The sequence below is a fragment of the Ruegeria sp. HU-ET01832 genome (assembly GCF_040371315.1).
GTDB classification, from domain to species: domain Bacteria; phylum Pseudomonadota; class Alphaproteobacteria; order Rhodobacterales; family Rhodobacteraceae; genus Ruegeria; species Ruegeria lacuscaerulensis_A.
The window spans coordinates 227,439-281,759 of sequence record NZ_BAABWL010000005.1 but is presented as its reverse complement, the minus strand read 5'-3'; the positions used below and the strand labels follow the sequence as shown (position 1 = coordinate 281,759).

Annotated in this window: 57 protein-coding genes, 1 tRNA gene and 1 riboswitch (2 of these 59 running past the window's edge); of the genes, 28 read left to right on the top strand and 30 right to left on the bottom strand. The window is 58.0% G+C overall.

Going from position 1 to position 54,321, the window contains the following annotated elements; genetic code table 11:
* On the bottom strand, nt 1-93 hold the 5' portion of the coding sequence (locus tag ABWV79_RS16460) for an ArsR/SmtB family transcription factor (RefSeq protein ID WP_353393269.1). 228 nt of this gene lie to the left of the window's left edge; the window shows 93 of its 321 coding nt (coding positions 1-93); its start codon is at nt 91-93; the stop codon falls past the left edge of the window.
* Between the two features lie 114 nt (nt 94-207).
* Here ABWV79_RS16460 and ABWV79_RS16455 point away from each other — a divergent pair, with 114 nt between their 5' ends.
* Entirely contained in the window at nt 208-639 is a 432-nt protein-coding gene (locus tag ABWV79_RS16455) for an MmcB family DNA repair protein (RefSeq protein ID WP_170750566.1), read from the top strand.
* A 4-nt stretch (nt 640-643) separates the two neighbouring features.
* On the opposite strand, the gene ABWV79_RS16450 is transcribed toward ABWV79_RS16455, so the two are convergent.
* Nucleotides 644-832 (bottom strand): DUF6324 family protein, encoded by a 189-nt coding sequence (locus tag ABWV79_RS16450; RefSeq protein ID WP_170352754.1) that lies wholly within the window; start codon nt 830-832, stop codon nt 644-646.
* A gap of 77 nt (nt 833-909) precedes the next feature.
* Between ABWV79_RS16450 and ABWV79_RS16445 the strand changes: the two genes are divergently transcribed.
* A complete protein-coding gene (locus ABWV79_RS16445) occupies nt 910-1,392 on the top strand; it encodes a GNAT family N-acetyltransferase (RefSeq protein WP_353393266.1) in 483 nt (160 codons plus the stop codon).
* Between the two features lie 47 nt (nt 1,393-1,439).
* Nucleotides 1,440-1,516: transfer RNA gene (locus tag ABWV79_RS16440), tRNA-His, on the top strand.
* Nucleotides 1,517-1,594: 78 nt separating this feature from the next.
* On the opposite strand, the gene ABWV79_RS16435 is transcribed toward ABWV79_RS16440, so the two are convergent.
* The 10 genes from ABWV79_RS16435 to secG all read right to left on the bottom strand — a co-directional run bounded on the left by ABWV79_RS16435 (nt 1,595) and on the right by secG (nt 9,827).
* A complete protein-coding gene (locus ABWV79_RS16435; RefSeq protein WP_353393264.1) occupies nt 1,595-2,401 on the bottom strand; it encodes an ABC transporter permease in 807 nt (268 codons plus the stop codon).
* Nucleotides 2,398-3,285 carry an ABC transporter permease gene (locus ABWV79_RS16430; protein WP_170751365.1) on the bottom strand — a complete coding sequence of 296 codons (888 nt, stop codon included), beginning with the start codon at nt 3,283-3,285 and terminating at the stop codon, nt 2,398-2,400. The genes ABWV79_RS16435 and ABWV79_RS16430 overlap by 4 nt, the downstream gene beginning before the upstream one ends.
* Before the next feature lie 72 nt (nt 3,286-3,357).
* The gene (locus ABWV79_RS16425) at nt 3,358-4,071 is read right to left on the bottom strand and encodes a transporter substrate-binding domain-containing protein (protein ID WP_170352757.1); all 714 of its coding nucleotides are present in this window, start codon (nt 4,069-4,071) and stop codon (nt 3,358-3,360) included.
* Nucleotides 4,072-4,103: 32 nt separating this feature from the next.
* Complete coding sequence (locus tag ABWV79_RS16420) at nt 4,104-4,880, bottom strand: ABC transporter ATP-binding protein (protein ID WP_170352758.1); 777 nt, start codon at nt 4,878-4,880, stop codon at nt 4,104-4,106.
* Between the two features lie 125 nt (nt 4,881-5,005).
* Nucleotides 5,006-5,758, bottom strand: a complete 753-nt coding sequence (locus ABWV79_RS16415; RefSeq protein ID WP_353393262.1) for a phosphate/phosphite/phosphonate ABC transporter substrate-binding protein — start codon at nt 5,756-5,758, stop codon at nt 5,006-5,008.
* The gene (locus ABWV79_RS16410) at nt 5,755-6,192 is read right to left on the bottom strand and encodes a tellurite resistance TerB family protein (RefSeq protein ID WP_353393260.1); all 438 of its coding nucleotides are present in this window, start codon (nt 6,190-6,192) and stop codon (nt 5,755-5,757) included. Before ABWV79_RS16410 ends, ABWV79_RS16415 begins: the two co-directional genes overlap by 4 nt.
* Nucleotides 6,193-6,212: 20 nt before the next feature.
* Nucleotides 6,213-6,662, bottom strand: a complete 450-nt coding sequence (locus ABWV79_RS16405) for a tellurite resistance TerB family protein (protein WP_170352760.1) — start codon at nt 6,660-6,662, stop codon at nt 6,213-6,215.
* Between the two features lie 123 nt (nt 6,663-6,785).
* Complete coding sequence (locus tag ABWV79_RS16400) at nt 6,786-7,562, bottom strand: isocitrate lyase/PEP mutase family protein (protein WP_353393258.1); 777 nt, start codon at nt 7,560-7,562, stop codon at nt 6,786-6,788.
* 94 nt (nt 7,563-7,656) lie between these two features.
* Nucleotides 7,657-9,300, bottom strand: a complete 1,644-nt coding sequence (pyrG, locus tag ABWV79_RS16395) for a CTP synthase (protein WP_209196629.1) — start codon at nt 9,298-9,300, stop codon at nt 7,657-7,659.
* Between the two features lie 161 nt (nt 9,301-9,461).
* Nucleotides 9,462-9,827 carry a preprotein translocase subunit SecG gene (secG, locus tag ABWV79_RS16390; protein ID WP_170353144.1) on the bottom strand — a complete coding sequence of 122 codons (366 nt, stop codon included), beginning with the start codon at nt 9,825-9,827 and terminating at the stop codon, nt 9,462-9,464.
* 150 nt (nt 9,828-9,977) lie between these two features.
* Here secG and nthA point away from each other — a divergent pair, with 150 nt between their 5' ends.
* The 5 genes from nthA (at nt 9,978) to ABWV79_RS16365 (ending at nt 13,352) form a co-directional block, all read left to right on the top strand.
* Nucleotides 9,978-10,592, top strand: a complete 615-nt coding sequence (nthA, locus tag ABWV79_RS16385; protein ID WP_353393256.1) for a nitrile hydratase subunit alpha — start codon at nt 9,978-9,980, stop codon at nt 10,590-10,592.
* Nucleotides 10,589-11,266, top strand: coding sequence for a nitrile hydratase subunit beta (nthB, locus tag ABWV79_RS16380; protein ID WP_353393254.1), 678 nt, complete (start codon nt 10,589-10,591; stop codon nt 11,264-11,266). The genes nthA and nthB overlap by 4 nt, the downstream gene beginning before the upstream one ends.
* Entirely contained in the window at nt 11,263-11,601 is a 339-nt protein-coding gene (locus ABWV79_RS16375) for a nitrile hydratase accessory protein (RefSeq protein ID WP_353393252.1), read from the top strand. The genes nthB and ABWV79_RS16375 overlap by 4 nt, the downstream gene beginning before the upstream one ends.
* 213 nt (nt 11,602-11,814) lie before the next feature.
* On the top strand, nt 11,815-13,110 hold the full coding sequence (locus tag ABWV79_RS16370; protein WP_170750588.1) for an adenylosuccinate synthase: 1,296 nt from the start codon (nt 11,815-11,817) through the stop codon (nt 13,108-13,110).
* On the top strand, nt 13,110-13,352 hold the full coding sequence (locus ABWV79_RS16365; protein ID WP_170352767.1) for a DUF2842 domain-containing protein: 243 nt from the start codon (nt 13,110-13,112) through the stop codon (nt 13,350-13,352). The genes ABWV79_RS16370 and ABWV79_RS16365 overlap by 1 nt, the downstream gene beginning before the upstream one ends.
* A gap of 7 nt (nt 13,353-13,359) precedes the next feature.
* On the opposite strand, the gene ABWV79_RS16360 is transcribed toward ABWV79_RS16365, so the two are convergent.
* Complete coding sequence (locus tag ABWV79_RS16360; RefSeq protein WP_170750590.1) at nt 13,360-13,923, bottom strand: GNAT family N-acetyltransferase; 564 nt, start codon at nt 13,921-13,923, stop codon at nt 13,360-13,362.
* A gap of 185 nt (nt 13,924-14,108) precedes the next feature.
* The gene (locus tag ABWV79_RS16355) at nt 14,109-15,806 is read right to left on the bottom strand and encodes a hypothetical protein (protein ID WP_353393249.1); all 1,698 of its coding nucleotides are present in this window, start codon (nt 15,804-15,806) and stop codon (nt 14,109-14,111) included.
* Nucleotides 15,807-15,959: 153 nt separating this feature from the next.
* On the opposite strand from ABWV79_RS16355, the gene ABWV79_RS16350 reads away from it, so the two are divergent.
* A complete protein-coding gene (locus ABWV79_RS16350) occupies nt 15,960-16,637 on the top strand; it encodes a thiamine diphosphokinase (RefSeq protein ID WP_353393247.1) in 678 nt (225 codons plus the stop codon).
* Here ABWV79_RS16350 and ABWV79_RS16345 read toward each other — a convergent pair.
* From ABWV79_RS16345 to ABWV79_RS16335, 3 genes are read right to left on the bottom strand one after another with little or no spacing between them, the layout of a single operon-like run.
* A complete protein-coding gene (locus ABWV79_RS16345; RefSeq protein WP_353393245.1) occupies nt 16,582-17,496 on the bottom strand; it encodes a DMT family transporter in 915 nt (304 codons plus the stop codon). The two genes, ABWV79_RS16350 and ABWV79_RS16345, sit on opposite strands and share 56 nt — an antisense overlap.
* A 45-nt stretch (nt 17,497-17,541) precedes the next feature.
* Nucleotides 17,542-18,915 (bottom strand): L-serine ammonia-lyase, encoded by a 1,374-nt coding sequence (locus ABWV79_RS16340; RefSeq protein ID WP_353393243.1) that lies wholly within the window; start codon nt 18,913-18,915, stop codon nt 17,542-17,544.
* Nucleotide 18,916: 1 nt separating this feature from the next.
* Nucleotides 18,917-19,618: a glutathione S-transferase family protein gene (locus tag ABWV79_RS16335; RefSeq protein ID WP_353393241.1), complete on the bottom strand. Its 702-nt coding sequence runs from the start codon at nt 19,616-19,618 to the stop codon at nt 18,917-18,919.
* Between the two features lie 166 nt (nt 19,619-19,784).
* On the opposite strand from ABWV79_RS16335, the gene rpiA reads away from it, so the two are divergent.
* The 6 genes from rpiA (at nt 19,785) to ABWV79_RS16305 (ending at nt 25,942) form a co-directional block, all read left to right on the top strand.
* Nucleotides 19,785-20,570 carry a ribose-5-phosphate isomerase RpiA gene (rpiA, locus tag ABWV79_RS16330; RefSeq protein ID WP_170750602.1) on the top strand — a complete coding sequence of 262 codons (786 nt, stop codon included), beginning with the start codon at nt 19,785-19,787 and terminating at the stop codon, nt 20,568-20,570.
* 101 nt (nt 20,571-20,671) lie between these two features.
* Nucleotides 20,672-22,030, top strand: a complete 1,359-nt coding sequence (gene gor, locus ABWV79_RS16325; protein WP_170352775.1) for a glutathione-disulfide reductase — start codon at nt 20,672-20,674, stop codon at nt 22,028-22,030.
* A gap of 72 nt (nt 22,031-22,102) precedes the next feature.
* Nucleotides 22,103-23,248 (top strand): FtsH protease activity modulator HflK, encoded by a 1,146-nt coding sequence (hflK, locus tag ABWV79_RS16320; protein ID WP_170352776.1) that lies wholly within the window; start codon nt 22,103-22,105, stop codon nt 23,246-23,248.
* Nucleotides 23,248-24,126, top strand: a complete 879-nt coding sequence (gene hflC, locus ABWV79_RS16315) for a protease modulator HflC (protein ID WP_170352777.1) — start codon at nt 23,248-23,250, stop codon at nt 24,124-24,126. Before hflK ends, hflC begins: the two co-directional genes overlap by 1 nt.
* A complete protein-coding gene (locus ABWV79_RS16310; RefSeq protein ID WP_170352778.1) occupies nt 24,126-24,320 on the top strand; it encodes a DUF2065 domain-containing protein in 195 nt (64 codons plus the stop codon). The genes hflC and ABWV79_RS16310 overlap by 1 nt, the downstream gene beginning before the upstream one ends.
* 131 nt (nt 24,321-24,451) lie before the next feature.
* Nucleotides 24,452-25,942, top strand: coding sequence for a Do family serine endopeptidase (locus tag ABWV79_RS16305; protein WP_502949867.1), 1,491 nt, complete (start codon nt 24,452-24,454; stop codon nt 25,940-25,942).
* Nucleotides 25,943-26,172: 230 nt separating this feature from the next.
* Here the strand turns inward: ABWV79_RS16305 and ABWV79_RS16300 are convergent, their stop codons facing one another.
* The 5 genes from ABWV79_RS16300 to ABWV79_RS16280 all read right to left on the bottom strand — a co-directional run bounded on the left by ABWV79_RS16300 (nt 26,173) and on the right by ABWV79_RS16280 (nt 30,467).
* Nucleotides 26,173-26,841 carry a Crp/Fnr family transcriptional regulator gene (locus ABWV79_RS16300; RefSeq protein WP_353393238.1) on the bottom strand — a complete coding sequence of 223 codons (669 nt, stop codon included), beginning with the start codon at nt 26,839-26,841 and terminating at the stop codon, nt 26,173-26,175.
* Between the two features lie 120 nt (nt 26,842-26,961).
* Nucleotides 26,962-27,582: an inner membrane-spanning protein YciB gene (locus ABWV79_RS16295; RefSeq protein ID WP_353393236.1), complete on the bottom strand. Its 621-nt coding sequence runs from the start codon at nt 27,580-27,582 to the stop codon at nt 26,962-26,964.
* Between the two features lie 16 nt (nt 27,583-27,598).
* Complete coding sequence (locus tag ABWV79_RS16290) at nt 27,599-28,501, bottom strand: EamA family transporter (RefSeq protein WP_170352781.1); 903 nt, start codon at nt 28,499-28,501, stop codon at nt 27,599-27,601.
* Between the two features lie 87 nt (nt 28,502-28,588).
* Nucleotides 28,589-29,770: a signal recognition particle-docking protein FtsY gene (ftsY, locus tag ABWV79_RS16285; protein ID WP_170352782.1), complete on the bottom strand. Its 1,182-nt coding sequence runs from the start codon at nt 29,768-29,770 to the stop codon at nt 28,589-28,591.
* Nucleotides 29,771-29,828: 58 nt separating this feature from the next.
* A complete protein-coding gene (locus tag ABWV79_RS16280) occupies nt 29,829-30,467 on the bottom strand; it encodes a lysoplasmalogenase family protein (RefSeq protein WP_353393233.1) in 639 nt (212 codons plus the stop codon).
* Nucleotides 30,468-30,600: 133 nt separating this feature from the next.
* On the opposite strand from ABWV79_RS16280, the gene ABWV79_RS16275 reads away from it, so the two are divergent.
* Entirely contained in the window at nt 30,601-30,996 is a 396-nt protein-coding gene (locus ABWV79_RS16275; RefSeq protein ID WP_353393231.1) for a hypothetical protein, read from the top strand.
* 7 nt (nt 30,997-31,003) lie between these two features.
* On the opposite strand, the gene xseA is transcribed toward ABWV79_RS16275, so the two are convergent.
* Nucleotides 31,004-32,497 carry an exodeoxyribonuclease VII large subunit gene (gene xseA / locus ABWV79_RS16270; RefSeq protein WP_353393229.1) on the bottom strand — a complete coding sequence of 498 codons (1,494 nt, stop codon included), beginning with the start codon at nt 32,495-32,497 and terminating at the stop codon, nt 31,004-31,006.
* A 75-nt stretch (nt 32,498-32,572) separates the two neighbouring features.
* Here xseA and purD point away from each other — a divergent pair, with 75 nt between their 5' ends.
* A complete protein-coding gene (gene purD / locus ABWV79_RS16265) occupies nt 32,573-33,835 on the top strand; it encodes a phosphoribosylamine--glycine ligase (RefSeq protein WP_353393227.1) in 1,263 nt (420 codons plus the stop codon).
* A gap of 106 nt (nt 33,836-33,941) precedes the next feature.
* Here the strand turns inward: purD and ABWV79_RS16260 are convergent, their stop codons facing one another.
* Both ABWV79_RS16260 and ABWV79_RS16255 read right to left on the bottom strand, forming a co-directional pair.
* Complete coding sequence (locus tag ABWV79_RS16260) at nt 33,942-34,727, bottom strand: FG-GAP repeat domain-containing protein (protein ID WP_353393225.1); 786 nt, start codon at nt 34,725-34,727, stop codon at nt 33,942-33,944.
* The gene (locus tag ABWV79_RS16255; RefSeq protein WP_170383687.1) at nt 34,727-35,050 is read right to left on the bottom strand and encodes a 2Fe-2S iron-sulfur cluster-binding protein; all 324 of its coding nucleotides are present in this window, start codon (nt 35,048-35,050) and stop codon (nt 34,727-34,729) included. Before ABWV79_RS16255 ends, ABWV79_RS16260 begins: the two co-directional genes overlap by 1 nt.
* Before the next feature lie 127 nt (nt 35,051-35,177).
* Between ABWV79_RS16255 and ABWV79_RS16250 the strand changes: the two genes are divergently transcribed.
* Nucleotides 35,178-35,552: an OB-fold nucleic acid binding domain-containing protein gene (locus tag ABWV79_RS16250; protein WP_234899408.1), complete on the top strand. Its 375-nt coding sequence runs from the start codon at nt 35,178-35,180 to the stop codon at nt 35,550-35,552.
* A 112-nt stretch (nt 35,553-35,664) separates the two neighbouring features.
* Complete coding sequence (locus ABWV79_RS16245; protein WP_353393223.1) at nt 35,665-36,525, top strand: DUF2189 domain-containing protein; 861 nt, start codon at nt 35,665-35,667, stop codon at nt 36,523-36,525.
* A gap of 18 nt (nt 36,526-36,543) precedes the next feature.
* Here ABWV79_RS16245 and ABWV79_RS16240 read toward each other — a convergent pair whose 3' ends face one another.
* Together ABWV79_RS16240 and ABWV79_RS16235 are read right to left on the bottom strand one after the other, a co-directional pair.
* Nucleotides 36,544-37,233 (bottom strand): glutathione S-transferase N-terminal domain-containing protein, encoded by a 690-nt coding sequence (locus ABWV79_RS16240; protein ID WP_353393221.1) that lies wholly within the window; start codon nt 37,231-37,233, stop codon nt 36,544-36,546.
* 23 nt (nt 37,234-37,256) lie between these two features.
* Nucleotides 37,257-38,234, bottom strand: coding sequence for an alpha/beta hydrolase (locus tag ABWV79_RS16235; protein ID WP_353393219.1), 978 nt, complete (start codon nt 38,232-38,234; stop codon nt 37,257-37,259).
* A 91-nt stretch (nt 38,235-38,325) separates the two neighbouring features.
* A riboswitch (SAM riboswitch) is annotated at nt 38,326-38,403 on the top strand.
* Between the two features lie 63 nt (nt 38,404-38,466).
* Between ABWV79_RS16235 and metZ the strand changes: the two genes are divergently transcribed.
* Nucleotides 38,467-39,657: an O-succinylhomoserine sulfhydrylase gene (gene metZ / locus ABWV79_RS16230; RefSeq protein WP_353393217.1), complete on the top strand. Its 1,191-nt coding sequence runs from the start codon at nt 38,467-38,469 to the stop codon at nt 39,655-39,657.
* 171 nt (nt 39,658-39,828) lie between these two features.
* Nucleotides 39,829-40,932 (top strand): GTP cyclohydrolase FolE2, encoded by a 1,104-nt coding sequence (gene folE2 / locus ABWV79_RS16225; RefSeq protein WP_353393215.1) that lies wholly within the window; start codon nt 39,829-39,831, stop codon nt 40,930-40,932.
* 602 nt (nt 40,933-41,534) lie between these two features.
* Here the strand turns inward: folE2 and ABWV79_RS16220 are convergent.
* Complete coding sequence (locus ABWV79_RS16220) at nt 41,535-42,002, bottom strand: hypothetical protein (protein WP_353393213.1); 468 nt, start codon at nt 42,000-42,002, stop codon at nt 41,535-41,537.
* Here ABWV79_RS16220 and ABWV79_RS16215 point away from each other — a divergent pair.
* Complete coding sequence (locus ABWV79_RS16215) at nt 42,001-43,449, top strand: TrkH family potassium uptake protein (RefSeq protein ID WP_170352794.1); 1,449 nt, start codon at nt 42,001-42,003, stop codon at nt 43,447-43,449. The genes ABWV79_RS16220 and ABWV79_RS16215 overlap by 2 nt on opposite strands.
* A complete protein-coding gene (locus tag ABWV79_RS16210) occupies nt 43,449-45,023 on the top strand; it encodes a thiamine pyrophosphate-binding protein (RefSeq protein ID WP_170352795.1) in 1,575 nt (524 codons plus the stop codon). The genes ABWV79_RS16215 and ABWV79_RS16210 overlap by 1 nt, the downstream gene beginning before the upstream one ends.
* A gap of 47 nt (nt 45,024-45,070) precedes the next feature.
* Here ABWV79_RS16210 and ABWV79_RS16205 read toward each other — a convergent pair whose 3' ends face one another.
* Complete coding sequence (locus ABWV79_RS16205; protein ID WP_353393211.1) at nt 45,071-46,804, bottom strand: serine protease; 1,734 nt, start codon at nt 46,802-46,804, stop codon at nt 45,071-45,073.
* A gap of 203 nt (nt 46,805-47,007) precedes the next feature.
* Between ABWV79_RS16205 and ABWV79_RS16200 the strand changes: the two genes are divergently transcribed.
* On the top strand, nt 47,008-47,937 hold the full coding sequence (locus ABWV79_RS16200) for a glycine--tRNA ligase subunit alpha (protein ID WP_170352797.1): 930 nt from the start codon (nt 47,008-47,010) through the stop codon (nt 47,935-47,937).
* Nucleotides 47,938-47,945: 8 nt separating this feature from the next.
* Here the strand turns inward: ABWV79_RS16200 and ABWV79_RS16195 are convergent, their stop codons facing one another.
* Entirely contained in the window at nt 47,946-48,578 is a 633-nt protein-coding gene (locus ABWV79_RS16195; RefSeq protein WP_170750638.1) for a MarC family protein, read from the bottom strand.
* 78 nt (nt 48,579-48,656) lie between these two features.
* On the opposite strand from ABWV79_RS16195, the gene ABWV79_RS16190 reads away from it, so the two are divergent.
* The 4 genes from ABWV79_RS16190 to ABWV79_RS16175 all read left to right on the top strand — a co-directional run.
* Entirely contained in the window at nt 48,657-49,178 is a 522-nt protein-coding gene (locus ABWV79_RS16190) for a DUF6446 family protein (RefSeq protein WP_353393206.1), read from the top strand.
* 4 nt (nt 49,179-49,182) lie between these two features.
* Nucleotides 49,183-50,397 carry a sodium/glutamate symporter gene (gene gltS / locus ABWV79_RS16185; RefSeq protein ID WP_502949866.1) on the top strand — a complete coding sequence of 405 codons (1,215 nt, stop codon included), beginning with the start codon at nt 49,183-49,185 and terminating at the stop codon, nt 50,395-50,397.
* 9 nt (nt 50,398-50,406) lie between these two features.
* Entirely contained in the window at nt 50,407-52,605 is a 2,199-nt protein-coding gene (gene glyS, locus ABWV79_RS16180; RefSeq protein ID WP_353393204.1) for a glycine--tRNA ligase subunit beta, read from the top strand.
* A 64-nt stretch (nt 52,606-52,669) separates the two neighbouring features.
* Nucleotides 52,670-54,321, top strand: partial view of a putative PEP-binding protein gene (locus ABWV79_RS16175; protein ID WP_353393202.1) — the 5' portion only. The gene runs 889 nt beyond the window's last position; only the first 1,652 of its 2,541 coding nucleotides appear in the window; its start codon is at nt 52,670-52,672; its stop codon lies off the right edge, out of view.

Below are 54,321 nucleotides of genomic sequence, written 5' to 3'. Positions count from 1 at the left end.
GATTGTCATATCCTGCGATGCAAGCATCTGAACGATGTCCCGGCGCGTGGGGTCCGCAAGCGCGCGAAACGCGTTTTGGATTTGGTCAGGCATCCGTTTCCCCATATTCGATACCATTTGGTTTTATATTTATTCAATACCATATGGTATCATGTCAACGGTAATCTCACCCTTGCAATTTGTTCACGAATTGTTCACATTTTCCCAATGACATTGGATCTACAACCCGGCCAGAAGCTAGCACGCGGCGTGGCGCGTCATCTCAGCGCGCACGGTTTTGTTTCTGTTGAGGAATTCGTGCCGGCGCGCGGGTTGCGTGTGGACGTTATGGGGTTGGGCCCCAAGGGTGAATTGTGGGTAGTGGAATGCAAATCCAGCCGAGCCGATTACCAATCGGATTCCAAGTGGCAGGGCTATTTGGAGTGGTGTGATCGGTTTTTCTGGGCCGTGGATACAGATTTTCCGACCGAGCTGTTGCCGCCTGAGACGGGGCTAATTATCGCCGATGCCTACGATGCTGAAATAGTTCGAATGGCACCCGAGGATAAACTGGCACCAGCACGTCGCAAAAAGATGATCCAGAAATTCGCCACAGATGCGGCCCGGAGACTACACGCGTTGCGCGACCCAAGGCTTTGATACTTCAGCCTTTAACAGCCAGAGCAGCCTGAGCAGCAGCACGGATTTCTTCCGCTATCTCTTCGGCTTCGTCCGGTTCAAAGTCCATCGGAATCTCGACGCCATCCGCCTCAATGAACAGACGTACCATACCTCGATCGGTTGGGCCGATCTGCAGATTTGCCTGAATGTCACGTTCGGTGTTGATGCTCATTTGCGCCTCCGGGGATGAGGGTCTGTGCTAGCGCGCAAAGACTTGAGAATCAAGACAGAGATGCGCTCAGATACAGTATGAACGATGTAGAAATCAGACTCTTTCGTGCGTCAGATGTGCCTTGGTTGGTAGAGCAGCACGCAATCCTATACGAGCGCGATGAAGGGTTCGACAAAAGCTTTGCCCGGTTGGTGCACAACATACTTGACGAGTTCGTGGCCAGTCATGACCCCAAATGCGAATGCGGTTGGGTGGCCGAGCAGGCAGGTGATCGCCTTGGGAGTATTTTTTGTGTCCGGCTAGATGAGGACACAGCGAAACTGCGGCTTTTTTTCCTGGTGCCAGAGGCGAGGGGGAAGGGGCTTGGCAAACGCTTGTTGCGCACCTGTATGAACCACGCGCGTGCTGTTGGTTTCACGCAAATGTCACTATGGACCCATGAAAGCCATAGGGCGGCTTGCGCGCTTTACAAAGCTGAAGGGTGGCATTTGACGGACAGCAAACCAGTGCATTCCTTTGGGGTCGATCTTGTCGAACAAAGCTGGAAAATTCGGCTTTAATCCTCTTGCATTCCCCCGGCGCGTTCGGTAAATCGCCCCTCACGAGTGCCGCCTTAGCTCAGTTGGTTAGAGCGCTGGATTGTGGATCCAGAGGTCCCCTGTTCAAGCCAGGGAGGCGGTACCATTTCCTCGAAAAACGCGAAAAACGAAACGCACAGGGCAGAGCCGTGCGCGTGTTGTGTTGCGAAAAGGTGCGCCGGGGTCAGCGCACCAGATTCAGCCTCAGTTTCATTTTACTGCGTTTGGCAACCGGCAGATGCCGGTTCAGACGCTTGTTGACCATTCCAAATCCCCAGATCACGGCCAGAGTCAGCAAGATGAAATAAAAGGCCAGAATCGGGTAGGGGACAAACGGATTGAAAGTCTTGTCCGCGAAATATCCCGCGTAATACAGAGCGTCCCCGCGCTGCTGCCAGACCGGGAAGGCCGAGAAGAAGACCAGCGTGGTTGCGTGGAACAGAAAAATCGCCTCGTTGGTGTAGGCAGGCCAAGCCAGCCGCAGCATGGTGGGCCAGATGATGCGGCGGAACCGTGGCCAGCCGGTCATGCCATAGGCGTCTGCGGCCTCGATATCGCCCTTGGGGATCGAACGTAGCGCGCCATAGAAGATCTCGCCCGAATAGGCTGCCGTGTTGAAGAACAGCACGATTAGCGCGCCCAACCAAGCGGATGTCAGGGCGTCAAGGAAGGGAAAATTCTGTTTGAGGGAGAGGAAGAAGAAATAGGCAAAGAAAAACTGGATAAACAGTGGCGAGCCTCGGAAAAGGAAGATGAACCATTCCGAAGGTTTGCGCAGCCATTTCTTTGTCGACGCTTTTCCCATGGCCAGTGCAGTGGCCAGAAAGAACCCGGTGATCAGCGCCATGATGCCGAAATAGATATTCCAGATCATGCCCGAGCCGATCAGGGTGAAATGTTCGCATAGCGTGAAACCATCGCGTGGCAGCAACCGCTCACCAATCCCGATCGAACGCAGGCCGTAATCCTGAATAGTCTGAAGACAACTCATGCCGTCGTCTCCTTACGCAGCAACTCTCCGCCTGAGGTGGCCTGACCGTGCGACAGTCGGCGCATCAGTCGTTCCAGGCCAATCTCGGACACACGGGTCATTCCAAGGTAAAACACCAGCAGAGCAAGGAAGTACCACATACGCCAGTCACCATGGGGGTATTGGGTGAATTTCGGGTTCTTGATCGCGCCCAGCTCACGTGCCCAGTACACGATATCTTCGATGCCCAGCAGGAACAGAAGCGGCGTGGCCTTTATCAACACCATCCAAAGGTTGGATAAGCCGGGCAGGGCATAAACCCACATCTGAGGAACCAGAACGCGCCAAAAGGTCTGGCGATTTGTCATGCCATAAGCAGCGGCCGTCTCTAGTTGTGCATGGGGAACCGCGCGCATACCGCCAAACAAGACGTTCGCTGCAAAGGCACCAAAAACGATCGAAAAGGTAATAACGGCCAGAAAGAACCCATAGGTTTCGTGGACCCATTCAGGGGATGTGCCCAGCGGCAATTTCGCAGCCTGACAGACGATAAAATCATTGCCTTGCCTAACCGGGTCCGTCCATTCGGGGCACAGAACTTTGTGTCGCGTCCATTCGAACGCCTGATCCAAAGCGATTACGAAGAACATGAAAAAGGCAATGTCAGGGACACCGCGCACGACGGCGATGTAGCCTTTGCCAAGCCATGCCAGCGGCAAAAAATGAGATCGGGCCGCCATCGCTCCAAGAAAGCCAAACCCCAATGCCACAGGCGCGGTGATTGCCAGCAGCAGCAGAACCTTGAAGAAGGACAGGTAGAACAGCCAATGGACACCGTTGGTCAGGTAACAGGAGAACCAACGGACCGTGCCGAGCGTTTCGGGATCAGTGCAGAACGAGAAAATGGCGGGCCTCTTTGACTTGCAAGGGCTCAGATGCGGCGCGCCCTGTGATCGGGCGCTCCGCTGAGGTTTGGATTAGAAGGTCGAAGACACTTCCCATTTGGTGATAAGCGCGTTCAAGCTGCCGTCATCCTTCATGGATTGGATCGCCGTGTTGAACTTTTCTTTCAGCTCACCGTCGGATTCGCGGATGCCCATACCGACACCGCCACCCAGCGGCACTTCGTCACCAACGAATACCATGCCCGAGCCGTCTTCGGTGAAGGGCGCCAGGAAGGATTTATCCGCCAGGACTGCATCCGCCTCACCGTTCTGAACGGCTGCGATTGTTTCTTCGGGGCTGGCGAATTCGACCAGAGTCGCGCCGGAATCGGCGACATAGCCCGCCTGAATGGTGCCGGTCTGCGCAGCGATCACACCACCGGCAAGATCAACGCCATCGGACATCGCAACATAAGCAGACGGATCCGGCGGCGTGTAGTTTTGGGTGAAGTCGATGACTTCGTCACGTTCGTCGGTGATCGACATACCGGCGATGATGGCATCGTAGTTGCCCGACACCAGGTTCGGGATGATCGAATCCCAATCGTTCTTGACCCATTCACATTCCAGGTTAGCGCGTTTGCACAGCTCGTCGCCCAGCTCACGCTCAAACCCGTCGATTTCGCCAGCATCGTTGACGAAGTTCCACGGAGCATAGGCGCCTTCCGTGCCAAGACGGACGGTGTCCGCCATTGCCATACCAGCGCCGAGCGCCAGGGCTGCTGTGGTCAGAATCAGTTTTTTCATTGGTTACTCCCCAGTTTGGTCCTGTCCGTTTATTAGGCCGCCTGTGTGGCGGATAGAAAGCCCTGAAGCCTCTTGGATTCAGGGGTGGTGAAGATGTCCTCCGGCAGACCTTCTTCTTCGATGAGGCCCTGATGCAGAAAGACGACATGGCTTGAGATATCAGCCGCCATCTTCATGTCGTGGGTCACAATGATCATAGTACGCCCTTCGGCGGCCAGATCCTTGATCACCTTAATTACTTCTTGCTCCAACTCGGGATCCAGCGCCGATGTCGGTTCGTCAAACAACAGGGCTTCAGGCTCCATGCATAGTCCGCGTGCGATAGCAGCGCGCTGTTGTTGGCCGCCAGAAAGCTGGGCCGGGTAGACATCGCACTTGTCGCCAATGCCCACTTTTTCCAGATACTTGCGGGCGCTGTCCTCAACCTCGGCCTTGTCACGCCCCAAAACGGTAACAGGGGCTTCCATCACGTTTTGCAGAATGGTCATGTGAGACCACAGGTTGAACTGCTGGAAAACCATCGACAGGTTCGTGCGGATACGCAGAACCTGCTTAGGGTCTGCGGGTCGGCGGTGATGGCCGCTACCTGTCCAGCGCACGGGTTCGCCCTTGAACAAAATCTCGCCCTGCTGACTGTCTTCCAACAGGTTGCAGCAGCGCAGCAAGGTTGACTTCCCGGACCCAGACGAGCCGATCAGCGATACGACGTCGCCCCGTCTTGCCGTAATATCCACCCCTTTCAGCACCTCAAGATTGCCGAAACTCTTGTGTAGGTTTTTGATCTCGATGACCGGAGTGGAATCTGTCACGGGCGACCTGAGTGTTGTTGGTGTTGGTGCGGTACTAGGGCTTAAATTTCAGCTCAATGCAATGCGCAAATGACACGATTGGGGGGCGAAACCGTCAAATTGACCAGACGTTCTGGTCAAATCGGTCAGGGAATAAGCTGCTTGACCATGTTCGGAGAGGGGTTTGGAATAGCAAGATAGTCTTGCGCAGGTATGGTGATCAGGTCCAGCAGATGCAGAGCATTGCGGTCGCGGGGCGGCAGAGCGTTGATTGCGTGTCGGACAGCTTTGGCGACAGCGGTCGCGTCCTTTGTGCCCGAGGTGACATAGGGCAAGGCAGGGGTAGGTTCTGTCGCGTCGACATCGCGCAGTTCCGTTCCCAGTTTTGTATGTTCTTTCAGCATCAACCACGTGAGCGCATCCAGTGCCGCAAAATCGGCTTCGCCTTCGGCCACAGCGCGGGCCGACATGGCGTGAGATCCGGTTTCCAGACCGGATAGAGGACACAATCCCATTTTTTCAAGATGAACCAAGGGACCTGCCCAACCGGACTGAGACGTCGTCTCGTTATAGGCAAAGGTACCTCGGGAAAGGTCAGCAAGCCCGCGTGAATCCCGTGCGCGTGCCACAAATACCGATCGATAATGACCCGGTGGACAGCCAGACAGACCATAATCGGGCGTACCAACCAACTGAACGTGACCATATAGCCGCGTGCGAAAAGGCATACCGCAGGCCTGCGCGAACAACAAGTCAGGGTTTAGCCAGATATCCCAGGGTTCCGCATCGCGTGTAAGTTCAACCGGGCCGTAACCCAAAGCTGAGCGAATCAACGACCAGTAGCGGTCGTTTGCCGGCCGCAGGCTGGGCAAGTCATACATGCCCAGCGCAGCGATCACGACTTAGCGGCCTTCTGTCGGGCAAGCGCCGAGTCTACGTCACTGACGCCCAAAAGACTTACCACGAGTCGTAAGAGCGAATCTTCTTCACCTGTCCGGTGTCCATCTGCCAAAGCAACCGACCACAGGGCCTGAACGACCGCGAGCCGGTCATCATAGACAACGGCTTCTTTAATGGCACGTGTAAAACGCACAGTGTCCGGTGCCTCGGCTTCAAGATCTTCAGCGCGGGCGCGCAAACCGGCGGCCTCGAAAGGGGACAGGCCATAGCGTTCCATGGATATCCGGTCGATGCGGGACATCTCGCTATCGGCATAGTCATTGTCAGAACGTGCGATCCGCACCAAAAGGGCCGTAAGCGCCAGGCGCGCATCATGATCGGGCAGCGGATCGGGCTGCGGGTTTGTCAGGCGGGACAGAAAATCACTAAACATGCGCCAGATATAAAGCGCCGTCAGGTCTCTTCCAAGCGTCTTTGCACGCGGCCACGGGCGGCTTGGCTGTCATTATAGCTTAGACCCATCGCAATCCGGGCCTCTTCAACGATTTTCATTTCGCCTTCGTCCGAACTGCCATCCGCCAAAACGACTTCCCATAGTGCGTCCAAGGCGGCGAGACGTTCATGCAGATCGGTGGTCTCACGGATCAGCTTGCCGAATGTGTCCGTCTCAGGGGCGGCGGCGTGCAGTTTCTCGCAGGTTGCGCGAACTTTGGCGGCCTCGATCGCGTTGTGCTGATATAACCGCGCCAGAATGCGGTCGATCAGGCTGATTTCTTCCAGCTTATAGTCCCTATCCGCCTGCGCCACGCGCACCATCAGCGCCCCTAGCGCAAGCTCTGCATCAGGGTCAGGCAAATTGTCGTGTTGTGGCGGTCGGAACGCCTGAAAAAACTTTTTCAACATATCGCGAGGTTATTCCATATTTGGTAGCCCGCCAAGCACGGACTACCTGTCATAGCCATCCGTGATCATCAAACCACCATTGACGATCACAATACGCGAAAAAGCGCCAACAAAACTCGGTTTTCAGCCGCCTTGCTGTAATGCCGCGCTTGCTTGTTCCTGCAACCAGCGCAGCATTTGGCGATAGGGCACGGGGCCATAGCTGATACGTGCCACACCAAGCGAGGCCAGAGTCGCCGTATCAGGCGTTCCGGGCAATGCGATAATGTTCACCGGCAGTTCGGTCGATTCGCAAAGTCGGGCGATCAATCCTTCGTCCTTAAGACCCGGCGCGAAGAACCCGCTTGCCCCTGCATCTGCAAAGGCACTGGCCCGAGCAATGGCTTCATCCAACATCGCATTGTCATGCTCTTCTGGCTTGGCTTTCAAAAACAAATCTGTTCGGGCGTTGATGAAAGCCGGAACGCCCGCCACGTCGCTTCCTTCACGCATTGCAGCCACCCGCGCGGCCTGGGTTTCTATGTCATAGAGGTCATTGGTTCCAACAATTTGATCTTCGAAGTTAAAGCCGACGACCCCAGTTTCCAATGCACGCTGGACGTTGGCCGCAATTGCTACAGGGCTTTCGGCATAGGCACCTTCGAAGTCCAAGGTCACAGGCAAATCGACAGCTGAGACGATGCGACGGACGTTATCCAGCGCAAAGTCCATCGGGATATTCTGACCATCGCCGAACCCTTGAGCCATTGCGACCGGTGCACTGCCTGTCGCAATTGCCTTGGCACCGGCATCGCGCACGGCACCGGCGCTACCCGCGTCCCAGATATTGTAAAGGATCACCGGTGTGCCTTTTTGGTGCAGGGCAGCGAAACGTTCCGCTTGTTTGATCTGATCGGTCATGGCCGGTCTCCTGTCTCGTGTTCCACGGACAGTTAACCCTGTAAACAGGTGTTTCGAACATAAAAATCCGAAACACCCGTCACGTTAAGGTGACTTAGACCAAGCGCGAAGTGTCCTTGGCTGCGCGGACGAAATCGCGAAACAAAGGGTGCGGATCAAACGGTTTTGACTTGAGCTCGGGGTGGTACTGAACGCCGATGAACCATGGGTGATCGGACCATTCGACAATCTCGGGCAGACGGCCATCGGGTGACATGCCCGAGAATTTCAGGCCCGCTTTTTCAAGCTTGTCGCGGTATTTGATGTCGACCTCATAGCGGTGACGGTGGCGTTCTTCGATATTTGAGCCGCCATAAACCTCGGCCACCTTGGACCCATCTGCCAGAACCGCATCATAAGCGCCCAGACGCATGGTGCCGCCTTTGTCGTCGCCGACTTTGCGTTCGACCTTGTGGTTGCCCTGTACCCATTCTTTCAGGTGGTACACCACGGGTTCAAAACGTTTTTTTCCAGCCTCGTGGTCGAATTCCTCGGACCCGGCCTCGGTGATGCCCGCAGCGTTGCGGGCGGCTTCGATTACGGCCATCTGCATTCCCAGACAGATACCCAGATAGGGCACTTTATGCTCGCGCGCATATTGCGCCGCCTTGATCTTGCCCTCGGTTCCACGCTCGCCGAAACCACCGGGCACGAGGATCGCGTGGAAGCCCTCAAGATGCGGGGCGGCGTCTTCAGTATCGAAGACCTCGGCATCGACCCATTCGACCTTGACCTTGACACGGTTGGCCATGCCGCCGTGGGTCAGCGCCTCGGCGATCGACTTATAGGCGTCTTCCAACTGAGTGTATTTGCCGACGATAGCGACTTTGACCTCGCCCTCGGCGTTGTGGATGCGGTCGCTGACATCTTCCCACTTCGCCAGATCGGGCTTGGGGGCAGGGCTGATCTGGAACGCATCAAGAACCGCCTGATCCAGACCTTCGCGGTGATAGGCCAGCGGAGCGTCATAGATGGTCGACAGATCCTGCGCCGCGATCACGCTGTCCGGGCGGACGTTACAGAACAGCGCCAGCTTTTCACGTTCTTTCTTCGGAATCGGGCCTTCCGAGCGGCAGACCAGAATATCCGGTGCCAGACCGATGGACCGCAGTTCCTTCACCGAGTGCTGGGTCGGTTTGGTTTTCAACTCGCCCGAGGCCTTGATGTAGGGCAGCAGCGTCAGGTGCATGAACATGCACTGACCGCGCGGCTTGTCCTGACTGAACTGACGGATGGCCTCAAAGAAGGGCAGGCCCTCGATATCGCCCACGGTGCCGCCGATTTCACACAGCATGAAATCGACCTCATCCTCGCCAATGGCAATGAAATCCTTGATCTCATTGGTGACATGCGGGATCACCTGAATGGTCTTGCCGAGGTAGTCTCCGCGGCGTTCTTTCTCGAGCACATTCGAATAAATCCGACCCGAGCTGACCGAGTCGGTCTTGCGAGCAGCAACACCTGTGAAGCGTTCATAGTGGCCAAGGTCCAGATCGGTCTCGGCCCCGTCATCGGTGACGAACACTTCGCCATGTTCAAACGGCGACATCGTGCCGGGATCGACGTTCAGATAAGGGTCCAGCTTACGCAAGCGAACCGAGTAGCCCCGTGCCTGCAACAAAGCGCCCAAAGCCGCCGAAGCCAGCCCCTTGCCCAAGGACGAAACCACACCACCAGTGATGAAAATAAAACGCGCCATGTTGTTCGGCTAGCTCCCGTGAGACGTCAAAATCAGCTGCCCGACGGTTTACGAAAAACCGCTGCATCACGGGACTTCACACATAAAGGATTCGCGCCCAAAGCGCAAGAGAACCGCAAGATGCTGTTGCAGTTCTCTTTCAGATTTCTAGGTTTTGTGGATCAGTTCGCTTGCGGGATCAGCGGCGCGTTGTCGCCCTGCGCTGGAGGCAACAGATCATCCGCCGACGGAACCGCCGGTGTGCTTTCCTCGACCGGGGCAGGCGCCGGAACGCCCAGACGGTCGATGACCGAGCTGCCCGAGGATTTTTGCGCGGCGAGAATGGTCAGCGTGATCGAGGTGACGATAAAACACGCTGCCAGAATCCATGTGACCTTGCCCAACGCAGTCGCTGCTGCGCGGCCGGTCATGGCGCCGCCACCGCCGCCACCCATACCCAGGCCACCGCCTTCGGACCGCTGCATCAGAACAACGGCGATCAGGCCCAGAGCCAGAAGAAGATGGATGATGAGAACGACGTTTTCCATGGTGGTCCTGTACAGCGTGGCGTGTATCGCGTGGTACTTATGCAAGTTTGGTTCCGGGGGCAAGTCAGGACTTTGCATCACACCCCATGATGTGTCCTATCACAGCAAAGGGACTGGACAGATCGGCGAAAGCTGGCGCACCCTGCCGCCATGCCTCATGACGATCACGACCACCCGCACGCCCTTTTGCCACCCGAACCCGCCCTGCGGGTCAAGGCGCTTGAGACGATTCTGACCCGCAAAGGGTTGATCGATCCGGCGGCGCTGGATGAGATCATTGATACCTACCAGAATAAGATTGGCCCTCAGAACGGGGCACGGGTTGTTGCAAAGGCTTGGCTGGACCCGGATTTCAAACGTGCTTTGATTGAAGACGCCACGCCCGTTGTCGCCGATCTTGGGTTCTATGGCCGTCAGGGCGAGCATATCGTGGTGGTCGAAAACACGCCCGAACAGCACAATATGGTCGTTTGCACGCTTTGCAGTTGCTACCCTTGGCCGCTGCTGGGAATCCCTCCGGGCTGGTACAAGTCTGACGCTTACCGTGCCCGCGCTGTGCGCGAACCGCGTAAGGTGTTGGCCGAGTTTGGCGTTACCCTGTCGGCTGAGACAGCCGTGCGGGTTTGGGATTCAACGGCCGAGATTCGCTATCTGGTCCTGCCGATGCGCCCCGAAGGCACCGAAGGTCTGGACGAGGATGCCCTGGCCGCGCTTGTGACCCGCGACAGTATGATCGGCACCGGCCTGCCCAAGGTGTCCGCATGACCCGCGTGCACGATATGGGGGGCCGTTTCGGGGGTGGGCCGATTAATCCCGAGCTCAACGACGCCCCGGTCTTTACCGAGGATTGGCATGGGCGGGCGCTGGCAGTGACTTTGGCCGCCGGGTTTTTGGGGCAATGGAACATCGATACTTCCCGGCACGCCCGAGAGAGATTGTCGCCCAAGGATTATGCTCGGTTCTCCTACTATGAAAAGTGGATCTCCGGCCTTGCCGATCTGTTGGTGGAAAAGGGCGTTCTGACTTGCGAGGATTTGTCAGAGGCGGGCTCAGACGATCCGCACCCTTTGGCCGCACGGATGCTGAAGGCTGAGGCGGTGGCTACCGCGCTTGCCAAGGGCGGCCCGGCAGATCGCCCGTCGGACGTGCCGGTCGCGTTCGAGATCGGGCAACAGGTGCGCACCGCCCACCCTGCGGCCAATCGTAAGGTCGATGGCGGGCACACGCGCCTACCGATTTACGCCTCTGGCGCAACAGGGCGCATTCTGCGTCTGCATGGCACCCATGTTCTGCCGGATTCCAGCGCGCATGGTTTGGGCGAAGCGCCGGAACCTCTCTATGCAGTGGTTTTCTCGGCGTCAGAATTGTGGGCGGACCCGGAGAACCCAAGGGATGAGGTCGTACTGGACCTGTGGCAAAGCTATCTGGAGCCGGCATGACCAATTGCCCAAACCTCAGCGCCCCTGAACCTGTCTTCTCTGAGCCTTGGCACGCGCAGGTTTTTGCCGTGACCGTAGCCTTAAACGAGGCCGGGCGATTCGACTGGCCCGATTGGGCAAGTATGTTCTCACGCACCCTCAAACAACACGGTCTTGAACGAGAGCTTGACGGGGGCGATGACTATTTCAACGCGTGGCTGGAGACGCTTGAGGACTTGCTTGACGAACAGGGTGCGGCTGCATCCGATGAGATATCGAACCTGCAGTCAGCGTGGGAAGAGGCGTATCTGACAACGCCGCACGGGCAACCTGTGTATTTACGGCAAAGCGGGTAGGGGGCTCTGCCCCCGCCGCCCGTTCCGGGGGACTCCCCCGAGGTATTTGGGGCCAGATGAAGCAGGGGATCCGCTCTTCATCTGGCTAAAAATACCTCCGCCGGAGGCAGCGCGCGCAGCGCGGTTCAAAACTGCGGCGAATTATCGGTTTCCCTGCCGCGTTCTCCTCGCTATACGAGCGAGGTTTGATAATTCAGCGCAAAAGGACCGGGTATGGCCAATGTGGTTGTTGTCGGCGCCCAGTGGGGTGACGAAGGAAAAGGCAAGATCGTCGACTGGCTCAGCGAGCGGGCAGACGTGATCGCGCGTTTTCAGGGCGGGCACAATGCCGGGCATACTCTAGTCATCGAAGGCGAGGTCTATAAGCTGCACGCGCTGCCATCGGGCGTTGTGCGGGGCGGCAAGCTGAGCGTGATCGGTAATGGCGTGGTGCTGGACCCGTGGCATCTGCTCAAGGAAATTGGCACCATTCGCGCGCAAGGTGTCGAGATTTCGCCCGACACTCTGATGATTGCCGAGAATACCCCGCTGATCCTGCCGATTCATGGCGAGCTGGACCGGGCGCGCGAAGAAGCCGCCAGCAAAGGTACCAAGATCGGCACCACCGGCCGCGGTATCGGCCCGGCCTATGAAGACAAGGTGGGTCGCCGCTCTGTCCGTGTTGCAGATCTGGCCGATGAGGCGACGCTGGAAGCCCGAGTAGATCGTGCGCTACAGCATCATGACCCGTTGCGCAAAGGTTTGGGTATCGAACCTGTGGACCGCGACGCGCTGATTGCGCAGTTGAAAGAGATCGCGGCGGAAATCCTGCCCTTTGCGGCTCCGGTCTGGAAGGTGCTGAATGAAAAGCGCAAAGCCGGTAAGCGCATTCTGTTCGAAGGTGCGCAGGGAGCCCTGCTGGATATCGACTTTGGCACCTATCCGTTTGTGACCTCTTCCAACGTGATTGCAGGGCAGGCCGCCACGGGTGTTGGTATCGGCCCGGGTTCGATCGACTTTGTTCTGGGCATCGTGAAGGCCTATACAACCCGCGTGGGCGAGGGTCCGTTCCCGACCGAGTTGGACGACGCAGATGGGCAGCGTCTGGGTGAGCGTGGACATGAGTTCGGCACCACCACCGGACGTAAGCGCCGGTGCGGCTGGTTTGACGCCTGTCTGGTCCGCCAGACCTGCGCGACCAGCGGTGTGAACGGAATCTCGCTGACCAAGCTGGATGTTCTGGACGGGTTCGAGACGCTGAAAATCTGCGTCGGCTACGATCTGGATGGCGAACGTCTGGACTATCTACCCACTGCCGCGGATCAGCAGGCACGCTGCACACCGATTTACGAAGAAATGCCGGGTTGGAGCGAATCCACCGAAGGCGCGCGCAGCTGGGCCGACCTGCCGGCCAACGCAATCAAATATGTGCGTCGGGTCGAAGAACTGATCGAATGCCCGGTTGCCCTTTTGTCCACCAGCCCGGAGCGGGATGACACCATTCTGGTGACCGACCCGTTTGCCGACTGATGAGCGATAACGAGAAAACCGGCCTCAGCTATAAAGCCCGGAGGCGGTGGTCGCTAGTGCTTTTGCTGGTTGGATTGCCACTGTACATCGTCGCAGTTGTGACTGTGGTCAACTGGTTGGACCGCCCACCGATTTGGCTGGAATTCCTGATCTACGTGGTGCTCGGTATTCTTTGGGCGTTGCCATTCAAATTCGTATTTAAGGGCGTCGGAAAAGAGGATCCTGATAATCCGTCTGAGTAGGGCGGTTCTAACGGCCGCCCCTGACCTCAATTCTGGGCCAAGTCAGGATGGCCCGAGCGAGGGCGTGGTATTCGCCCGAGATTTCTTCGACCAGGCTGAAAGGCGTGGGCCATGGGGGGGTCAGGGTCGCCTCGACCTGACCCGTGACCAGTTTCAGATCGGCTTTGTGTTTAGACGCCAAGCGGCGCATTCTTTGGTTGGTCGCCAAACACATCATGTGAACTTCGCGAAACCCGCGATTTCGGGCGGCGGCAATGATCCGGGATAAAAGCGCGTCGCCGATGCCTCGGTCCTGCCAGGCGGTTTCTACGGTAAAGGCTAGCTCAGCCACTTGATTTTGGCGGTCTGGTACGGTTCGCAATTCCCCAACGCCGCGCAAACAGGAATCGGGAAACGCACCGTATACCAAAGCACCGTCATCAAAGATCCGGCTTAGGTAAGCGTCCAGGAAGGTGCGGCTAACCGGAGCACCAAATCGCGACGCTAGTGCATCGGTGTCCAGGCTGTTGAAATGGCTTGTAACTTTCGGCGTGTCGTAAATTCTTAGTCGTCGAATTGGTAGTTCATACATGGCTTAGCCTCTGCTTGAACAGTGTCTATAGGACTAGTTTCTACAGTTTCGACACTATCACTTTTCTGCGTTGCAGCATAGCTGACGTTTCGTCATTCCCGCATTAATCCGCCGAGGATTGGAAAAGGCATAAAAAAGAGGCCCGAGAAAACTCGGACCTCTTTCATCTGGGTGTTTACTGGCAGTCAGCCCGCAGCGCGCTCGTCATCATCGGGTCGGAACCCGATCTGAGTAGAGGCCGCGAACCGACCACCCCCGGCTTTTTCGATTTTGCCGTCGCGCAAAAGCTGTCCAAACGAGCGTAGGCTCTCTTCTCGATTGAACTCATCCTGCTTCAATGAGCGAATTTTGTTCATAAGCTGCGGACGCGAGAATTGCTCCTGACCTTCGACAAAGGACAAGTAGGACGCCGCGGCCTCTAGAAGGTCCGGCAGGGATTGGGCACCCTGTTCCTGAGCATAAAGAGCAAATCCGCCTTCTTCGGTCGCGTTGTCTTGTTCCTGCGCTCGGACGCGGCGTGGGGTTACAGGGTCGTCAGATGATGGTTGCGTATCAACGCGCTGTTCAGCGACCAGTTTCAGTGGGGCCAGTGCCTCGGGCTGCGGACGCGTGGTTGTTACTTCAACCTCAGGGCGGCGGGGGCTAATGGACGAGGTCATATCCCGGTACTCGTCCTCATCGGAGTCCGCCAGAGTTCTTTCAGGTGCTTTGCCACTGCGTTCGGCCTCAGTGGCCGCGACGGCAGCGCGCAAATGCGAATAGGTCTCGCGCTGGTCGCTGGCTGCGGGGTCGTCCATTTGGACGTCGGCTTTGTCCATCAACCGCGACACGTCCTGGTCCATGCCGGATACGTCCGCGCCAGAGTCTGCAGCGCGCCGTGCCAGGAACTCTTCAACGTTCGAAATCTCGCTCAGTAGGTCTTCTTCGTCGTTTGCCGTCAGGAAACCTTCGGGAAGTACCTCTTCGTCTTCATCCTCATCCTCGGTCGCGGCCTCGTCATCCATGGCGTAATCACTGAGGATGTTCACGATTTCTTCGTCTTCCTCAGGCGCATTGTCTTGAGAGGACGGTTCGTCCTGAAGATCAGTTTGTTCGAATCCGACGGCTAGTTCGGTCTCTTCTTGTGCCTCCAGCGGTTCCTGCGCTACGGGCGGTTCGTTCACCCTCGCGGGTTCATCCATCGCAGGTTTCTGATCTGGTTCCGCATGGTCTCCGAAGGCCGGTTCTTGTTGGAAAGCGGTGGGCTCTTCCTGTTTGGGTTCCTCCAGGGTTTCCTCGAAATCGGCACCTTGAAAATCAGGGGCTTCCGTCTCAAGATTCGGGGTGTCTTGAACCTCTTCTTCGAAATCCGAAGAGCTTAGGGTTCCAGCCGCAAACGCGGCCGCGACAGCGTCGCTGGGGCCGGCATCGGCATTCATCAGCGACGTTTCTTCGTCCTCGGCGTAGATGACTGTGTTTTCGTCGGTATGAGAAACCACGGCCCGAATGCGCTGAAGCTTGGCAGCAATACTGTCTGCTGCGAGTGGTTCTGCATTTGATGACGGGTCAGTTTCGGGCAAAGTTGGTTCTTGCGCCTGTGCCGTGGGCGTTGGGAGCGGGGCAGAAGCGATGGGTGCGGGCGCGGGCTGATCTGTCGAGCGTAATACAAGCCCGTGATCGTCATGGCTGGCTTCGATCCGCCGCGCGGCATCACGCTGCGCAATACGCGCCAGCATTTCCGCATCCGGCTGAGGGGGCTCCGATCCGAAATAGCGATCTTCCGCAGCCAGATCGCGGAAGTACTCTGCAATCGCCTTCATCGTCTCGAAAGAGTCGTCGAAGCCTTCCAATGTGCATGAGAAGGTGCCGTAGGAAACGGTCAATACCTTGTTATTCTGTACCATCAGACGCACGTCCTTTACAAACTACGAGAGCCAACCCACCCGTCAGAAGGTATAGCTGTTGACCCAGAACTATGCCCATGAACCTATCATTTTGTGGTCTCAATGTGTCCAAATCCGGGAAAAATGATCAATCTAGGAAAAAATATACCGATTGTGCGTACAAACGAGCCAGTTTTGTTGGTCGGCGGTGGACAAATCGGGCCGGAGGATCTGAATCAGACGCTGATTCGCGCCAAATGCGTCGTCGCTGCTGACGGTGGGGCAAATCATTTGATGCGATATGGACTGGTTCCCGATGCCGTAGTTGGGGATTTTGATTCGCTTGAGGCCGTTGCAGAGGCTCAGATTCCACCAGATCGACTGTTTCGGATTTGTGAACAGGATAGCACGGATTTCGATAAGGCCCTGCGCAGCATAGATACGCCATTGGCGCTGGGCGTCGGCTTTCTGGGAGGGCGACTGGATCATCAGCTAGCGGTGCTTAACACTCTGTCTGTTAGGCAAGATCGGCCTTGTATCTTGATTGGATCGCATGAAGTCGTATTTCATGCGCCGCCTCAGATCTCGCTCAATTTAGGATCGGGCGATGTGGTTTCATTGTTTCCATTTCGGCATGTAACGGGGCGGAGTCAGGGGTTGGAATGGCCCATAGACGGTTTGCAGTTTGCTCCGAATGGGCAGATTGGGACGTCCAATCGTGCGGTGTCTGATGTGGAGTTGCAGATGGACGGGCCGGGTATGCTTGTGATGTTGCCGCGCGACGCTTTGGATCAGGTCATGCGGGCGTTTCTGTCGGGGCAGACCGGGCGCTGGCCCGCTCTCTTAGAATGACGTAAAGCCCCGAAGCGATCGTTATGGAGATGCCAACGGCGGCGATGCCGTTGGGCAGGTCACGGAAGATAAACCAGCCGAACAGGGTGGCCACCGGTATCTCAAGATATTGCATTGGGGCAAGTGTGGCCGAGGGCGCATAGCGCAGTGACCACGTCATGAACAGATGTGCCACCGTACCCAGCAGTCCAATGGCCCAAAGCAACACATACGTGTTGCCGGTCGGTGCGATCAAAGACAGTTCCCATGCACCCGCGGCGGTTCCGATCAGAAGAAACGGTAACATGATTGCCGAGGCCATTACGCCAGACACCGCTTGCAGGGAAATCGGATCGGTCTGTTTGGCGATTTGCCGGGTGACCAGCATGAACAAGGCGAAAACAACGGCAACCACAAGCGGTAGTAAAGCCGCTGCGCCGACTTGCGCAAAGCTTGGCTGGATGACCAGCAAAGTACCAATGAAACCTACGATACACGCGATCAGGCGGCGCAGGCCCACTTCCTCTCCCAGCACGTATTTACCCAGCAAAAGCATGATGAAAGGCATAACAAAGACAATGGCAACCGCGTCCGCCAAAGGCAGGTATTGCAGAGACGTAAACATCGCGCTGATGCCGATGATGTGCAGAATTGTCCGCACAACCGTCAGCCGCAGCGCGCGGCCTTGCATCTTCCAAGCACGTCCAGTCAACGCAACCAGAGGTGCCAGCACCAACGCCTGAACGGCAAACCGGACGAAGACCAGCATCGCGACCGGTGTTGTCTCGCCCAGCAGTTTGGCCATCGCGTCGCCTGCGGGGGCGAGGATGCAAAAGCCAAGCATCAGCATGATGCCAAGAACGGGGCGATCGACTGTCATATCGATTACGCTAAGCCGTTTAAACGGCCGATGAAAGCCGAAGCGTCAGCAGTTCGGTACGTTCACAGCAAGACCGCCCAACGAAGTCTCTTTATATTTCTCGTGCATGTCATGGCCGGTTTGGCGCATGGTCTCGATCACCGCATCCAAGGGCACAAAGTGATGACCATCCCCGCGCAGCGCCAGTGAAGCTGCCGAGACGGCCTTGATCGCCCCAAGCCCGTTGCGTTCGATGCACGGCACCTGCACCAATCCTGCAACCGGGTCACAGGTCATGCCCAAATGGTGCTCCAGTGCGATCTCGGCGGCGTTTTCTACCTGTTCGGGCGTTCCGCCCATAACCGCGCACAACCCTGCAGCGGCCATGGCAGACGCGCTGCCCACCTCGGCCTGGCATCCGGCTTCAGCCCCAGAAATCGAAGCGTTGAACTTAACCAGCCCTCCGATGGCCGCAGCAGTCAGAAGAAAGTCTTCGATACGGCTTTCCGAGGCGCCTGGCACGTGGTCCAGGTAATACCGCAATACGGCAGGCAGAACACCGGCAGCGCCGTTGGTTGGGGCGGTGACCACCTGACCTCCGGCGGCGTTTTCCTCGTTCACGGCCATGGCGTAAACGCTCATCCAATCGTTGATTGTATGAGGCGCGTTCAGGTTCATGCCGCGTTCGGCCTGCAGCGCATCGTGGATACCCTTGGCCCGGCGACGCACATGAAGACCGCCGGGCAAAATGCCGTCGGTGGTCAGGCCGCGCTCGATGCAATCATTCATCACTTGCCACAGCCGCGCAGTGCCTTTGGCAAAACTGTCTGCACAGCCGCGCGAGATTTCGTTGGCGCGCTTCATTTCGGCGATGCTCTTGCCGCTGGTCTTGGCCATGTCCAGCATCTCGACCGCCGACTTGAACGGGAAGGGCACAGGAGCACCTTCGTCTGTCGCTTTGCCCTCGGCCAGTTCTTCTTCGGTCAGAACAAAGCCGCCACCGATCGAGTAGAAGACCTGGCGCAGGATGACGTCGCCTTGTGCATCTGTGGCCATAAGGATCATGCCGTTTGCATGGCCCGAAAGGTGATGTTCATAGTCAAAGACCAAGTCAGTCTTGGGATTGAACTCAAGCGTGGGCAGCCCCTCGGGAGAAACGCTGTGCGTCTCATGGATCTCGGCCAGCGCAGCCTCGGCCATGTCGTGGTCGTAGGTATCGGGTACAAATCCAGCGAGGCCCAGAATGGTTGCCCGGTCAGTTGCGTGTCCGACGCCGGTGAACGCCAGCGAACCATGCAAAGACCCACGCAGCCCCGTAAATTCGAAGGGGGACGCCCGCATCTGGTCTAGAAACCGCGCAGCGGCGACCATCGGCCCCATTGTGTGCGACGAAGACGGGCCGATGCCCACTTTGAACATATCGAAGACAGACAGGAACATATCAGATAGCAGAGCCTTCCGGAGGGTTAGCGTATGTGGGTGAGGTAAAGGGTGTGACCCCCAACCCCTCGGCCGCGATTGCGGCGCCCGTTGCAGGGCGGGTTTCCAAATTCATCAGGATGTTTTGCAGGTGCGGGGTATCTGCCAGTTGGTACCAACTGTGATCCGAGCCCGTAGGATACAGCGCCATCCATCTCATCATACACGCAATGTAATAGGTCAAAGCAGATGGTGCGTCTGCCCGAAACCACTGGGGCGCGTCTGCGGCCACGGATTCAAGCAATTTCAGGTGATGGCGCAGGCGAGGGCGGATGCCTTCGCGCAGTGTTTCGGCCTGAACGGCATCGATGTACTTGTCCGCGTAGAACAGAATCCGCATGTCGGCATGCAAGGTGTTCGAAGCGAAGAATAGCCATTTCAGAAATGCGGCGCGGTCCGGACTGTCGGGGACGGGGGCCATCTGCTTGTGTGTGTCAGTTAACCATAGCAGAATGGCGGCGGTTTCAAAAACCGGCCCTTGGGGCGTTTCAAGAACAGGGATCAAACCGTTGGGATTAAGCGCAAGATACGCGCTGCTAGCTTGCTGATTTCGGGCGCGGTCAACCAATACGGTATCGTAGGGCAGGCGCATCTCCTCCAGCACCAGCCGGATCACCAGCGAGGCGTTGTCAGGGGCGTAGTGAAGGCGATATCGCGTGTCCATGAAACCTATCTATACCGTACATCAATTCCCGAAAGTCTCGATTGCGACGTTTCCCATAGGAAACGCGTAGTTTGGTGTTGGTTCGCTGAGGAATTGGCGGATTCGGTCTCGCAGTCGGTGCAGTCCTTCCGTATAAGTTTCGGCAGCAAAACAGGGGGATGCTGCAATGACCGTAGGGATGTCACCCATCGACACGGCAAAATACGTCGCCGCGCGCCGTGCAGCCGACATGGTTCAGGACGGCATGCGGGTTGGGTTGGGCACCGGGTCGACAGCTGAATGGATGGTCCGCCGGTTGGGCGACAGGGTGCAAAAAGAGGGGTTGAAGATCAAAGGCGTTCCAACTTCGACCCGGACAGCCCAACTGGCGCGCGAGGTCGGGATCGAGGTTGTCTCGCTGGATCAGGCCGGATGGCTGGATATGACGATCGACGGTGCCGATGAGTTTGATCGGGAACTCAATCTCATAAAAGGCGGCGGTGGCGCGCATTTGCAGGAAAAGATCGTGGCGACCGCCAGCGATCAGATGGTGGTTATCGCGGATGCGGGCAAACAGGTCGAAACGCTGGGCGCTTTTCCTTTGCCCTTGGAAGTTATCCCCTTCGGCTGGCAAACGACCCGAACTTTGGTGGAGGAGGTTTTGGACACGATGGACGTCCTTGGAACCTCGACGACCCTGCGTCTCAATGGTGAAGCTCCGTTTGTTACAGATGAAGGCAACCATATCCTTGATCTGCACCTGCAACGTATCGGAAACGCCCGACAGTTGGCGTTGGTTCTGAACCAGGTGCCGGGCGTCGTCGAGAACGGGTTGTTTATTGATATCTGCGACAAGGTTGTAATCGGGCATGGAAATGGTCGAGTAGAAATCCGGGATATCAATGAAGGAACGGTCGAGACCGAGCATTCGCCAGACAACAGCGAGAACCTATTTTTGGATATAGCGGACTAAACTTGGCCCGGTGATAGATTTTTTGGGCGACCAAGGGTTGGCAGTGCGGTATTCGACCCCAGATACTCAACGAATTTTGGCCTGACAAAAAGGAACTCAGGATGAGCTTTGACTATGATCTTTTCGTCATCGGAGGCGGCTCGGGCGGGGTCCGCGCAGCGCGTGTGGCGGCGGGCGAAAACGGGGCCAAAGTGGCCTTGGCCGAAGAAGATCGCTATGGCGGCACCTGTGTCATTCGGGGCTGTGTGCCCAAAAAGCTGATGGTCTTCGCCAGCGAGTTTTCGGGCATGGTCGGTGACGCGCAGGCCTATGGTTGGGATATCCAGCCCGGCGGGTTTGACTGGGATACGTTCCACGGCAAGCTGGTGACGGAACTGGACCGGCTGGAAGGTATCTACCGTAATATCCTGAAAAACAACGGCGTCGAAAGCTTTGACCAGCGCGCACATATCGTTGATGCGCATACGGTCGAACTGGCCGACGGTACTCGCAAGACCGCCAAGCACATCCTGATCGCCACCGGCGGTCGCCCGGTTGTGCCGGACTTCCCCGGGTCAGAGTTGGCGATCACCTCGAACGAGATTTTCCACCTGCCGAAACTGCCCGAAAGCATTCTGATCGTTGGCGGCGGTTATATCGCCAGCGAATTTGCCGGGATCATGAACGGGTTGGGCGTGAAAACGACTCAGTTCTATCGCGGCGCGCAGATCCTGCGCGGCTTTGACGAAGAGGCGCGCGGTCTGATCTGTGAAGAGATGCGCCAGAACGGCATCGACGTGCGTCTGGGCACCAATGTGCTTGAGATGACGAAAGAGGGCGACAAGATCCGCGTCAAGGCCACCGACGGCACCGAGGATCAGTTCGACGTGGTCATGTACGCCACCGGTCGTGCGCCCAATGCAGATAACCTGGGGCTTGAGGCCGTAGGTGTTGAGCGTGGCCGTAAGGGTGAGATCATCGTTGATGAATACAGCCAGACCGGCGTGCCCTCGATTTATGCCATTGGGGATGTGACTGATCGTGTAAACCTGACCCCGGTTGCGATCCGCGAGGGCATGGCTTTTGTGGAAACGGTGTTCAAGGGCAACCCCACGCCCGTGGATCATGACCTCATCCCCACCGCCATTTTCACCCAGCCCGAAATGGGCACTGTGGGCCTGAGCGAGGAAGATGCCGCCGCGCAGGAGCCGATCGAGGTGTATGCTACTTCGTTCAAGCCAATGCAAAAGGCGTTTGCAGGTGGTACTCAGAGGGTACTGATGAAGCTGATCGTGTCTCAGGCGACACGCAAGGTTCTGGGCTGTCACATTGTCGCCCCCGGCGCAGGTGAAATGATCCAGCTGGCCGGAATCGCCGTAAAAATGGGCGCGACCAAGGAAGATTTTGATCGGACGGTTGCGGTTCACCCAGTCATGGCCGAAGAGCTGGTGACAATGCGGCAACCTGTGCGCACTGCTTGATTTGCAACCGCGCGCACACAAGTTACAAGGGAACCCGTGATCACACGGTCCAACACAAGGGAATAGATACACATGGCGGGCAACAGCGGTGGCCCCTGGGGGGGCGGAGGCTCTTCTGGCGGCGGAGGAAATCGGGGTAACAACGGGAACGGGCAACGCCCGCCCGAAGGCGATGGCCCGCAGATCCCCGAGATCGACGAGCTGATGAAAAAAGGGCAAGAGCAACTGCGCGTTCTGATGGGCGGTCGTGGTGGCTCGGGCCGTGGCGGCAATGGTCAGGGCAGCGGGGGCGGCGGTCCCATCTTTACCAAAGGGACCATAGCAATTGGCGCGCTGGTCGCGGCCGGACTATGGGCGGCTGCAAGTTTTTACACAGTGAAACCAGAAGAGCAGTCGGTAGAGCTTTTCCTGGGCGAGTTCTCCTCTGTCGGGAATCCTGGTCTTAACTTTGCCCCGTGGCCCTTTGTAACTGCCGAAGTCATCCCGGTTACGCGCGAACAGACCGAGGATATGGGCGGTGCACGCGGTAGCGATGATGGTCTTATGCTGACCGGTGACGAAAACGTGGTAGACATCGACTATCAGGTTGTCTGGAACATCAACGATCCGGCAAAATACCTGTTCAACCTGCGTGATCCGCGCCAAACCATCCAGGCTGTGTCGGAATCGGCGATGCGTGAGATTATTGCTCAAAGCGAGCTGGCGCCGATCCTGAACCGGGATCGTGGTATCATCGGTGAACGCCTGCAAGAGTTGATCCAGTCCACGATGGACAGCTACGATTCGGGCGTAAACATCATCCGTGTGAACTTTGACAAAGCCGACCCGCCGCAAGACGTGATCGCCGCCTTCCGTGACGTTCAGGCTGCCGCGCAAGAGCGGGATCGATTGCAGAACGTTGCTGACGCCTATGCCAACCAAGTTTTGGCGGAAGCCCGTGGTGAGGCCGCGCAGGTTCTGGAACAGGCCGAGGCGTATCGCGCTCAACAGATCAACAGCGCACAGGGTGAGGCCAGCCGTTTCAGCGCGGTTCTGGAAGAATACAGCAAGGCACCTGAAGTGACGCGCAAGCGCCTGTATCTGGAACGGATGGAGCAGGTTTTGGGAGATGTCGACAAGATCATCCTTGATGAGAACTCGACCGGTTCGGGGCAGGGGGTTGTACCTTACCTGCCGTTGAACGAACTGCGCCGCAACTCTGGGCAGGAGAGCAACTGATGCGTAAATCACCCATTATCCTCATCATCCTTGTAATTATCGGCGTCCTTGGATTGTCTTCGATCTTTATCGTCGATGAGCGCGAACGTGCTCTGGTTCTGCGGTTTGGCCGAGTTGTCGATGTCAAGGAAACGCCAGGTCTTGCCTTTAAACTGCCGATCTTTGATGAGGTCGTGCGCTATGACGACCGCATTCTGTCGATCGACGTACAACCGCTTGAGGTCACGCCTCTGGATGATCGACGTCTGGTGGTCGATGCCTTTGCTCGGTACCGGATCGCGGACCTGAACCAGTTCCGTCAGGCTGTTGGTACCGGTGGCATCCCGGTTGCCGAGAATCGTCTGGATAGCATCCTTCGTGCCGAGACCCGTGAGGTTCTGGGTTCGGTGTCGTCCCGCGATATTCTTAGTTCGGACCGGGCCGCACTGATGCTGCGCATTCGCAACAGCGCGATTGCCGAAGCACGCGCGCTGGGTGTGACTGTTATCGACGTACGTCTGAAAGCTACAGATCTGCCGCAGGCCAACCTTCAGGCGACCTTTGACCGGATGAAAGCCGAGCGGGAACGTGAGGCCACCGATGAGCGCGCCCGTGGTAACGAGGCGGCGCAGCGTGTGCGGGCGCAGGCTGATCGTACTGTGGTTGAACTGGTCTCGGATGCAAACCGAGAGGCCGAGATCATTCGTGGTGAAGCCGACGCCGAACGCAACGCGATCTTTGCCGAAGCCTATGGTGCGGATCCTGAGTTCTTTGAGTTCTACCGTTCCCTGTCGGCCTATGAACAGGCGCTGCAGGGGGGCAACAGCTCGTTAGTTCTGAGTCCGGACTCTGAGTTCTTTAACTATCTGAAGTCGCCTTCCGGCCAAGGCGGTCGGTAATGGGCATGATCCTTCTGGCCTTCGGGCTGGTGTTGATTGTCGAGGGGCTGGCCTATGCGCTGGCCCCTTCGCTTATTGAGCGTATGCTCGAGGCGCTGCGTGCGCTGCCCGAACAAGCACGGCGACTGGCGGGGCTGCTTTGTGTGGTCAGTGGATTGGTGCTGCTGTGGGGCGCGCATCAGGTCGGGTTTTAACACAGGGTTTTCACTTGCCGGTGATTTCTCCGCGATCCTCAGTTGCGGGCTTGGCCAAACCGACTACATTGGTTGCCAAGGAGGAACGCCTAAGGGCGATCCAGTTAGAGTTGACGACAAGGAGTTCCCAAGTGCAGGCACAAGCGCGCAGTATTTCCGTCCGGCGGGACGAGGTTGTTGGTTTCACGCGGCTGATGTGGTTGGCCTTTGTCGGGATGCTGTTGGTGCTGGCGCAGACCGTCGCCGCGCAGGCACGGGGCGAAAGCCTTGCTCCTCTGGCCGAAAAGATCAGCCCGGCGGTGGTCAACATCACAACGTCAACTCTGATCGAAGGCCAATCCGGTCCTCAGGGGATCGTACCCGAAGGGTCTCCGTTTGAGGATTTTTTCCGCGAATTTCAGGACCGCGGGAATAATGGTCAGAACGCCCCGCGCCGCAGTAATGCGCTGGGCTCGGGATTTGTGATTTCTGAAGATGGGTTCATCGTAACCAACAATCACGTCATCGCAGAAGCCGATGAAATCCTAATCGAGTTCTTCCCCGGCGATGGCCAGCCTGTAAAAGAGCTGCCCGCCAAAGTGATTGGCACCGATGAGAAAACCGATATCGCGCTTCTTAAGGTCGAGGCGTCGGGGCCGCTGCAATATGTGCAGTTCGGTGACAGCGATGTGGCCCGCGTGGGCGATTGGGTGATTGCAATGGGTAATCCGTTGGGTCAGGGATTCTCGGTCTCGGCCGGTATCGTATCTGCGCGCAACCGGGCGCTCAGCGGATCGTATGATGACTACATTCAGACGGATGCCGCAATCAACCGGGGTAACTCGGGCGGTCCGCTTTTCAACATGGAGGGCGAGGTCATCGGAGTGAACACAGCGATCCTTTCGCCCAATGGCGGCTCGATCGGGATTGGTTTTTCGATGGCGTCAAACGTCGTGATCAAGGTCGTGGACCAGCTGCGCGAGTTCGGTGAAACGCGCCGTGGTTGGCTGGGCGTGCGCATTCAGGACGTGACTGAGGATATGGCCGAGGCGATGGGTCTGGACAAACCGGGCGGCGCGCTGATCAGTGACGTGCCTGATGGTCCAGCCAAGGACGCCGGGCTGCTGGCAGGCGACGTGATCCTCAGCTTTGATGGGGTCGAGGTCGAAGATACCCGTGGTCTGGTCCGTCAGGTAGGAGAGACCACAGTTGGCAAAGCAGTCCGTGTTGTGGTGCATCGCGACGGCGGAACGCAGACCGTTCTGGTGACGTTGGGCCGCCGCGAAGACGCTGAGCGGTCTGAGAGCAATGAAGAAGATGCGCCCGAAGCGCCGGTTGAAGAAAACGCCGATATTCTGGGCCTGACCATCTCACCACTGACGGATGAGCTACGGTCAGATTTGGCCTTGGATGCAGAGGCCGAAGGTCTTGTGGTGACCGAAGTTGATGAAGCGTCGGAAGCCTATGCCAAAGGTTTGCGCGCTGGTGACCTAATCACTGAGGCCGGGCAGCAAAAAGTGACATCGATCGAAGATTTCGAAACGCGCATGGTGGAAGCAGGCGAAGCAGGGCGCAAATCGTTGCTTCTGCTGGTACGTCGCGGCGGAGACCCTCGCTTTGTCGCGCTGAGTCTGGAACAGTAATCAACTTGCAAAAAACAGTGGAAGGCCGGAGCAGATGCTCTGGCCTTTTGTTTTTCGCGCTTTTTTAAGTCTGGCCAATAGAAAGAGCCACGCGCCGGGGAAGGCACGTGGCTCTGATACAGGGAGAGGTCAGTGGACAGATATCGGGGATGATTCTCTGACCTCCTACGGTAACAGTTAGTAAGATAGTCTTAACGACTGGGAGAGTATGTGAAGCAGGTCACAGCCCGTCAGATCAAATCAGAATCTGCAAGTTCCCGCAGCGCGTCAAAGTCGTGGATCTTAAGGCCGCCGCGCGATGCCTCGACCACTTTGTCCCGCTTCCAGGTCGAGATCGTCTTTGACACCGCCTCTCGCGTTGCGCCGACGAATTCAGCCAGTTCGCTTTGCGACAGAGTGATGCGATTGCTTGCGTCGCCTTGCAGGTCAGACAGGTGCAGCAATTTGCGTGCCAGACGGATCGGCATCGGCAAAAAGACCTGTTCGTTCAACTGAGAGCCCATCCAACGCATCCGCAATCCGGCCAGCCTGATCATATCAACGGCAAGGTCGGGGTGCTGACGAATCTGGTTCATGACGTCCTTGCGTCGGACGCGAAGAACCCGAGACGGCTCGGCAGCGGCAATGGTGGCGGTGCGTGGGCCGTTGTCGAACAGGCCGATCTCACCAAACACTTCTCCGGGTTTCATAAGGGTCAGAGACAGCTTGCGGCCGCTCATCGCCAGAAAGGAGACTCCAAGCGTTCCTTCAAGGATCGCATAGAGAGCGTCGCCCTCGTCCCCCTGTTCAAAAAGTACATCTCCTTGGGTCAAGGAGATCTCGGTCGCCTGAGCCGATAGCATGGTTCTCAGCCGGTCAGATGCCTCGGCCAGAAAGCCGGTGTTTGGAAAGGGCGTCATATTGGTGGTTTAACCCGAGGGATTGTGAGTGGTCCCACAACTTTTCACAGCAAACGCCTTTAGCCAAGGTTTTTGTGTACTTATTTTATATCGGAGCGACGTCCGTGACCTTCTGAACCTTCAGCCGTCCTGATTTTCATTTTGGTCGGGTTCTTCCATATACGTCTGCAACATGCTGAATTGCAGCATTAAAAACGCCATCAGCGCGATTGGAAACGCGAAGGTTTCGATTTTCACCCATAGATCAGTCGATAGGGTGCGCCACACCAGTTCATTCGCCACAGCAAGAACTGCGAAGCACCCGCACAGACGGCGGGTCAGTATCATCCAACCTTCGTGCCGCATCGGCAGCATCTCGTCCAGCACATAGGCCAAATAGGATTTGCCCTGCAGCAGGCCTATGCCAAGGATCGCGGAGAAGAACCCATAGACCAGCGTGGTTTTCATTTTGAAAAACCGCTCGTCGTTGAACCAGGCCGTCAAGCCACCGAAGAAGATCACCATGAACGCGGTGAATATCTGCATTCGGCTGAGTTTCCCGGTCAGTACCCAAAGAACAGCCATTGCCCCTAACATAAGCGGGACAAAGATAATGGTGGCCACGATGAACCCCGAGTATTCGGTTCCCGCGTATTCAAAGCTGTCGTCGCGCAGACGCAGGTAGATGAAAAAAAAGGCCAGCGGAGGCCCAAGCTCCAGCGCCTGTTTCAGGAAAGGGTTGATCTCTTTTTTGCCTGTCATCACGGATTCCTGCTTCTTACCCGCCCATTTCAACTATTACGGCGCCAAGTGCAATCAATGCCATCAACGCAATCCGTCTGGGGCCAACGGTTTCTTTGAGGATCAACCAACCGATCAGTGCAGCAAATACTGTTGAGGTTTCACGCAGCACAGCGGCTTCGCCGACCTTGTCCAATCGGGTGGCCAGCATGATCGAGCCAAAAGACAGCGGCGCGATGATACCTCCGGCGAGTCCGCGCAGCATCAAAGGTCCAAGAGCCGGACGATGGATCATGGCCCGCCATCTGAGAAATGCGTAGAATGGCATCGCAGCCCCGTCGATCATGAAGAACCACGCCAGAAACGTGAAAGGATCCGCCGTGGCGCGGATGCCATAGGCGTCATAGGTTGTATACAGCGCCACGAACAGCCCCGTCGCGATGGCCAATGCAAGGGCAATGCCCAACGTCTCACGATTTGTTTCGAGAAATTTGAAGTTGTAGGCGGCCAGACCGAAGATACCGGCAAGAAGGACGGCGACTCCGAACCATTGGGTTCCGGTGAAGGTTTCACCGAACAAAAGATAAGCGCCGATGACGGTGAACAGTGGGCCGGTGCCACGTACCACAGGATAAACGACCGTGTACGATCCCTTGGTATAGGCCAACGCCTGCAGCGTTTTGTACAAGATATGGATCACCCACACGACGGCAAAGATGGGCCACATGTAGGGTTCAGGCCAGGGCACGACAAAAAGCGCAAAGGGGGCAGCCATCAGGCAATAGCAGGCGTCGATGGCCCCGCGCGACATCCAGGGGTCGTGGCGTCCCTTTTGTAACGCTCCGAAGGCTGCGTGCAGAAAGGCAGCCATAAGCGCCAGCGCCAGTGCCAACTGGTGACCTGCTTCGGTGCCTTCCAGTGATATCAGCCAGTCGCTCAATACAAGTGCTCTTTCACGGGTGGTGAGGCCGGGGGTTTTCCACCCCCGGACCCCCGAAGGATATTTTTAGCCAGATGAAGGGGCGGATCAGTTTTCCAGCCCAGTCAGAGCTGCGGCAAACTCTTCGGGATCGAAAGGCGCGAGGTCGTCGATCTGTTCACCAACTCCGATTGCGTGGATCGGAAGACCGAACTTGTCGGCCAGCGCGACCAAAACCCCGCCCTTGGCCGTTCCGTCGAGTTTCGTCATCACAAGCCCCGACACATCCGCCAGCTTGCGGAAGGTTTCAACTTGGCTGAGTGCGTTTTGCCCGGTGGTGGCGTCCAGTACCAAAAGGGTGTTATGCGGAGCGGTTTCGTCGACCTTGCGGATGACACGGACGATTTTGGCGAGTTCTTCCATTAGGTCTGTGCGGTTTTGCAAACGACCTGCCGTGTCGATCATCAGAAGATCCGCGCCTTCCTCTTGTGCTTTGGTGAGTGCGTCGAAGGCAAGAGAAGCAGGGTCCGAGCCTTCCGGAGCAGTCAGGACCGGCACTCCGGCGCGATCCCCCCAGACCTGCAGCTGTTCAACTGCGGCAGCGCGGAAGGTGTCTCCGGCGGCAATGACGACCTTTTTCCCGGCGGTTTTGAACTGGCTTGCGAGCTTGCCGATGGTTGTGGTCTTGCCGGATCCGTTAACGCCCACGACCAGCACCACCTGCGGGCGTTTTGGGTAAATAGGAAGGGGTTTTGCCACCGGCTCCATGACGCGGGCGACTTCTTGCGCCAGAAGCTGTTTGATTTCTTGCGTCGAGAGTTTGCGACCGTACCGCCCCTCGGCCATGTTCGAGGTTACGCGCAGGGCAGTGTCGACGCCCATATCCGAGGCGATCAGCAGTTCCTCGAGCTGTTCCAGCATGTCGTCATCCAGCGCACGGCGGACAACGGTCTTTGGCTCACTTCGGCCAAACAGACGCCCCAGTACGCCTTTGGAAGACGTAGCTTCAGGAGGGGGTGGCGCGGGTTGTGGATCGGCAGGCGACGGGTCGGGCGTTTCGACCGGCTGCGGCGTGGGTACAGGGGCGGGTGTTGGTTGTGGCGCGGGTACTGGTTCCGGCGTTGGTTGAGGTACTTCCGGAACAGGTTCAGGCTGCGGTTCGGGCTCTGGTATGATCGGGTCCGGGGTTGTTGTTTCCTCGCCGCCATCCTCGACGATTGCGTCCAGCCCCTGTTCAAGGCGGGACGAGGATTTGAAAAGCTTGTTCTTTAGCTTTGAGAAAAACGCCATTTTTGGTCTCCGCAGGTGTTCCCCTCACCTAATGCGGATTCGCAGCGGTTGCAAAGGGTCAGGCAAACGCCAGCAGTAACCCTACCTGCGCCCCCCAGTACAATATCCAAATCGGATAGGGTGTAAGTTTCCGAGATGGATGATTAGGGGGCAAAAGGAATTTCTCGGTGGCCAGGATCAGGTCTGAGGCGATGAAGGCAAGGGCAGCGGGCAGGGCCAACCACAGCGCGTCTGTATCCGGTAGGGACAAAACCGCGATCCCCATCCCCAAAATGATCGGGATATAGGCAAGCACCGGGCCTTTCAGGTCACCTGCGCGCGGGGTCAGCAACGTGGCGGCAATAATACCCAAAACGATCAACGACCAGAAGATGGCAGGTCGGTCCAAAATCAGGCCCGGGTCGCTGGACGGATGCGTGAGAAACAACGCAATATAGGCCAGATGCCCGGCGGCAAACGCTCCGATACCGGCCATGAAGGTCTGGTCCGTTTCGCGAGACAGTAACGCATCCCCGATTGCGCAAAGGGCAAGTGCCATCGACAAGAGCAACGGCGCACCGCTGAAAACCGCAATGACGGCCAGTGTGCCAACTGAAGCGGTCTTAAAAATCGTTCTCGCCGTGCTGACAGGTTTTGGGGCCATTGGCATGTAAGCCATCGCACAGGCGGAAGCGAAAATCAGCAGAACAGTGGTCACGCGTTGGTCTCCGGGTTGGTGGTCAAATCAGAACGCCATGATCACGCGGTCAATTCAACGGGTTACGTCAGGGCAGGGCGGCCTGACGCAATGGTAATTGGCCTTGTCTTCCGGCTTCTGACAGAATGACTGCATGCTGAGACACATCGTGATTCTTTTAGCCCTTTCCGCGCAGGCGGTGGGTGCCCAGACGGCCCTGTCCGGGTCCGAGTTCGATGACTATACGCGCGGTAAAACCCTGTTTTACGGGTTTCAGGGCGAGGTTTATGGTGTCGAACGGTACCTGCCGAACCGTCGGGTGATTTGGTCCTATTTGGATGGCGACTGCAAAGAGGGCGTCTGGTATGAGCAGGAGGATCAGATCTGTTTCCTCTATGAAGACAGGCTTGATCCACAATGCTGGCGCTTTACCCGGTCTGGCGCTGGGTTGATTGCTCAATTTGAAGGAAATCCCGACCAGACCGAATTGTATGAGGCCGAGGACATCGACGAAGAGATGATATGCCTCGGGCCAGAGGTCGGAGTTTAAGTGTCACTTAAAACAATGAGCCTTGATCCGGTGCGTCTTTTTTAGGCGATTTTTTTGGTGCAGGTCGCGGCGCCTTAGACTGCCCTGTGTTGAGCATGCCATCGGCAAATTCAATCTCTAACGCGTCGTGTTTTGCAGCCTGTTTCTTCGTGGTTATAACTTGATCGTCGGCTCGTACCACGGCGTAACCACGTTGCAACGTCGCCTTGTAGCTGAGCGTTTCGCGCAGACGGTCCGTGGCCTCTAGCTGTTGCCGCATCCGGTCCAAACGCAGGGTGTGGGCCGCGCTCATCCGTTCGCTTAACCTCGAGAGAGTTTGGCGCTGCACCTCGATCTCGCGCTGGATGGGGCGCAGTGACAGGCGCGAGGACAGGTTGCGCACCGCCTCTTGTCGGCTGCTTACAAGATTGCGCAGGGTTGAGGGCCGCAGATGGGCAGAGAGCCGCACCACTTGCAACTGGCGGTTTTGCACGCCGCGCTCCAGCGCTGGGGTTAAGCGATCTGCAATCAAATCAAGTCGTTGGCGCGGAGAGTTCAACAGGCTGTCCGGGCGCGGCAGGGCGCGGGACAAGTCGCGCAGACGTTGGCTGCGGCGTTGCACGGCATCGGTCGCGGCGCGGGACAGGCGCGCGCCTTGCTCGCCGGTCCAGGCCAGTAGCTCCATTCGAACGGGCACGGCCAGTTCGGCGGCTGCAGTGGGTGTGGGGGCGCGACGGTCCGAGACGAAGTCGATCAGCGTTGTATCAGTTTCATGCCCCACAGCCGAGATCAGCGGGATCTCCGAGGCCGCCGCCGCGCGTGCGACCGCTTCTTCGTTGAAACCCCACAGGTCTTCGATCGACCCGCCGCCGCGGGCGACGATGATCAGGTCAGGGCGGGGCAGCGCACCTCCGGGCGAGAGTTGGTTGAAACCGTTGATCGCGTTGGCGACCTCGGGCGCGCAGTTCGATCCTTGCACGGCGACAGGCCAGATCAGCACCTTGCGCGGGAACCGATCGCGCAGGCGGTGCAGGATATCGCGGATCACTGCGCCAGATGGTGATGTCACTACGCCGATGATCTGCGGTAGGTAGGGCAGGGGTTTCTTACGCTCGGGTGCGAACAACCCTTCAGCCTCAAGCTGTTTCTTGCGCTTTTCCAGCAGCGCCATCAGTGCGCCTTGGCCTGCGACGGCGACCTCATCGACATTCAGGTTGTATTTCGATTGCGCGCCAAACGCGGTGAGACGCCCGGTTACGACGACCTCAAGCCCTTCTTCGGGCACCACGGACAGGCCCGAGATCTGACCCTTCCACGTGGTGCAAGCCAGCACGTTCCGGTCATCCTTGATATCATAGTACAGATGGCCCGAGCGCGCCTTGAACACGCGCCCGACCTCGCCGCGTACACGGATTCGGCCGAACGTGCCTTCCAGCGTGCGTTTCACCTCACCCGAGATGTCAGAAACTGTATATTCCGGGGTGTTTTGGCCGGGAATGGGGTCGTCAAGCAGGTCGGACATTTCAGCGCCTTGTGTCAAATGCCCACCCAGCTTAGAACGCGCGGAAGGCGAGGCCAAGCAGATCGGAGAGCAGTCATGAATATCCTCATTCTCGGAAGCGGTGGGCGCGAACACAGCCTGGCCTGGGCGGTGATGCAGAACCCCAAATGTGACCGTCTGATTGTGGCACCAGGTAATTCCGGGATCGCGCAGATCGCCGAGTGCGCGGCGCTGGATATTGAAAATGGCGGCGCGGTTGTCAGCTTTGCCGAGGAAAACGCGATTGATTTCGTGATTGTCGGCCCCGAGGCCCCGCTGGCCGCTGGTGTAGCAGACCGCCTGCGCGAAGCGGGTGTGCTGGTCTTTGGCCCCTCAGCTGATGCGGCGCAGTTGGAGGCATCCAAGAGCTTTACCAAGGAAATCTGCGACGCCTCGGGTGCGCCGACCGCCGCCTATGGGCGTTTTACTGAAGCCGAGCCTGCCAAGGCCTATATCCGCGAACAGGGCGCGCCTATTGTGGTCAAGGCCGATGGTCTGGCCGCCGGCAAGGGCGTGATCGTGGCGATGGACGAGGCGACCGCGCTGGAGGCCATCGACGACATGTTTGGTGGGGTTTTTGGCGGGGCCGGGGCCGAGGTGGTGATCGAGGAATTCATGGAGGGCGAGGAGGCTTCGCTTTTCGTGTTGTGTGATGGAGAGGATATCCTGTCCGTTGGTACCGCGCAGGATCATAAGCGCGTGGGTGAGGGCGATACCGGGCTAAACACGGGCGGGATGGGGGCGTATTCTCCGGCCCCGATCCTGAGCGCCGACATCGAGGCTCGCGCGATGGAAGAGATCATCAAGCCGACCGTGGCCGAGATGAAAAAGCGCGGGATGCCGTTTCAGGGGGTTCTCTATGCGGGTTTGATGATCAAGGACGGGCAGCCGCGACTGGTGGAATACAATGTGCGCTTCGGCGATCCTGAATGTCAGGTGCTGATGATGCGCCTGGGCGCGCAGGCGATGGATCTGATGCATGCCGCAGCCGAGGGCCGTTTAGGCGAGGCGCAGGTGAATTGGGCCGACGATCACGCGCTGACCGTTGTGATGGCGGCCAATGGCTATCCCGGTTCTTACGAGAAGGGCAGTGTGATTGGCGGTCTGGACGTGTTGCCCGAGGACAGCAAGAACATGGTTTTTCATGCCGGGACCAAGGCGGCAGACGGGCAAGTATTTGCGTCGGGTGGTCGGGTTCTGAACGTCACTGCTCGGGGCGAGACACTGCAGGACGCGCGCAACCGGGCTTATGCGATGGTTGACGGGATTGACTGGCCCGGAGGGTTCTTCCGTCGCGATATCGGCTGGCGGGCTTTGTGATCTGATTGCCGGGCTGCGCCCGTCTTGATTTTTTGCGGAAGGGGGCTTTGCCCCCTCGGCCTTTCGGCCTCACCCCCAAGGTATTTTGGGCCAGATGAAGGGCGGATCAGCAGTTTGGGGCTGAGGTCAGGTCCCTGCGGTGTTTGAGTGGGCCAAGGTCGGTGGTTTGCCAGCCGCCATTGTAGGAGACGCTGATGATGCGGGACCAGTCGGCGCTGGCCAGGATCAGTTTGGGGCCTGTCGTGCAGTAGCGCAGGCCTCCGGCGATAAATGCGTCGCCGATCTGATGGTTGGTCAGGCCGGGCAGGGTTGCGATCTCGCTCAGTTCGCGATCTTTGTAGCGCCAGATGCGGAGGGTTTTGGCCAGATGCGGGCGGTCGATATAGGCGATTTCGATGTGGCCGTCATTGTCCAGATCCCAAATTCCAGCCGGGGCGAGCCAGCGGTTTCGCGCGCCGATGTGGGGGGTGGCGGCGATCTTGTCCCCGCGCGCGTTGTAGATTGCGAGTTGAGCGCCCTCGTGTACGCTGGTTTCAACGACGATGACCTCGTTTGATCCGTCAAGATCGATATCGGCCAGACGAGGGGCGAGGTCTTCGAAGACCCGGTCCTGCGGGAGCCGGATGGTTAGGACCGCCGGGTTTCTTGGCGTTTTCTGAAGCTTTTTAGGGTCTATGCTTTCGACGGTTATTTCCAGTGCGCCATATTCGATATCGTCGCCCAGAACTCCATGCGTATATCGTGTTGTGGGTTCAGTATAACGCGCAGCTGTAATTGTCTCGGCAGCGGTGACGAAGTCTACCCCCGCCAGCCAAAAGCCCAGCGTTAGAATTGCGCCGCGTACCTGACATTGCCACAGGCGGGGGGGGAAACGCGGCGCTTTGGACCGCATCAGATCTGTTTTTCCGGCATTTGTACGACGAGACCGTCCAGTTCATCCGTCACTTTGATCTGGCAGGTCAGGCGCGAGCGGGCAGGGTCGGGCTCAAACGCAAAGTCCAGCATGTCCTCTTCCATGTCGTCTTTGGCGGGCACTTTCTCGACCCAATCAGGGTGGATATAGACATGGCAGGTCGAGCAGGCGCAGGCGCCGCCGCAATCGGCCTCGATGCCGGGGATGTTGTTGTCACGGGCCCCTTCCATGACGGTCAGTCCGTTGGCGACCTCGACGGTGTGCTCGGTACCGCCATGCTCGACATAGGTGATCTTTGCCATTGCGTGCGTCTTCCTTTTACGATGTTCGAAACCTTCCTTAGTCAAGCCATTTAGGTCTTTCCACCCTCATTTGCGACTCGGGATGCCGCGACTGGACATTCCTGTGATATGTTCTATCTTTGTTCGCATGCTTGTTGCCCCTGTTCGCCGTGCAGTTCCAAACCGAGACTGGCCGCGCCCACCCGCTTGCCTGCCAGCCAATCGGCTGGACGATCCCCCCGATAACGCCCGTGTGACCGTGGCCGGGCTGGTGATCTTGCGGCAGAGACCGGGAACCGCCAAGGGCGTGATCTTTCTGACGCTTGAGGACGAGACCGGCATCGTGAACGTGGTGGTCTGGCGCGCGATGTACGAGGCGTTCCGTCGCGCGGTGATCTCGGGGCGGTTGTTGCGGGTTACAGGGCGGATGCAACGGGCGCATTCCGTGACCCATGTGATCGCGGAAGAGATCGAGGATATCTCGGGGATGTTGGACGTGTTGGTACGGGGGGAGGGAGCCTAGGCGCTGCCATACACTCCTGCCTTGTCCAAACGCCAGCGCTGATGCACAATTTCATCATTAGATGTTGGGCGCGCCGACAGACCACCACGCCACGCTTTGGGAGGAACGTGTCATGCCATCCAAAACCGCAGATTCCACACCGCCAGAGGACCTGACGCCCCAGCAGCAGGACAGGGCCGACGTCAATACAATCACTGTCGACGATATAACCGCCTCGTTAAAAGCTGGCTTCTCTGACTTTCTGGCGCGCCCGGTCATGAGCGGCTTTTTCGGTCTGTTCTATGCGGTGTTCGGAATTCTTCTGGTTTGGGTCATGGTCTGGCTGGGCAAGATCTGGATGATCATTCCGGCCATTGTCGGCTTTCCGTTGATTGCACCATTTGCGGCCGCTGGGCTGTACGAAATGTCACGCCGGTTGCAAAACAGAGAGGACTTCGGGTGGTCTGAAATCTTGACCGTCATGGCCAATCAGCGAAAGCGTGAGATGGGCTGGATGGCCTTTGTTACCCTTTTCATATTCTGGGTGTGGGTTTACCAGATTCGGCTATGGCTGGCGATTATCCTACAGGACGCCTCTTTTTCGGACTTGGACGGGTTTCTGAACACCGTATTTTTCACTCCGCAGGGATGGACGTTTCTTGCTGTCGGCACGGCCATAGGGGCATTTCTGTCAGCGGTCCTGTTCTCGACAACTGTCGTTGCCATGCCCATGCTGCTGGATCGCGAGACCAACTTCGTCTCTGCCATGCTCACATCAATCCGGGTTGTCACCGAGAACCCCGTGGTGATGCTGAGCTGGGCTGCGATCATCTCGGTCACGATGCTGCTGTCGCTGGTTCCGGCGTTTTTGGGCCTGATTTTTACACTACCGATTCTGGGGCACACGACGTGGCATCTGTATCAGCGGGCCGTCCCGCCGGTGGCGGATAATTCGCCCGCTGTCAGTACAAGCCACGCATCATCCGCAGGTTAGCAAGGCTTGTGACCTAATTTACCGCTTGAACAAATTGCTCTGCGACTGCTTGTCTCGATGGTCCCCGCGCAATTCGGCATGTAGCGCCCGACCGGCCTGAACACCGGGGCGGGCACTGACGGTTTCTAGCCAGCGGGTGAAATGTGGCTTGTCCTCCAGCACCTGTTGCTGGCCTTCCCACAGACTGGCCCAGCCCCAGATCGACATGTCTGCAATGGAGTAGAAATCGCCCGCGACATATTCATTCTCGGCCAGCCGCCGGTCGAGCACGCCGTAAAGCCGGCCAACCTCGGTGCGATAGCGATCCTTGGCATAGGGCAGGTCTTGTGGCGGGTCCAGTTGCGGGGCGTATTTCAAAAAGTGGTGCGCCTGACCGGCCATGGGTCCGACCCCGCCCATTTGCCACATCAGCCATTCCTCAACAGCGATCCGGTCACGCTCGGTCTTGCCGTAGAACCGCCCTGTCTTGCGTGCCAGATACATCAGGATGGCACCGCTTTCGAAAACCGAGATCGGCCTTCCATCCGGGCCGTCGGGGTCAACGATGGCGGGCATCCGGTTGTTGGGCGCGATTTTCAGGAATTCTGGGTCGAACTGGTCACCTTTGCCGATATTGATCAGGTGGGTGGTGTAGGGCAGGCCCATTTCTTCCAGCGCTATGGACGCCTTCCAGCCATTCGGCGTCGGCCAGAAATACAGATCGATCATAATGTCTCCTCAGCTTGAGGGGATCATGAGGCTTTCTGCGCAAAGGGCAAGAGGGCGTGTGGCCGGGGGAGCGCAAACAACCGTGACCAGCGTGGCGCTGGCAGGTCGGGCAGGCCAGTCTGCAGGCAACCCAGACACAAACGGTCGTCGTGGCGCAGCAACGCGGTATACAACCGCAAAACGCCCGGTCGAGTATAGCTTGACCAATGACAGATGAGACGCTGGGGCATGCCGACTGGCTGTACGACGCGGGACAGATGGGCCAAAGTTTGCGGACAATCCAGTTGTAGCGTGACAGCGTTTGGGGCTTGTAGCCCTGTTCCTATGCTACGGTCTCCACGTCGGGGTGGCTGGATCAGCCATTCATAAGCCATGTCAAACAGATCGTTTTCCCGGCTGGTCACATTAACGAATTCCGCAGATCGACCGGCCGGTGTGTCCAACGCACAAAGCGCTCGACTTTGGTAGGCTGCCCCCGTCAACGAGATAATGCGGTTCAACGCCCCGGATCCAGAGTGGTGCAAAGCCTCAAGCGCCAGTTCGACACCCATTGAATGGCCGATGAAATGTATCGGTCTTACCGGGTTCAACCGACGCAAATCGCGGATCAGCCCGGCCAATGCGCGGCCGGCCTCGACGGCGCGACGACGCGCCGCCCATACTGGCCCCTGGGCGTTCCAGCCAAATGCGATCCCCAGCCCTTCATCAGCGAACCCCGCGCCGAACCCAAGCTGCTGTGGCCAGCTTGGACAACCAAAGTACGTACCATCCGGATTCAGGGCCAAAATATGTCGATGTGGGCAGGCTTTGGCGTCGTCGGGCCTGTATTTATACCCGTGGGTCATGACGACGACAGGGCCCGATACATCCCTTGTACGCCGCAGCACGCTATAGACGGGACGGGGGCTGCGATGGAGGAAAATCTGGTCGTCTTCGACATTGATCCTGACTATTGGCATCTGCTCAGCCTCGCACAAGATGTAGTGGTGCTCGTCTGTCATGACGCTATGACGATTGGGTGAAAGACAGGTTACAGAACCGTGACGTTGCACCAGTCAGGGTTGACGCCTTTGCAACTGCGGCGTAATGGCATCAAGACCACGTGGCGATTTGATACCGGATTGCGGGCCACGCTAAACAACACCGCTAAAAGGTCAGGATGAAGGGCCCCTTTCGCTTGACCGCGTCTGGGGTTTTTTATTTGCGCGCCCAAACCGGGCCGAAAGGAATGACATGAGCGAGAACTGGAACAAACGCACACAAGCCGTCCATGGTGGCATCCGCCGCAGTCAGTATAACGAGGTGTCCGAGGCGATCTTTCTGACGCAGGGCTTTGTCTATGATACCGCCGAGCAGGCCGAGGCCCGTTTTATCGAGACCGGCCCGGATGAGTTCATCTATGCCCGCTATGGCAACCCGACCGTGTCCATGTTTGAACAGCGTATTGCCGCTCTGGAAGGGGGCGAGGACGCCTTTGCCACCGCATCGGGCATGGCTGCTGTGAATGCTGCGCTGACCTCGATGCTGAAGGCTGGCGATCATGTGGTGTCGGCCAAGGCGCTGTTCGGCTCATGCCTTTATATTCTGGAAAACATCCTGACCCGTTTTGGGGTCGAAGTGAGTTTTGTAGACGGCACCGATCTGGACGCGTGGCAGGCTGCGATCCGTCCCGATACCAAGGCGGTGTTTTTCGAATCTATGTCGAACCCGACCCTAGAGGTGATCGACATCGAGGCCGTCGCCAAGCTGGCACATGCCGTTGGCGCGCTGGTGATTGTGGACAATGTATTCTCGACGCCCGTGTTCTCGCGCGCGATTCAGCAGGGTGCGGATGTGGTGGTCTATTCCGCGACCAAACATATCGACGGGCAGGGCCGGGCGCTGGGCGGCGTCATCATCGGCACCAAAGACTTCATCCGCGGCACCGTTGAACCTTATTTGAAACACACCGGCGGGGCGCTTAGCCCGTTTAACGCCTGGGTGATGCTGAAAGGGCTTGAGACGATGGCGCTGCGCGTCAACGCGCAGGCTGAATCCGCGCAGGTCATCGCTGAGGCGCTTGAGGGGCATCCAGCGTTGGAACGCACTTTGTACCCTGGTTTGAAAACCCACGCGCAGAATGCGCTGGTACAGACGCAACTGGGGGGCAAGGGCGGCACGGTTCTGTCGCTGGATATCAAGGGCGGCAAGGACGCGGCCTTCAAGTTCCTGAACGCGCTGACGATCCCGGTGATCTCGAACAATCTGGGTGATGCCAAATCAATTGCTACGCACCCGGCGACGACCACGCATCAGCGTCTGAGCGATACGCAAAAGGACGAGTTGGGCATCACACCGGGTCTGATCCGGTTTTCGGTCGGGCTTGAGGATGCAGATGACCTGCTTGCCGATATCGGGCACGCATTGGACGTTTCTCAACAATAGCGGTGCGTCAAATCAGGTATTCCCGGGTCAAAGAAATGTGTGCGGGGTAGTAAATCGCTCATTCCGCACCAAAATTCGATCCGGGCTGTGTTTTCCGGCGTATACGGATAAACTGGAAAACGCGCCGAGCCCGTATATACTCCGGCGACCAACCCCGAGGAACTCTGATCGATGAACGTGCATCCCCGTGACATTGACGACGCCCCCAACCATGATCAGGCCGAAGCCGCGCTGAAAGTGCTGCGCAAATGGGCCGAAAGCGCGACAGAGGCCGAAATCAGCCAGCTTGATCCGGCGATCGCACGTCTGGTTCCGGGGCTGGTACCGGTGAACTATCCGTCGCTGTCACGTGAGTATCCCGAAGGGTTCGAGGTGGATGCTGCATATCGCGCCACGCTGCCCGACCTGCAAAACGGCCCCTCCAGCCTGATCCGGGGGGCAAAGCAGCAAATTCAGCATGTGGGCATTTCCAATTTCCGCCTGCCGATCCGCTTTCATCGCAAAGAAGGTGAGGATTTGACCCTTGAGACCTCGGTCACCGGGTCAGTCAGCCTTGAGGCGGAAAAGAAGGGTATCAACATGTCCCGCATCATGCGGTCCTTCTACAAACACGCCGAGCGCACCTTCAGCTTTGAGGTGATGGAAGCCGCGCTGGATGATTACATGACCGATCTGGACAGCTTTGATGCGCGCATCCAGATGCGGTTTTCCTTCCCTGATAAGGTGCAAAGCCTGCGCTCGCGATTGGAAGGTTATCAATACTACGACATCGCGCTGGAACTGGTCGAACAGAACGGCGTACGCCAGAAGATCATGCATCTGGACTATGTCTATTCCTCGACCTGCCCTTGTTCGCTGGAACTCAGCGAGCATGCGCGCTCGACGCGGGGGCAGTTGGCGACGCCTCATTCACAGCGCTCGGTCGCGCGGATTTCGGTCGTGGTGGACTGCGACGCCGATTGTCTTTGGTTCGAAGACCTGATCGCTCTGTGCCGTCGCGCAGTGCCCACGGAAACGCAGGTCATGGTCAAGCGCGAGGATGAACAGGCTTTTGCCGAGCTGAACGCCGCCAGCCCGATCTTTGTCGAGGACGCCGCGCGTTTGTTCTGCGCCGAATTGCTGGCCGATCATCATGTCGGTGATTTCCGAGTGGTCGCCAGCCATCAGGAAAGCCTGCACAGCCACGATGCGGTTTCGGTCCTGACTGAAGGCCCGACCTTCGTATCCGCCAGCATTGACCCGAAATTGTTTGCGACCCTTTTCCACGTAGGGTGAGGTCAAAAAGTCTCAACTTCAAACTTACGGCACGTTTTTGCCGCAGCGCAGCAAAAAATGCTGCAAGCGCACGATCTTTCAAGTAGACTGAGGCCGAATGCAGCCGTGACTGCGCCGTTTGATTGCGGCGAAGGTCACTTCTGAAGGAAGCTGACACGTGCAACGCCTGAATCAGAGCGACACCGAAGGGTACCCGAAACATCGCGGCGTCTCTGGCTTCTTACCGTCATGCAGGCTGCGTCGTTTTCAGAGGAGTAACTACGTATGAATCCGATTACCCAGCCGCTGGAATTTCAGGCTGCCGCCATTCGGATGGCGGGCTATGCGGTCAGCAACCAGATGAAAATCATGCACATTCTGGCGTGCTCGGCGATGGAGCTGCCTTTCGTTCCCGTTCAAGCATTGCATGCGTCTTCATCGGTGCCCGCACCTGTTGCGCCAAAACCTGCGACCAAGACCACAGCACCAGCTTCCAAGGCAACTGCAGCTCCGGTTGCTAGGCCGAAACCGGCTGCAAAGGTCAAACCCGCAGCGAAGACAGCGACCGAATCACCGAAACGTGTTGTCTCAAAACCGGCCTCCGCCAAGGCGGTGAAACCCGCTCAGACACCGGCCAAGCCTGCGGTTGCGAAAACAGCTGCAACTAAGGCTCCTTCCGCCGCCAGACCTGCGACGAAATCTGTTGCGCCAAAACCTGCGATAGCGAAAGCGGCACCGAAACCGGCGGCCACCAAGCCTGCGGCTGCGGCATCCAAGCCGGTCGCGCCCAAAACAACAGCCAAAGCAGCGCCGGCCAAATCGACTCCGGTTAAAGCCCCAGCGCCCAAAACGGCCCCGACCAAAGCGGCGTCAGCCAAGCCGACTCCGACCAAAGTAGCCCCCAAAGCTCCGGCGCCGAAATCCGTGGCCGCAAAACCGGCTGCAGAGAAACCGGCGTCTGCGCCTGCTGCGCGCCGGCCTCGTGCCCCTTCGAAGCCGCCTGCGATGCCGGCTACTGCCAATAAATCCGATAAGTAAATCGGGGCATCCGCTTGACACAGTCGTGCAGGCGCGCCAACGCTGCGCCTCATGACGGATATACGCCCGGTTGGATATGTGATTGGCCTATTGGTCGCCATTCTTGGGGCGACCATGGTGCTGCCTTTGATCGCGGACCTGATTGAAGGGCGCGACGAATGGCATGTTTTCCTTGAAAGTGGGATCATTACGGTCCTGACCGGCGTTATTCTGGCGATGAGCTGCTCGAACGGTGTGGGCGAAGGTCTGACAATCCGTCAGACCTTTTTGCTGACAACAGGGGTTTGGGTCGCGCTGCCGTTCTTTGGTGCCATCCCATTTTTGTTTGGGGCGACCGAGCTTCGTTTCGTCGATGCTTATTTTGAGGCGATGTCGGGGCTGACGACCACCGGTTCGACCGTGATCACGGGGTTGGATGCTCTGCCGCAGGGATTGCTTTTGTGGCGCGGCGTCCTGCAATGGCTGGGTGGCATCGGGATTATCGTTGTGGCTATGGTGTTTTTGCCCGAGCTCCGGGTGGGCGGGATGCAGATTTTCCGCTCGGAAGGGTTTGAGACCATGGGGAAAATCCTGCCTCGCGCGCAAGAAATCGCTGGGCAGATATCACTGATTTATGTGTTTCTGACCTTTGTCTGCGTTTTGGTCTACGCCGGTTTTGGAATGAGCTTTTTTGACGCCGTTGTGCATTCGATGACAACGATCGCAACTGGCGGGTTCTCGAACTATGATGCGTCCTTTGCAACGTTTTCCGGGCCTACCGAATATGCAGCATCGGTATTCATGATTTTGGCAGCACTGCCGTTTGTTCGTTACGTCCAGCTGGCGAACGGCAATACAAGCTCATTGTGGAAAGACAGCCAGATCCGCACGTTTCTGGCGACTATTCTGGTGCTGGTCGCCGTGATGACGGTCTTTCTGCTTTTGGTCTTTCCGCATCATTGGGAACAGGCATTTCGCGAGTCCTTGTTCAACATTACCTCCATTATCTCGGGAACCGGATACGCCAGCGTCAACTACATGACATGGGGCAGCTTTCCGGTGATGGTGTTCTTTCTGATCGGTCTGATCGGGGGGTGTGCGGGTTCGACTGCCTGTTCGATCAAAGTCTTCCGCTATCAGTTGCTATTTGCATCCATCAAAACTCAGATTCGTCGGATCCGGTCTCCGCACGGGGTCTTTATGCCTTTATATGATGGGCGCCCCATCAGCACGGATGTTCTGACCTCGGTGATGAGCTTTTTCATGTTCTTTGTGCTGTCGATGGGCGTTCTGGCTTGGGCTTTGGCGCTGACGGGGCTGGACTTTATCACCTCGGTCTCGGGCGCGGCGACGGCGTTGGCCAATGTAGGGCCGGGGCTTGGCGATCAGATCGGCCCGGCGGGCAATTTCGCGGGGCTGAGCGATACGGCCAAGTGGCTGCTGTCCATCGGGATGTTGGTTGGGCGGCTTGAGCTCCTTGCCGTTTACGCCCTGTTCACCGTTCAATTCTGGAGAAACTGATGAAAAGACCCCTCGGCGCGCAAATCTCGCATATGCTTCGGGATCGCGGTGTGGATGTGATTTTTGGCATTCCCGGTGTGCACAACCAGGAAATGTATCGTGGGATCGAAGAAGCAGGTATCACCCATGTTCTGGCCCGGCACGAGCAAGGGGCTGGGTTCATGGCCGACGGATATGCCCGTGCAACAGGCAAACCGGGGGTGGCTTATGTGATTACCGGGCCGGGCCTATGCAACATCATGACACCGATGGGGCAGGGATATTCGGATTCGGTGCCGATGCTGGTTCTGTCCTCATGTCTGGACGAGACCGAGGCGTCAAAGGGCCAGTTGCATCAGATGAAGGACCAGCGTGGGGCCGCCGATACGGTTGCGGATTGGTCGGTGCAGGCAAATTCGGCCCAAGCCGCTTACGGGCTGGTCGAGCGCGCCTTTGAGGAATTCGAACTGTCGCGCCCGCGTCCCAAGCATATTCAGGTGCCGATCAAAAAGCTTGAGGCCGAAGCAGATCCGGCCCCGTTTCCCAACCAACCGGGGCTGCGCACCAAAGCCGCGCCGCCGGACGTCGCGTCGGTTATGTCGCTGCTGAATATCGCCCGCAGGCCCTTGTTCATCCTTGGGGGCGGGACGCGGTCCAACCTGTGGCGGCAGATCCTGACCCAACTGGGGGCAGCCTGTTTCACCACCTATGCGGGGCGTGGCATGGCCGGGTTGAACTATGCGCTTGATTTTGGTGCCTATCTGCCCCGACCCAGCAGTGCCGAGGTCATTGCCTCCGCCGATCTGGTTGTCGTGGTTGGGTCCGAGCTGGGCGAGGTCGATCTGTGGCGCGACGATCTGGGGCATTCTGGCAATCTAGTGCGCGTCGACCTTGACCCTGCTGTCTTGTCCGACCGCCACCGGGCGGCGGTTAAGTTGCAAGTGGACGGGGAAAGTTTTGCTCACGCACTTTGGGCCGCAATCGACCATGTGAAACCAGCAACCGGCTGGACCGAAGACGAGGTCGCCCAAGCCCGAGCGAAATGGCGGATCGAAGTGGACGCCGAACGCCCCGGCATTGTCCCCGTGCTGGACGCGCTGCGCGAGGCGATGCCGGCCGAGACAATGATCTATTCGGACATGACCCAGCTTGCCTATGTGGGCAAAGAGGTCTGGGATATGACCTTCCCTTACCACTGGCACCATCCCACCGGGTTTGGGACGCTGGGCTATGCCCTTCCCGCCGGGATCGGAGGCGCAGTGGCACGGCGCGGCGAACCTACGGCGGTACTCGCGGGAGATTACGGGTTTCATTACACGATGATGGAGCTGGGCGTTGCAGTCGAACTTGGCCTGTCTCTTCCCATTATCCTTTGGGACAATGGCAAGCTGAGAGAGATCGAAGACAGCATGGTTCGCAGTCAGATCGCGCCGAACGCGGTTGTGGCGAGGAACCCCGACTTTTGCAAGCTGGCCGAAGCCTTCGGTGCCCGGTCCGCAGAGCCAGTCAGTCTTGAAGACATGCAGGCTGCCGTCCGCGCTGCTTTTGATGCGCAAGGCCCTACGCTGATCCGGATCACGCCAGATATTTTGTAACTAAAAACGCCGCCCCTAAAGGCGGCGTTGAATTGATTGAGGCGGGATCAGTCCCAACAGTGGACCAGCACCGTCATTCCGATTGCCCGACGGTTCAGTTCGTTAGGTGTGATCTGAGAGGACGGTTGACCGGATACGCCGGATACGCCCGCTTTGTCCAAAATCTGGTTCAGGCTGGATACCGTCGCCGCCAGACTGACCGAAGCGGGCAGGGTGCGACCGTCGGATGGGGTCGGCAACAACATACCAACCACTTGACCGTTCCCGTCGAATACAGGGCCTCCGGCGTCACCGGGCTGAGCCGCGAGGGCTAGGCGCTTCACGCCTTCTTCCCCGTTCAGCCCGCGCACATCTGCGATCTGGCCGAAAGTCAGCGTGGGCGCGCCCAATGCGCCTTGGTACGAAAAGCCAGACACTGCTACTTCAGCCTGAATACGGGGGGCGATTGCGCTGAATTCAGCAACGCTTAGCGGGGCCAATGCGCTGCGCGGTTGCAGAACTGCGATACCTAGGTCGGAATCCCGCCAGGCGACCTGAAGTTCCTGATCTCCGTCCAGAGTTACACGGGCGCAGCTGTCTGCCGCCTCGGCCACAGTAAGTACGGTGCCATTAGTGTCGGCAAAGAACCCGGACCGTGACAGGCGAGGCTTGCGTATCTGAAGGCCAGACACAAGATCGATCCGCTGTTCAGCATCTGCGCCAGCCGCGGCGTCGAGAACGGCGTTGTTCGTTGCAAAGCTGGCTTTCATCGCGGCCAGTACCCGCATCCGCCGGGCATCATCTCCATCAGGCCAAACCAGCGTGAAGCCCTTGATCTGCCCATTGTCCAGACGCGCCTCGGTATAGGAAACGACATCGTTTCCACGTCCTTCAAGGGTAAAGCTATTGCCACTTAGTTGACGCGGCCCTTCCAATGGGACGATCTCTAGCGATTGCATGACTTCGTACAAAGCGCGCAGCGTGTTCTTGTCGCCGGTCTGGCTGATCAGCAGCGCCTTTGCGCCCAGATCGGTACTGTTTGTGAAATGCACGAATGGCGCCTCGTAGCGGTCAAACGAGACCACGCCCAACGGCAGATCCAGATCGATCCCTGCCTTCATATCCGAATGGCGTACCATCCCGACGTTGATCAAAGGTGCGTTATAGGCTTCCATCAGGGCTGCGCGCTGTGCCGTGGTTAGAACGCCCGTCGCCTCGAAACCATTGAAACGCTGCCAATCGGCCATCGAACGCCGGGTGCCTTGCCCGAATGCGCCGTCGATTGTTGCGTTGTAGAAACCGGCGGCTTGCAAAGCGGTCTGCAGATTCCTGCGTTCCTGAGCCGTCAGACGGCGCTCTGATTGCAGCGCCTGTGACCGTGTTTCGTCCGAGGCTTGCGGTGTCAGCCCGGCAACGGGCTGATCGGGCTGTTGTTCGACTGGTGGCGCTACAGTTTCCGGTTCCGACAGGGCCGCATCGGTGGGCCAGAACTGCTGCCCCAGAACGTTGGAGAACGTGATGTAGCTGTCCGCGGGGATTTGCCCTTCGGAGCGGTAAACACTCAGAACCTGCTCGGCGTCGCCGCGTAAATAAGGTCCAATTACAATGGCATACCATCCAGAGTTCAAGCGAAAGCCGTTCACATCAGGTAATACTTCTGCGTACGCCCGCGCGCGCTCTTGTGCTGCGGCCAAAGTCGGGCGGGCTTCAACCTGAACCCAGACCCCAGTGTCTTGTTGCGCGTATGAGGCGCGAAGGCCGAAGAGAATTAGAAACAGAATTGCCGTAAATATGCGTGTCATTGTCTGCCTATGTCCGCAGTGTTTTTCTGCGGCGCAGACTACGCGATCCGGGGTGTGGATTGCCATGCCCCGAATACGGGGAATTTACAGTGTGGCCCCTCAGTGACAGGCGAGACCACTTGTGCCGTTGACGCCCCCCGGCCCCTTGCATAGGAAAGGAAAAACCCACCGGAACCGGCGCCCAAGCGTCCAAAGGGAATGTCATGACCGATCAGTCCAGTACACCTCGTTCTTTTCAAGAGATTATTCTGCGGCTTCAGACCTATTGGGCCTCGAAAGGCTGCGCGATCCTGCAGCCTTACGATATGGAGGTCGGTGCCGGCACCTTCCATCCGGCGACCACGTTGCGCGCCTTGGGTTCCAAAGCTTGGGCGGCGGCCTATGTTCAACCTTCGCGCCGCCCGACCGACGGGCGATATGGCGAGAACCCCAATCGATTGCAGCACTACTATCAGTATCAGGTGTTGATCAAACCTAGCCCACCGGACCTGCAAGAGCTGTATCTGGGTTCGCTTGAGGCGATCGGTATCGACATGGAGCTGCACGACATCCGTTTTGTCGAGGATGACTGGGAAAGTCCCACCCTTGGGGCCTGGGGTCTGGGCTGGGAGGTTTGGTGCGATGGTATGGAAGTCAGCCAGTTCACCTATTTCCAACAGGTCGGCGGCCACGATTGCGCGCCTGTCTCGGGTGAGCTGACCTATGGGTTGGAGCGTCTGGCAATGTATGTGTTGGGCATCGACCATGTAATGGACATGCCCTTCAACGACCCTCAATCGCCCAGCCCGTTGAAATATGGCGATATCTTCAAACAGACCGAGGAAGAATACGCCCGCTGGAATTTTGATGTGGCCAACACCGAGGTCCTGCTGCGCCACTTCGAAGAGGCCGAGGCAGAATGCGCCACTATTCTGGCGCAAGAGCATGATGATCCAAAGACGGGCAAGCGCATCGTGATGGCGCATCCGGCTTATGATCAGTGCATCAAGGCCAGCCATATCTTCAACCTGTTGGACGCGCGTGGGGTGATTTCGGTCACCGAACGGCAGGCCTATATCGGGCGGGTGCGGGCGTTGGCCAAGCAATGCGCCGATGCGTTTGTCATGACCGAGGCTGCCGGGTACGAGGCTTGATGGCCAGATCACGCCAATCCGGGCAGCAAAACCTTGAGGCCATCGGCGATCATGCTGATGGCGATGGCCGACAGGATCATTCCCATGAAGCGGCTCATAATAACGCGCGCGTTTGCGGACAAGCGTTTGGCCAGCGCCGATGCGTTCCAGAAGGTAACGAACAGCAACAGCAGGACGACCAGAAATACGCCTGCATAAAGCATCGCATCCACTGGTTTGGTGATGTGATGAGCGTAGAGGATCAAAGTCGTGATCGTGCCCGGACCGACCAGAATGGGAAAGGCCAGCGGATAGAACGCTACGGTGTCGGGTTCGGGGTAGGACTGTTTTTCATCCTCGGTCCCATGATGGGTCGTGCTTTGGTTGCCGCTCAGCATGTTGAGGCCGATCATCAGAACGACCAGCCCACCCGCGACACGCAGGTCGTCGACCGAAATGCCAAACAACCCCAACGCCTGATTGCCGATGGCTGCAAAGGCGCCACCAAGGATCAGGCAATAGACCGTCACTTTCGCGGCCACCTTACGCTGATCGGCGGGGGACAACCCTTCGGTCACGCTGAGGAAAACGGGCAGGTTGGTGATCGGGTTCATGATCGCGAACAAAGCGCCGAAGAATCCGACGGTAAGGGTGGAGTCCATTCGATAAGCCTCGTATCAACCTGTTACGTGCCGGACCCTGTCCGATTTCCCGCGCATTTGAAAGGGGTTGCGTAAACAATGACCGGAAAACTGCTTGCTCTTCTGTTGCTTGGCTCGGCTGTTTTGGCCGGTGTGGGAATGTATTATCTGCAGGTCTATGGGTTTTACTACACGGTCGAACCGCAGCCGGGGCGGGATGTCAATCTGGTGGTCGTTGAGACCGATCAGCCAGAACCGATCACCTATTCTGCGTTTCAGGCAATTGATGCCGATAGCTCTCCGATCCGGTATCGAGCGTGTTTTGAAACCGATCTGAGCTTGGACCAGTTGTCAGGCTTCGTGGCGTTGGACAATGCCGAACCGTTGACCGCGCCAGGATGGTTCGACTGCTACAATGCCGTTGCCATCGCGGATGCGTTGAAGACCGGGCAGGCACAGGCATTCATGGGGCAAAAGAACATTCACTATGGCGTCGATCGTATCGTTGCAGTCTCACAGGACGGCAAGGGCTATGTTTGGCACGCGCTGAACAATTGCGGTGAAAAAGCCTATGACGGAACGGTCGTAGGCGAGGAATGCCCGCCGCGCCCGCAGGAGTGAAGCAATGATCCAGCAGATGTTGCAAGTTCCCGACTTTCTGACAGCTACGATGGGGTTTGCCGTTTATCTGGTTGGTGCCGAGATCAACGCCCGTGTCGAGGTGTTGCGGCAGTTCAACATCCCCGAGCCTGTGACCGGAGGGTTGCTGGCCTCGGTCTTTCTGTTGGCGCTGTATCTGGTCTTCGGCATCGAGATGTCGTTCGGACTGGCTGCGCGCGATTTCTTGTTGGTTGTATTCTTTGCCGGAATTGGGCTGAACGCCAGACTTTCTGATTTGGTTGCTGGCGGTAAGCCGCTGTTTTTGCTTTTGATCCTGACGCTGATCACAATAGTTCTGCAAAACGGAATCGGCGCGGTTGGCGCAGCGATCTTCGGCTATCCGGTACAGGCCGGGGTCTTGTTCGGGTCGGCGGCATTGATTGGCGGGCATGGGACTGCCATTGCCTGGGCACCCGAGGTTGGCGCAGTGATCGGTCTGGAAGGTGCAACTGAACTGGGTGTTGCCGTGGCAACTCTGGGTCTTGTTCTGGCAGCTTTGGTCGGCGGTCCGATCGCGCGATTTCTGGTCGAAGGCAAGAACCTGACACCAGAACGTCCCAACGAAGAACATACGGTCGGTTTGCCCGACAAACCCACCGAGGCAGAGGCAAAGGTGGATCACCTGACCATCATGCGGGTGATGCTGTATCTGAACATCGCGATCGTTGCGGGGTACTTCCTGCACCAGGCGATCAGTGCCGCGGGGCTCAAGCTGCCTTTGTTCGTCCCCTGTCTGATAATGGGTATCGTCATTGCCAACTTGCGCTCGGCGCTGTTTCCAAACGCGCAACCTGTTGCGCGTACGCCTTCGCTTGCTTTGCTTTCGGAATTCTCGCTGGGTGCGTTTCTGGCAATGTCATTGATGAGCCTGCAGCTATGGACGATCGCTGAGCTGGGGCTTGCGATTGTGGTGATCATGACGGCGCAGACGCTGCTGGCCGTTGTGTTTGTGATCTGGGTGCTGTTTCCGGTCATGGGCGGCAACTACCGGGCCGCTGTTCTAGCCGCCGGGTTCGGCGGGTTTGCCCTGGGTGCAACCCCCACCGCTATCGCGAATATGACCGCTGTCACCAAGCGATATGGCCCTTCGCCTATTGCCTTTATCGTGTTGCCCCTTGTATCCGCCTTCTTTGTGGATATTGCCAATGCCATCGTCATCCAGACGATCGTGAACTTCTAAGGACCGACCATGCCCGACCTGCTGATCGAACTGTTTTCCGAGGAAATCCCCGCCCGCATGCAAACCCGTGCCGGCGAAGATCTGAAAAAGCGGATCACCGATGGTCTGGTCGAGGCCGGTCTGACCTATGCCGGGGCTGCCGCTCTGACCACGCCGCGCCGCCTGACGCTGGCGATCGAGGGCCTGCTGGCGGAAAGCCCCACCATCTGCGAAGAACGCAAGGGCCCCAAAGTTGGCGCGCCCGACAAAGCCATCGAAGGCTTCCTGCGCGGTGCGGGACTGACGCGCGATCAGTTGGAAGAGCGCGAAACGCCAAAAGGCCCGGTTTATTTCGCCTCTATCGAAAAAGCGGGCCGTCCAGCGGCCGAGATCGTGGCCGACGTGCTGGAGGCCACCATCCGTAACTTCCCTTGGCCCAAGTCGATGCGTTGGGGCAGCGGTCCGTTGCGCTGGGTGCGCCCTTTGCATTCAGTCCTGTGCATCCTGTCGGATGAAGCGGGCGCTCAGGTCGTACCGCTTGAGGTCGAGGGGATCAAATCCGGGGATACCACGGGGGGGCACCGTTTCATGGCTCCGGATCGATTCTCGGTCACGTCTTTCGAAGACTACGCCGCCAAGCTGAAAGCAGCTTTTGTAGACCTGAACCCTGTGGACCGGGCCGAGCATATCTGGAACGACGCGCAGAACATGGCGTTTGCTGCCGGTCTGGAAGTGGTCGAGGACAAGGGCCTGCTGGCCGAGGTTGCCGGTCTGGTCGAATGGCCCGTGGTGCTAATGGGCAAGATCGAGGACGAATTCTTGGACCTGCCGCCCGAGGTGCTTCAAACCTCGATGAAAGAGCATCAGAAGTTCTTTTCGGTGAAGAACCCCAATACCGGTCGAATTGAACAGTTCATAACCGTCGCCAACCGCGAAACCGCCGACAATGGCGCGACCATTCTGGCAGGTAACCAAAAGGTGCTGTCCGCCCGGCTGGCGGATGCGAAGTTCTTCTGGGAGAACGACCTGCGCATTGTCAAATCCGACGGGTTCGAGCCGTGGGTCGAGAAGCTGAACTCGGTGACCTTCCACGCAGAACTGGGCTCGCAGGGCGAGCGGGTTCTGCGCATCGCCGCGCTAGCGCATGAACTGGCCTCTGCGACCAGTGCAACGCCAGCCTTGGCGATGATGGCGGCGCAAGGGTGCAAGGCGGACCTGTCATCCGAGATGGTGTTCGAATTTCCCGAATTGCAGGGCCTGATGGGCCGCTATTATGCCGATGCAGCCGGACTGCCTGCGGAAGTGGGGCAGGCAAGTGAGGAACATTACTCGCCGCTTGGCCCGTCGGATGATGTGCCGACCGCGCCGGTTTCCGTGGCTGTGGCGCTGGCCGACAAGCTGGACACGCTGACCGGATTCTGGGCGATTGACGAAAAGCCCACTGGCTCGAAAGACCCGTTTGCGCTGCGCCGTGCGGCGCTTGGGGTGATCCGGTTGATCCTGACCAACAATCTGCGCCTTTCGCTGAATGACACCTTGGCATCAGCATTGGGAAGCCTGCTGAAACTGCCCGAATGGCAGGCAGCCCTGCTGGAAGCCAAGGCGAAACAAGCCAAGGCCGAGGATGCCGAGGCCGCCGCGCAAGAGGTTCACGGGCTGGCACATCAGGTCGAAGCCGCGACTGCGATTGTCACAAACGCCCCGGCGGACCTGCTGTCCTTCTTCCATGACCGCCTTAAGGTGTTCCTGCGTGATGAAGGCATCCGCCACGACATCATCGACGCCTGTATCGCGATGGACGGCAATGATGACCTCAACCTGTTGGTCAAACGCGCTCGTGCTCTGAACGCAGTGATCGCGACCGAGGATGGTGAGAACCTTGTTCAGGGCTTCAAGCGCGCCAACAACATTCTGACTCAGGCCGAGGAAAAAGATGGGGTCGAATATTCCTACGGTGCGGATGTGAAGTTTGCCGAGACCGACAGCGAAAAGGCGCTGTTTGCGGCGCTGGAAAACGCGCAGGGCCAGATCGAAGCCGCGCAGAAGGCCGAGGATTTCCCCGCTGCCATGACCGCCATGGCCGCACTGCGCGGTCCGGTGGATGCGTTCTTCGAAGATGTTCAGGTCAATACCGACAATGACATCCTGCGGCGCAACCGTCTGAACCTGCTCAGCCAGATCCGTCAGGTTTGCGCGCGCGTGGCGGACCTCAGCAAGATCGAAGGCTAAGCCAGATGGCCCTTGCGCCATTGGTGCAGGGGCTTATGCTGCGGTCAAACCAAAAGGTGCCGCAGTGCAGAATAACCCGCATACCACGCTGATCACATCCACCGCGCCTGTCACCACGGCGTCGCATGGTGGCCGCGCGAAATGTTTACAACGGCTTGTCCGTCTGGATTTACCGGTGCCGCGCACAGTGGCGTTATCCTTTGATGCTGTTCAGGCAATCGCCAAGGGGCAGGTCCCTGATATCGACGCTATTCTTGAGCAGTTCGACCAATCGACACTGTTGTGCGTGCGACCCAGCTCCGAGGACCCTGATTGGGGCGGTCCAGGTGCGATCCTGAATATCGGAATGAATGATGCGCGATATGTGGACCTGTCGGATTCGATGGGCGTCGAGGCTGCGGCCGCCCTGTATCTGCGTTTCGTGCAAAGCTACGCGGTTCACGTCGCGCGGTTGGATGCAGACGTGTTCGACGATATCGACGCCGATGGGCGCGAAGGTCTGCAACAATCGCTGCGTGCCTACGAAGATGAAACGGACGAAACCTTTCCGCAGGATCGCGGCGAGCAACTTGTCGCCGTTTTACGGTCGATGGCACGAGCATGGGATGGGACTTCGGCACGCCTTCTGCGACAGGCTAAAGGTGCGCCTGTGGATGCCGGATTGGGCCTTGTCATTCAGGAGATGATACCGGGTGTCGGTCAGGGTGAGTGTGGCTCGGGTGTTTTGCAATTGGTGGAGCCTACGACCGGGATGCCTCAGCTGACCGGGCGATACCTGAGCCAGAGCCAGGGCCGTGATGCGTTGGGCGAGGGTGTTGCTGCGCTCTATCTGGAAAAGGATCCGCGCGGTAAGTCGCTCGAGGAAGTGGCGCCCGAAGCCTTTGCGGAACTCAAGGCGCATGCCGCGCTGATGCGGATCAAGCTGCGCGAGGAAATGCAGGTCGAATTCGTGATCGAAAACGGCCATGTCCACATTTTGGACGGTGTTCGCGTGCAACGCAGCGCACGGGCCGCGATGCGGATTGCGGTGCGTCTGGCCGAAGACGGAATCATTCCACCGCAAGAGGCGGTGATGCGGGTTGATCCGCATTCGCTGAATGAATTATTACACCGTCAGGTCCACCCCGAGGCGAAGCGAGATGTTCTGACGACCGGAATCGCCGCCAGTCCGGGTGCCGCGACTGGCAGGATAGTATTTACCGCCGCCGAAGCGCAGGCCAGCGCTGCTCGTGGAGAGCCGTGTATACTGGTGCGACGCGAAACCGCTCCCGAGGATGTGCGCGGGATGCACGCGGCCGTCGCGGTTCTGACTGAAAAAGGCGGGATGACCAGTCACGCGGCCGTTATTGGTCGGGGTCTGGGTCTGCCTTGTATTGTCGGCGCGTCCGAGATGCGTTTTCAAACCAAGAAACGGATGTTGACCGCACCTGACGGACGTGTGTTCAAAACCGGAGATACGCTGACTATCGATGGCAGTTCGGGGCAAGTCCTTGCTGGGAAACCTGCGATGCTGGAAGCGGCGTTGGATGATTGTTTTCAGACACTTATGGCCTGGGCCGACGCTGAGCGCGACATTGCCATTCGCGCGAACGCCGATACGCCTGCCGACGCGCAGACGGCGCGGAACTTTTTGGCGCAGGGCATTGGGCTGTGCCGGACCGAGCATATGTTCTTTGATCCCGGTCGCCTGATTGTCATGCGCGAGATGATCTTTGC

What these genes read in the sequence shown, in the direction of transcription:
- ABWV79_RS16455 (WP_170750566.1), top strand. Translation starts at nt 208, where the DNA reads ATGACATTGGATCTACAACCCGGCCAGAAGCTAGCACGCGGCGTGGCG.
- ABWV79_RS16450 (WP_170352754.1), bottom strand. Translation starts at nt 832, where the DNA reads ATGAGCATCAACACCGAACGTGACATTCAGGCAAATCTGCAGATCGGC.
- ABWV79_RS16445 (WP_353393266.1), top strand. Translation starts at nt 910, where the DNA reads ATGAACGATGTAGAAATCAGACTCTTTCGTGCGTCAGATGTGCCTTGG.
- ABWV79_RS16435 (WP_353393264.1), bottom strand. Translation starts at nt 2,401, where the DNA reads ATGAGTTGTCTTCAGACTATTCAGGATTACGGCCTGCGTTCGATCGGG.
- ABWV79_RS16425 (WP_170352757.1), bottom strand. Translation starts at nt 4,071, where the DNA reads ATGAAAAAACTGATTCTGACCACAGCAGCCCTGGCGCTCGGCGCTGGT.
- ABWV79_RS16410 (WP_353393260.1), bottom strand. Translation starts at nt 6,192, where the DNA reads ATGTTTAGTGATTTTCTGTCCCGCCTGACAAACCCGCAGCCCGATCCG.
- ABWV79_RS16405 (WP_170352760.1), bottom strand. Translation starts at nt 6,662, where the DNA reads ATGTTGAAAAAGTTTTTTCAGGCGTTCCGACCGCCACAACACGACAAT.
- ABWV79_RS16400 (WP_353393258.1), bottom strand. Translation starts at nt 7,562, where the DNA reads ATGACCGATCAGATCAAACAAGCGGAACGTTTCGCTGCCCTGCACCAA.
- pyrG (WP_209196629.1), bottom strand. Translation starts at nt 9,300, where the DNA reads ATGGCGCGTTTTATTTTCATCACTGGTGGTGTGGTTTCGTCCTTGGGC.
- secG (WP_170353144.1), bottom strand. Translation starts at nt 9,827, where the DNA reads ATGGAAAACGTCGTTCTCATCATCCATCTTCTTCTGGCTCTGGGCCTG.
- nthA (WP_353393256.1), top strand. Translation starts at nt 9,978, where the DNA reads ATGCCTCATGACGATCACGACCACCCGCACGCCCTTTTGCCACCCGAA.
- nthB (WP_353393254.1), top strand. Translation starts at nt 10,589, where the DNA reads ATGACCCGCGTGCACGATATGGGGGGCCGTTTCGGGGGTGGGCCGATT.
- ABWV79_RS16375 (WP_353393252.1), top strand. Translation starts at nt 11,263, where the DNA reads ATGACCAATTGCCCAAACCTCAGCGCCCCTGAACCTGTCTTCTCTGAG.
- ABWV79_RS16370 (WP_170750588.1), top strand. Translation starts at nt 11,815, where the DNA reads ATGGCCAATGTGGTTGTTGTCGGCGCCCAGTGGGGTGACGAAGGAAAA.
- ABWV79_RS16365 (WP_170352767.1), top strand. Translation starts at nt 13,110, where the DNA reads ATGAGCGATAACGAGAAAACCGGCCTCAGCTATAAAGCCCGGAGGCGG.
- ABWV79_RS16360 (WP_170750590.1), bottom strand. Translation starts at nt 13,923, where the DNA reads ATGTATGAACTACCAATTCGACGACTAAGAATTTACGACACGCCGAAA.
- ABWV79_RS16355 (WP_353393249.1), bottom strand. Translation starts at nt 15,806, where the DNA reads ATGGTACAGAATAACAAGGTATTGACCGTTTCCTACGGCACCTTCTCA.
- ABWV79_RS16345 (WP_353393245.1), bottom strand. Translation starts at nt 17,496, where the DNA reads ATGACAGTCGATCGCCCCGTTCTTGGCATCATGCTGATGCTTGGCTTT.
- ABWV79_RS16340 (WP_353393243.1), bottom strand. Translation starts at nt 18,915, where the DNA reads ATGTTCCTGTCTGTCTTCGATATGTTCAAAGTGGGCATCGGCCCGTCT.
- ABWV79_RS16335 (WP_353393241.1), bottom strand. Translation starts at nt 19,618, where the DNA reads ATGGACACGCGATATCGCCTTCACTACGCCCCTGACAACGCCTCGCTG.
- rpiA (WP_170750602.1), top strand. Translation starts at nt 19,785, where the DNA reads ATGACCGTAGGGATGTCACCCATCGACACGGCAAAATACGTCGCCGCG.
- gor (WP_170352775.1), top strand. Translation starts at nt 20,672, where the DNA reads ATGAGCTTTGACTATGATCTTTTCGTCATCGGAGGCGGCTCGGGCGGG.
- hflK (WP_170352776.1), top strand. Translation starts at nt 22,103, where the DNA reads ATGGCGGGCAACAGCGGTGGCCCCTGGGGGGGCGGAGGCTCTTCTGGC.
- hflC (WP_170352777.1), top strand. Translation starts at nt 23,248, where the DNA reads ATGCGTAAATCACCCATTATCCTCATCATCCTTGTAATTATCGGCGTC.
- ABWV79_RS16310 (WP_170352778.1), top strand. Translation starts at nt 24,126, where the DNA reads ATGGGCATGATCCTTCTGGCCTTCGGGCTGGTGTTGATTGTCGAGGGG.
- ABWV79_RS16300 (WP_353393238.1), bottom strand. Translation starts at nt 26,841, where the DNA reads ATGACGCCCTTTCCAAACACCGGCTTTCTGGCCGAGGCATCTGACCGG.
- ABWV79_RS16295 (WP_353393236.1), bottom strand. Translation starts at nt 27,582, where the DNA reads ATGACAGGCAAAAAAGAGATCAACCCTTTCCTGAAACAGGCGCTGGAG.
- ftsY (WP_170352782.1), bottom strand. Translation starts at nt 29,770, where the DNA reads ATGGCGTTTTTCTCAAAGCTAAAGAACAAGCTTTTCAAATCCTCGTCC.
- ABWV79_RS16275 (WP_353393231.1), top strand. Translation starts at nt 30,601, where the DNA reads ATGCTGAGACACATCGTGATTCTTTTAGCCCTTTCCGCGCAGGCGGTG.
- xseA (WP_353393229.1), bottom strand. Translation starts at nt 32,497, where the DNA reads ATGTCCGACCTGCTTGACGACCCCATTCCCGGCCAAAACACCCCGGAA.
- purD (WP_353393227.1), top strand. Translation starts at nt 32,573, where the DNA reads ATGAATATCCTCATTCTCGGAAGCGGTGGGCGCGAACACAGCCTGGCC.
- ABWV79_RS16260 (WP_353393225.1), bottom strand. Translation starts at nt 34,727, where the DNA reads ATGCGGTCCAAAGCGCCGCGTTTCCCCCCCCGCCTGTGGCAATGTCAG.
- ABWV79_RS16255 (WP_170383687.1), bottom strand. Translation starts at nt 35,050, where the DNA reads ATGGCAAAGATCACCTATGTCGAGCATGGCGGTACCGAGCACACCGTC.
- ABWV79_RS16250 (WP_234899408.1), top strand. Translation starts at nt 35,178, where the DNA reads ATGCTTGTTGCCCCTGTTCGCCGTGCAGTTCCAAACCGAGACTGGCCG.
- ABWV79_RS16245 (WP_353393223.1), top strand. Translation starts at nt 35,665, where the DNA reads ATGCCATCCAAAACCGCAGATTCCACACCGCCAGAGGACCTGACGCCC.
- ABWV79_RS16240 (WP_353393221.1), bottom strand. Translation starts at nt 37,233, where the DNA reads ATGATCGATCTGTATTTCTGGCCGACGCCGAATGGCTGGAAGGCGTCC.
- ABWV79_RS16235 (WP_353393219.1), bottom strand. Translation starts at nt 38,234, where the DNA reads ATGACAGACGAGCACCACTACATCTTGTGCGAGGCTGAGCAGATGCCA.
- metZ (WP_353393217.1), top strand. Translation starts at nt 38,467, where the DNA reads ATGAGCGAGAACTGGAACAAACGCACACAAGCCGTCCATGGTGGCATC.
- folE2 (WP_353393215.1), top strand. Translation starts at nt 39,829, where the DNA reads ATGAACGTGCATCCCCGTGACATTGACGACGCCCCCAACCATGATCAG.
- ABWV79_RS16215 (WP_170352794.1), top strand. Translation starts at nt 42,001, where the DNA reads ATGACGGATATACGCCCGGTTGGATATGTGATTGGCCTATTGGTCGCC.
- ABWV79_RS16220 (WP_353393213.1), bottom strand. Translation starts at nt 42,002, where the DNA reads ATGAGGCGCAGCGTTGGCGCGCCTGCACGACTGTGTCAAGCGGATGCC.
- ABWV79_RS16210 (WP_170352795.1), top strand. Translation starts at nt 43,449, where the DNA reads ATGAAAAGACCCCTCGGCGCGCAAATCTCGCATATGCTTCGGGATCGC.
- ABWV79_RS16205 (WP_353393211.1), bottom strand. Translation starts at nt 46,804, where the DNA reads ATGACACGCATATTTACGGCAATTCTGTTTCTAATTCTCTTCGGCCTT.
- ABWV79_RS16200 (WP_170352797.1), top strand. Translation starts at nt 47,008, where the DNA reads ATGACCGATCAGTCCAGTACACCTCGTTCTTTTCAAGAGATTATTCTG.
- ABWV79_RS16195 (WP_170750638.1), bottom strand. Translation starts at nt 48,578, where the DNA reads ATGGACTCCACCCTTACCGTCGGATTCTTCGGCGCTTTGTTCGCGATC.
- ABWV79_RS16190 (WP_353393206.1), top strand. Translation starts at nt 48,657, where the DNA reads ATGACCGGAAAACTGCTTGCTCTTCTGTTGCTTGGCTCGGCTGTTTTG.
- gltS (WP_502949866.1), top strand. Translation starts at nt 49,183, where the DNA reads ATGATCCAGCAGATGTTGCAAGTTCCCGACTTTCTGACAGCTACGATG.
- glyS (WP_353393204.1), top strand. Translation starts at nt 50,407, where the DNA reads ATGCCCGACCTGCTGATCGAACTGTTTTCCGAGGAAATCCCCGCCCGC.